At 51.7% G+C, this 42970-nt stretch carries 42 protein-coding genes and 2 tRNA genes; 33 read left to right on the top strand and 11 right to left on the bottom strand.

Translation table 11 applies throughout. The features are described from left to right. Positions 1-457 precede the first annotated feature (457 nt). Both ABF463_RS04085 and ABF463_RS04080 read left to right on the top strand, forming a co-directional pair. Positions 458-1729, top strand: coding sequence for a dicarboxylate/amino acid:cation symporter (locus ABF463_RS04085; protein ID WP_415532278.1), 1272 nt, complete (start codon positions 458-460; stop codon positions 1727-1729). A gap of 34 nt (positions 1730-1763) precedes the next feature. After that, on the top strand, positions 1764-3002 hold the full coding sequence (locus ABF463_RS04080) for a M20 family metallo-hydrolase (RefSeq protein ID WP_415532277.1): 1239 nt from the start codon (positions 1764-1766) through the stop codon (positions 3000-3002). A 69-nt stretch (positions 3003-3071) separates the two neighbouring features. On the opposite strand, the gene ABF463_RS04075 is transcribed toward ABF463_RS04080, so the two are convergent. Beyond that, positions 3072-4739, bottom strand: a complete 1668-nt coding sequence (locus ABF463_RS04075; protein WP_415532276.1) for a PucR family transcriptional regulator — start codon at positions 4737-4739, stop codon at positions 3072-3074. Between the two features lie 274 nt (positions 4740-5013). On the opposite strand from ABF463_RS04075, the gene allE reads away from it, so the two are divergent. From allE to ABF463_RS04060, 3 genes are read left to right on the top strand one after another with little or no spacing between them, the layout of a single operon-like run. Next, positions 5014-5778 (top strand): (S)-ureidoglycine aminohydrolase, encoded by a 765-nt coding sequence (allE, locus tag ABF463_RS04070; protein ID WP_415532275.1) that lies wholly within the window; start codon positions 5014-5016, stop codon positions 5776-5778. 14 nt (positions 5779-5792) lie between these two features. Next, complete coding sequence (locus ABF463_RS04065; RefSeq protein WP_415532274.1) at positions 5793-7037, top strand: Zn-dependent hydrolase; 1245 nt, start codon at positions 5793-5795, stop codon at positions 7035-7037. A 22-nt stretch (positions 7038-7059) separates the two neighbouring features. Then, the gene (locus ABF463_RS04060; RefSeq protein ID WP_415532273.1) at positions 7060-8004 is read left to right on the top strand and encodes a 2-hydroxyacid dehydrogenase; all 945 of its coding nucleotides are present in this window, start codon (positions 7060-7062) and stop codon (positions 8002-8004) included. A gap of 187 nt (positions 8005-8191) precedes the next feature. Here ABF463_RS04060 and ABF463_RS04055 read toward each other — a convergent pair. After that, positions 8192-8278, bottom strand: a tRNA-Leu gene (locus tag ABF463_RS04055). Between the two features lie 250 nt (positions 8279-8528). Between ABF463_RS04055 and ABF463_RS04050 the strand changes: the two genes are divergently transcribed. From ABF463_RS04050 to metA, 7 genes are all read left to right on the top strand, one after another. After that, positions 8529-9593 carry a D-alanine--D-alanine ligase family protein gene (locus tag ABF463_RS04050; protein WP_415532272.1) on the top strand — a complete coding sequence of 355 codons (1065 nt, stop codon included), beginning with the start codon at positions 8529-8531 and terminating at the stop codon, positions 9591-9593. A 9-nt stretch (positions 9594-9602) separates the two neighbouring features. Further along, entirely contained in the window at positions 9603-10418 is an 816-nt protein-coding gene (gene murI / locus ABF463_RS04045) for a glutamate racemase (protein WP_415532271.1), read from the top strand. An 11-nt stretch (positions 10419-10429) separates the two neighbouring features. Next, entirely contained in the window at positions 10430-10888 is a 459-nt protein-coding gene (locus ABF463_RS04040) for a DUF1934 domain-containing protein (protein ID WP_415532270.1), read from the top strand. Then, a complete protein-coding gene (gene argS / locus ABF463_RS04035; RefSeq protein WP_415532269.1) occupies positions 10860-12554 on the top strand; it encodes an arginine--tRNA ligase in 1695 nt (564 codons plus the stop codon). Before ABF463_RS04040 ends, argS begins: the two co-directional genes overlap by 29 nt. Before the next feature lie 134 nt (positions 12555-12688). Continuing rightward, entirely contained in the window at positions 12689-12985 is a 297-nt protein-coding gene (locus ABF463_RS04030) for a DUF2087 domain-containing protein (protein WP_415532268.1), read from the top strand. A 54-nt stretch (positions 12986-13039) separates the two neighbouring features. After that, the gene (locus ABF463_RS04025) at positions 13040-13864 is read left to right on the top strand and encodes a metallophosphoesterase (RefSeq protein WP_415532267.1); all 825 of its coding nucleotides are present in this window, start codon (positions 13040-13042) and stop codon (positions 13862-13864) included. Between the two features lie 462 nt (positions 13865-14326). After that, entirely contained in the window at positions 14327-15244 is a 918-nt protein-coding gene (metA, locus tag ABF463_RS04020; protein WP_415532266.1) for a homoserine O-acetyltransferase MetA, read from the top strand. 118 nt (positions 15245-15362) lie between these two features. Here metA and ABF463_RS04015 read toward each other — a convergent pair whose 3' ends face one another. The 5 genes from ABF463_RS04015 to ABF463_RS03995 form a co-directional block, all read right to left on the bottom strand. Further along, positions 15363-16385 carry a rod shape-determining protein gene (locus ABF463_RS04015; RefSeq protein WP_415532265.1) on the bottom strand — a complete coding sequence of 341 codons (1023 nt, stop codon included), beginning with the start codon at positions 16383-16385 and terminating at the stop codon, positions 15363-15365. Between the two features lie 140 nt (positions 16386-16525). Further along, positions 16526-17206 carry a ComF family protein gene (locus ABF463_RS04010; protein ID WP_415532264.1) on the bottom strand — a complete coding sequence of 227 codons (681 nt, stop codon included), beginning with the start codon at positions 17204-17206 and terminating at the stop codon, positions 16526-16528. Further along, positions 17203-19410 carry an ATP-dependent RecD-like DNA helicase gene (locus ABF463_RS04005; RefSeq protein ID WP_415532263.1) on the bottom strand — a complete coding sequence of 736 codons (2208 nt, stop codon included), beginning with the start codon at positions 19408-19410 and terminating at the stop codon, positions 17203-17205. The genes ABF463_RS04010 and ABF463_RS04005 overlap by 4 nt, the downstream gene beginning before the upstream one ends. Positions 19411-19609: 199 nt before the next feature. Continuing rightward, positions 19610-20374, bottom strand: coding sequence for a peptidoglycan DD-metalloendopeptidase family protein (locus ABF463_RS04000; protein ID WP_415532262.1), 765 nt, complete (start codon positions 20372-20374; stop codon positions 19610-19612). 87 nt (positions 20375-20461) lie between these two features. Further along, positions 20462-20908 (bottom strand): MerR family transcriptional regulator, encoded by a 447-nt coding sequence (locus ABF463_RS03995; protein WP_415532261.1) that lies wholly within the window; start codon positions 20906-20908, stop codon positions 20462-20464. A gap of 167 nt (positions 20909-21075) precedes the next feature. On the opposite strand from ABF463_RS03995, the gene ABF463_RS03990 reads away from it, so the two are divergent. Next, positions 21076-21702, top strand: coding sequence for a flavodoxin family protein (locus ABF463_RS03990; RefSeq protein WP_415532260.1), 627 nt, complete (start codon positions 21076-21078; stop codon positions 21700-21702). A gap of 8 nt (positions 21703-21710) precedes the next feature. On the opposite strand, the gene spoIID is transcribed toward ABF463_RS03990, so the two are convergent. Next, on the bottom strand, positions 21711-22742 hold the full coding sequence (gene spoIID, locus ABF463_RS03985) for a stage II sporulation protein D (protein ID WP_415532259.1): 1032 nt from the start codon (positions 22740-22742) through the stop codon (positions 21711-21713). A gap of 130 nt (positions 22743-22872) precedes the next feature. Here spoIID and ABF463_RS03980 point away from each other — a divergent pair, with 130 nt between their 5' ends. The 5 genes from ABF463_RS03980 to ABF463_RS03960 all read left to right on the top strand — a co-directional run bounded on the left by ABF463_RS03980 (position 22873) and on the right by ABF463_RS03960 (position 28913). After that, on the top strand, positions 22873-24273 hold the full coding sequence (locus ABF463_RS03980; RefSeq protein WP_415532258.1) for a citrate/2-methylcitrate synthase: 1401 nt from the start codon (positions 22873-22875) through the stop codon (positions 24271-24273). 106 nt (positions 24274-24379) lie between these two features. After that, positions 24380-25213 carry a hypothetical protein gene (locus tag ABF463_RS03975; RefSeq protein ID WP_415532257.1) on the top strand — a complete coding sequence of 278 codons (834 nt, stop codon included), beginning with the start codon at positions 24380-24382 and terminating at the stop codon, positions 25211-25213. A gap of 626 nt (positions 25214-25839) precedes the next feature. After that, complete coding sequence (gene epsC / locus ABF463_RS03970) at positions 25840-26505, top strand: serine O-acetyltransferase EpsC (RefSeq protein WP_415532256.1); 666 nt, start codon at positions 25840-25842, stop codon at positions 26503-26505. After that, positions 26492-27898, top strand: coding sequence for a cysteine--tRNA ligase (gene cysS, locus ABF463_RS03965; protein WP_415532255.1), 1407 nt, complete (start codon positions 26492-26494; stop codon positions 27896-27898). Before epsC ends, cysS begins: the two co-directional genes overlap by 14 nt. A gap of 97 nt (positions 27899-27995) precedes the next feature. Continuing rightward, on the top strand, positions 27996-28913 hold the full coding sequence (locus ABF463_RS03960) for a LysR family transcriptional regulator (RefSeq protein WP_415532254.1): 918 nt from the start codon (positions 27996-27998) through the stop codon (positions 28911-28913). A 159-nt stretch (positions 28914-29072) separates the two neighbouring features. On the opposite strand, the gene ABF463_RS03955 is transcribed toward ABF463_RS03960, so the two are convergent. Further along, a complete protein-coding gene (locus tag ABF463_RS03955; protein WP_415532253.1) occupies positions 29073-29369 on the bottom strand; it encodes a hypothetical protein in 297 nt (98 codons plus the stop codon). Between the two features lie 180 nt (positions 29370-29549). On the opposite strand from ABF463_RS03955, the gene ABF463_RS03950 reads away from it, so the two are divergent. From ABF463_RS03950 to ABF463_RS03935, 4 genes are all read left to right on the top strand, one after another. After that, the gene (locus ABF463_RS03950; protein WP_415532252.1) at positions 29550-29876 is read left to right on the top strand and encodes a hypothetical protein; all 327 of its coding nucleotides are present in this window, start codon (positions 29550-29552) and stop codon (positions 29874-29876) included. A 148-nt stretch (positions 29877-30024) separates the two neighbouring features. Then, positions 30025-30396 carry a type II toxin-antitoxin system PemK/MazF family toxin gene (locus tag ABF463_RS03945; RefSeq protein WP_415532251.1) on the top strand — a complete coding sequence of 124 codons (372 nt, stop codon included), beginning with the start codon at positions 30025-30027 and terminating at the stop codon, positions 30394-30396. 190 nt (positions 30397-30586) lie between these two features. Further along, the gene (locus tag ABF463_RS03940; protein WP_415532250.1) at positions 30587-30763 is read left to right on the top strand and encodes a spore coat protein; all 177 of its coding nucleotides are present in this window, start codon (positions 30587-30589) and stop codon (positions 30761-30763) included. A gap of 12 nt (positions 30764-30775) precedes the next feature. Continuing rightward, the gene (locus ABF463_RS03935) at positions 30776-31057 is read left to right on the top strand and encodes a spore coat protein (protein WP_415532249.1); all 282 of its coding nucleotides are present in this window, start codon (positions 30776-30778) and stop codon (positions 31055-31057) included. A gap of 112 nt (positions 31058-31169) precedes the next feature. Here the strand turns inward: ABF463_RS03935 and ABF463_RS03930 are convergent, their stop codons facing one another. Continuing rightward, positions 31170-31814: an HAD family hydrolase gene (locus tag ABF463_RS03930; protein ID WP_415532248.1), complete on the bottom strand. Its 645-nt coding sequence runs from the start codon at positions 31812-31814 to the stop codon at positions 31170-31172. A gap of 919 nt (positions 31815-32733) precedes the next feature. On the opposite strand from ABF463_RS03930, the gene ABF463_RS03925 reads away from it, so the two are divergent. The 7 genes from ABF463_RS03925 (at position 32734) to ABF463_RS03895 (ending at position 37884) form a co-directional block, all read left to right on the top strand. Then, positions 32734-32800: transfer RNA gene (locus ABF463_RS03925), tRNA-Lys, on the top strand. A gap of 31 nt (positions 32801-32831) precedes the next feature. Next, complete coding sequence (locus ABF463_RS03920; RefSeq protein ID WP_415532247.1) at positions 32832-33110, top strand: zinc-ribbon domain containing protein; 279 nt, start codon at positions 32832-32834, stop codon at positions 33108-33110. A gap of 200 nt (positions 33111-33310) precedes the next feature. Continuing rightward, on the top strand, positions 33311-33523 hold the full coding sequence (locus ABF463_RS03915; protein ID WP_415532246.1) for a DUF1858 domain-containing protein: 213 nt from the start codon (positions 33311-33313) through the stop codon (positions 33521-33523). A gap of 100 nt (positions 33524-33623) precedes the next feature. Next, positions 33624-34319 (top strand): class I SAM-dependent methyltransferase, encoded by a 696-nt coding sequence (locus tag ABF463_RS03910; protein WP_415532245.1) that lies wholly within the window; start codon positions 33624-33626, stop codon positions 34317-34319. Positions 34320-34350: 31 nt separating this feature from the next. Beyond that, a complete protein-coding gene (locus ABF463_RS03905) occupies positions 34351-35454 on the top strand; it encodes a Nif3-like dinuclear metal center hexameric protein (RefSeq protein WP_415532244.1) in 1104 nt (367 codons plus the stop codon). 60 nt (positions 35455-35514) lie between these two features. Beyond that, the gene (locus tag ABF463_RS03900; RefSeq protein ID WP_415532243.1) at positions 35515-37263 is read left to right on the top strand and encodes an Rqc2 family fibronectin-binding protein; all 1749 of its coding nucleotides are present in this window, start codon (positions 35515-35517) and stop codon (positions 37261-37263) included. A gap of 60 nt (positions 37264-37323) precedes the next feature. Then, positions 37324-37884, top strand: coding sequence for a GrpB family protein (locus ABF463_RS03895; RefSeq protein WP_415532242.1), 561 nt, complete (start codon positions 37324-37326; stop codon positions 37882-37884). 81 nt (positions 37885-37965) lie between these two features. Here ABF463_RS03895 and ABF463_RS03890 read toward each other — a convergent pair whose 3' ends face one another. Then, positions 37966-38967, bottom strand: coding sequence for a M23 family metallopeptidase (locus tag ABF463_RS03890; RefSeq protein WP_415532241.1), 1002 nt, complete (start codon positions 38965-38967; stop codon positions 37966-37968). 204 nt (positions 38968-39171) lie between these two features. Between ABF463_RS03890 and ABF463_RS03885 the strand changes: the two genes are divergently transcribed. The 4 genes from ABF463_RS03885 to ABF463_RS03870 all read left to right on the top strand — a co-directional run bounded on the left by ABF463_RS03885 (position 39172) and on the right by ABF463_RS03870 (position 42930). After that, on the top strand, positions 39172-40902 hold the full coding sequence (locus tag ABF463_RS03885; protein ID WP_415532240.1) for a bifunctional lysylphosphatidylglycerol flippase/synthetase MprF: 1731 nt from the start codon (positions 39172-39174) through the stop codon (positions 40900-40902). Positions 40903-41072: 170 nt separating this feature from the next. After that, positions 41073-41438, top strand: coding sequence for a GntR family transcriptional regulator (locus tag ABF463_RS03880; protein ID WP_415532239.1), 366 nt, complete (start codon positions 41073-41075; stop codon positions 41436-41438). A 2-nt stretch (positions 41439-41440) separates the two neighbouring features. After that, on the top strand, positions 41441-42139 hold the full coding sequence (locus ABF463_RS03875; RefSeq protein ID WP_415532238.1) for an ABC transporter ATP-binding protein: 699 nt from the start codon (positions 41441-41443) through the stop codon (positions 42137-42139). Beyond that, a complete protein-coding gene (locus ABF463_RS03870; protein WP_415532237.1) occupies positions 42133-42930 on the top strand; it encodes a hypothetical protein in 798 nt (265 codons plus the stop codon). Before ABF463_RS03875 ends, ABF463_RS03870 begins: the two co-directional genes overlap by 7 nt. Positions 42931-42970 lie beyond the last annotated feature (40 nt).

Here is a 42970-nt window from a genome sequence, read left to right as displayed (position 1 = left end):
GTATCACATATTAGTGTGGATGTCAATCAGGTACGGAGGCTGCCAAGGGACTGTCGGCCGACCCACTCAACCGGGAATGGGTGCCTGAAAATGAAAGATACCCATCATGCACATTGCACAATGGGATAATCGGAAAGATATCGTGCTGGTTTTTTGATAAAATAAAAAATGCTGATAAATAGGCGGTTTCACAGATTGAACAGAGCAAATCGGTATTGGAGTAACAGCTTGTAAGTGTGTTTTTTTGTTTAAAACATGCACATTGACATTGCTTTTTCGAGATGCTACCATAAGCACATATTGAAGTACAAGGGCGTACGAATCATGAAATGATTTGCACGCCCTTGTTTTTTGTTTTACTGCCAAAGGAGAAAGCCGCAATCGTTTCCATGGCTGTATCGATCCGTAGCTGCCCCCTTATTCGTTAAACGCAGAGAGTTGAGAAGGAGAATCTCCAATGACCGCTGTCAGAGAAAAGAAGAAGACCAGAAAATTATTTTCGCTTACGACACAGATCCTTGTCGCAACCGTGGGAGGAATTGTGTTCGGGTCCTTAGTAGGTCCATGGGCCGCCAACCTGAAAGTGTTCGGAGACATTTTTATCCGGCTCATTCAGATGTCCGTAGTGCTGCTGGTAATGACCTCGGTTTCATCGGCCATTGGCAATGTGAGTAACAAGGGCGCCGGTAAAATGGGGCTCCATACATTCAAATGGACGATTCTGTTGACACTTGTGTCCGCATTCCTTGGCCTGGGGTTGGCAACTTTTATTCAACCGGGCAGTGGTATTAGAATTGGCGGCACAGTCGTTGCAAAGACGGCAGCCCAAATGCCGACTAAGTGGACAGATATTCTGTTGGGCTTTGTTCCCACTAATGTTTTGAATGCGATGTCCAGCGGCACAATGGTGCCCTGCATTCTGTTTGCCATTTTGTTTGGCGTGGCCATGGGCAGCTATGCACGGCATAGCGGCAAAACGATTGTGAACGAAGTCGTCGAGGGGTTCAATGCGGTGATTATGAACATCATTAAAATTGTGATGAAAATTGCTCCCATCGGTGTTTTCTGCCTGCTGGCCAATGTTTCGGGCGCCATCGGATTCAAAGTCGTTATCCCCATGTCCAAGTTTTTGCTTTTGCTGCTCATCGGCGACATTATCCAGTTCCTGGTTTATGGGCCGCTGACCGGATTGATTTGCAAGATCAATCCATTAAAGATGGTCGGAAAATATGCCAAGATGTCTATCATGGCACTTACGACGACCTCTTCCGCAATCTGTCTGCCAACCAAGATTGAAGACTCTGTTACAAAGTTTGGCGTCAGCCGTAAGGTTGCGGATTTTACGGGTCCCATCACCATGGCCATGTGCAGCAACGGCGCCGTGCAATGCTATGTGGCCGCCATCCTGTTTATGAGCCAATCTACGGGTATCCATCTCTCCGCCTACCAGCTGGTTATGGCCATTCTGCTTTCCTGCCTGATGTGCATGGGCACTATCGTCGTGCCTGGCGGTATGGTCATCGTCTACACGTTCTTGGCCACTTCGCTGGGTCTGCCAATCGAAAGCATTGCTGTGCTAATTGGCATTGATTGGTTCTCGGGCATGTTCCGCACGGTTATGAATGTGGATGTGGACGTTATGGTGTCCATGTTGGTTTCCAACGATTTGGGAGAACTCGATCGCGATGTCTACAATGAAAAAAAGACCGTGGAATATGCGCAGGCTTGACAGCGCTGTGTAAAATATGAATAGGAGCAGCAAAATGGAAACTTCAGAAAATATTGCAGATCAGCTGCGTGTGCTGCTGGAAGAATGGGCGGCATTCAACGCTACCCCAGGGAATGGATGTACCCGTCTTCCCTTTACACAGGAAGCCCGCCGTGCCGCCGATTGTATCCGAGGGCGGATGGTGGAGGCAGGGCTGGATGTGCGCGAGGATGCGGCTGGAAATATAATCGGCGTGTTTCCGGGTGAGGACACCGCTTTGCCTGCGCTGGCGGTTGGTTCCCATTACGATACCGTGCAGAACGGGGGCAATTTTGATGGACAGGCAGGCATTGCCGTCGGTATCCTGCTTGCCCGCCTGTTGAAACAGAACGGCGTACGGTTGAAGCGGACCCTTGCCGTCGTTGCTTTTTGTGATGAAGAGGGGATGCGGTTCGGCACGGGATATTTCGGTTCCAAAGCCATGTTGGGGCAGATCACACAGGAGGATTTGCATCATTTTCGGGACAAAGATGATGTTTCCGTTTACGATGCGATGAAAACCTATGGACTGGTACCGGAAAAAATTGGGGAGGCCCGGCAGGATCTTTCCAAAATCGCTGCGTTTATCGAGATGCATATTGAGCAAGGGCCCGTACTTGACCAGAATCACGAGGAAATCGGGCTGGTCGAATGCATCGTGGGTATCCAGCGTTATGTGATTACAGTGCATGGGCGTGCGGATCATGCGGGGACGACGCCGATGGACATGCGTGCCGATGCGATGGAGGCCGCGGCGAAAGTAATCGCGCAGCTGCCGGACTGGGCGCGGGCAGAAGGCGACGGTACGGTCGCTACCACCGGCTACTGCCGGGCTGTGCCGGGAGGGATGAACATTATTGCCGGTGAGGTGCAGTTTTCCGTTGATGTGCGTTCACGTTGTCAGACACATATTGATACCGTTGTCTCCAAACTCCGCGCAGCGCTGAATACCGCTTGTTCACGGGATGGCGTCAGCTGGGATATGGATTGCAAGCTGGATGTTGCCCCTGTGGATTTGAGCACCTCCATGCTTGATCTGCTTGAGCAGAGCTGTCAGACACACGGTTATCGTTTTCGCCGCATGATTTCCGGTGCGGGACATGATGCGCTGGCGATTGGACAAGTGCTGGATACAGTCATGCTTTTCGTACCCAGTAAAGATGGACGAAGCCACTGCCCGGCCGAGTGGACAGAGTATGCGGATATTGCCAAAGCGGTGCATGTTCTCTATGACTTGGTTCTTGCAATGCAGTGAGCTGTAGATCGCTTGATTGGCACACGCTTGATGACCGGAGCTTCCGGAACTGGGAACCGGTTGCATGGCTCACAGCGAAAGCATCTTGCGGATATAAAACCCCAGATGCATGGCAAACCGATCATCGGGGTTGTCGTAATTGATATCAATCAGACTTCGAATCTGGTCGAGGCGGTACATCATGGTGTTCCGGTGGATAAATAAAATCTTTGCCGCGTGCGTCACGTTTTGTCCGCAGCTTAGAAATTCATGCAGGGTTTTCATCAATTCCGCGTTGTTTTTGACATCGTAATCTTCGAGCGGTTTGAGCAGATCATTATACAGGTCAGCCAGATAAGTGTGTGAAAAATTGGCGGAAATAATGTGGTAAATCCAATCGGTATCATAGGAAAACACTTTTGTCTTCGGGTGCAGCTTCTGTCCCAGTTCCAATGCGCTTAGCGACTGCGTATAGGCCGTATGGATGGTTGTAGCGCCTTCAAGCCGCCGGGATATGCCGGCGTATGCCGAAATGCCCGCTTGTGTCAGCCTTTTGAGCATCGTTTGAACCAGACTGATTGCGGCGGCAGGCGCTTTATTCCGGGGAGAAGGTTCTTTTGTCCGCAGAAAAAGAACAAAACCGGCGCCGTACACCGTGTTGCTGTAATCCACTTTTGCCTCGTTTAGAACGGGTAATAGAATGTTCCAGATTTTGCGTTCAAATGCGCGGCGCTGTGCAACGGATAACGGTTCATAACCACTAATTTTTAAGGTCACGCAGATGCGGCCGGACAGATAATCAAAGCCATATTGCTGACAGAGCAGGCGGATTTCCATTTCGGAGCCTAGTGTGCCGGAGAGGATTTGGGAATAGAAAAGATCTTGGTTTGAACGGAGACTGACCGCCATCAAATTGCTGCTCATCAGCACAAATGACAGGATGGACTGGATATTGTCAATCAGTTCATATTCAAACGAGGTAAAGGGCTGCCCGTTTCCCAGACAGACCAGGTAACCAAGCAAGCGTTTCCTTTGGGTGATAGGGAAAATTTGATAATGGTGCTCATAACCATCGAGTTTGATATGGTGATTAAACATGGGGACGGGATTGCGTCGGTATTCCTCTTGCAGGTGTAGCGTGTCGCTTTCGGAAAACAGCGTGTTCATGTCTTTGCTGTAAGGAAACGGAAAAGGCTGCTTGAATGTGCCGGGAAAACTGTATTCAATGATTTCAAAATGACTGGTCGCCAGAAAAACCGGAATGTTCATGGCATCTGAAAGGTTTTTCAGCACAGCCAGAAAGTTTTTCTTTTTCATGACGGATTCGATGGTGCTTTTATAAATGGAAGCGATGTGCTGCGAGGCGCTCATTTCATCTTCAAATAGCTTCCGGTATACCAGATTGACGATTTGTTCCATGGAAAGCTCAAATGAAACAGGTATTATTGGAAATTCGAGCGCGTTGGCCTGGTCGAGCATCTCTTTGGGCAGTTTATCGATATAGCGGCTCATTTTGATGGCGAGCCCGCAGCATCCCCGCTCATCCAAATCGGCAATGATGTGCCGGTAAAGGTCGGTGGAGGTGAACAGGTAACCGGTGGATAGAATCAGTTCATCCTGTTTCAGCCAGGGTACGGTATCGGGGTTGTCCATAATGTTAATGCTTTTAATGAGGCGGCCGGCGCCGCTCTTTCCGGCTATGTATTGCGCGCCCTTGAACAGATTCTGCTGCATCAGCCATTGAATGGAAATCTCCATATGGTATTTTCTCCTGTTGTTGGGTCGGGTGGCAGACAGACGACATTTTCATGCATGAAATTTCTTTGGACTATTATAAAACATGCACAATCAAAATACAATCCGTTTGGATAATCGGCGGAGATGGGTCTGTAAACACAGTATTCAAGCCAACGGATCGTTTCTGAGAAAAAAAGAATGAAAAAAAGTGCCCAAATACATGCGTTGAAACCATTGCCGCACGATGCTAAAATAACATTGCGGAACCAATCAATGAAAAGAGGTATATAGAACCATGAGTTATCCTGTAGATTTGCTGTCATCCCGTGCTGTTGTAAAACCGAACTTATGGGCGGTTATTCCGAAGGACGGTTTGGTCAATAATGTGATTCCCGGTATCAACGGATGCCGGGTCAGTATTGTTGCGTCCCCCAAAATGGGAGCCGGTTTTGTGCAGTATGTGGTGCAGGCAACCCCTAGCGGCGGCACCGAAAGCAAATGGGCGGCGGAAGAAGGCGTTGAGAGTTTTCTTTTCTGCATCAGCGGCACGCTTTCCGTTACCGTCGGGGACGAAAACAAGCAGCTGACCGATGGCGGTTATGTGTTTGCACCGACCGGCGAAGGCATCGCATTCCACAATGATGGAGAGCAGGAGGCCAACCTGCTGTTATACAAACAGCGGTATATTCCGCTGGCCGGTCATGCTGCAACCACTGTCTGGGGCAATGTCAATGCCATTAAATACAAAATCTATGACGAGATGGACAATGTTTTCATTAAAGACCTGCTGCCCACAGATATCGGCTTTGATATGAACATGCATATTCTGGCGTTCCAACCGGGGGGCTGCCATCCAATCGTGGAGACGCATGTGCAGGAGCATGGCGCCTATGTCCTCAGCGGCGAGGGTATGTACTATATGGAAGACCGCTGGCTGGGCATTAAAAAGGACGACTTTATGTGGTTTGGCCCCTATGTGCCGCAGTGTGCATATGGTGTTGGCCGTGAGTTGTTCGCCTATATTTATTCCAAAGACTGCAACAGGGATGTCGCCTTATAATGTCGGAGGGAAACATGATAGAAAAAGCGGATCAAAATCGAATTCAGCATTGGCTGGAGGGCATTGACCGGTTTAACTCGACATCGGGAGCAGGGACGACCCGCGTCCTGTTTACGGAGCCGGAACTGGCCTCGCGTGCTTACATTAAAGATGAAATGTTAAAGCTGGGGCTGCAGGTGCAGGAAGATGCCATTGGCAATATTTTTGGGGTTCTGGAAGGCAGCGACCCGGCTCTTCCCGCTGTATGGACGGGGTCCCACATAGACACAGTGCCTCATGCCGGTATGTTTGACGGTATGGCAGGCATCGTGAGCGGAATGGAAGCGCTGCGTCTCATCCGTGCGGCAGGTGTGCCTCACAAACGGAACCTGACGGTTGTAGTCTACACCTCCGAAGAGCCGACACGCTTTGGTCTGTCCTGCCTGGGCAGCCGGGCAATGGCCGGTGTGCTGACACTGGAAGAAACAAAAAACCTTTTTGACGAACAGGGGCAAAGCCTGTATGATGTTTTGGGGGCACTCGGATACGACCATTCCCGCTATGATAGTGTCCGTCGGAGTCCGCGAGACGTCTATGCCGCGCTGGAACTGCACATTGAGCAGAATTCCATGCTTTATAAAAGAAAGGTGCCGCTTGGCATCGTAAAGGGTATCTGCGCGCCGACCATCTTTAATGCACAAGTAAAGGGCATTCAGTCCCACGCTGGGGGCACCTCCATGAAGGACCGCCATGATGCATTTGCGGCGGCCAGTGATGTGACGCTTGCGCTGGAGCGTCTGGCGCAGGAAAGCGAAGGGGAATATGTGACGGCTACTGTCGGCAAAGTGGATGTGGAGCCAAACGCGGTCAATATTATTCCGGGTTCTGTTGCATTTTCCATCGACATCCGTTCCATCGACATGGAATCTAAGGAGATCCTGATTAAACGGTTAAAGCAGGAAGTGCAAAACATTCAGGAAAAACGCGGCGTGAGGATTGAGTTGGAACTCCAAAATCACGATATCCCACTGCGGTGTGATGCCCGTATTGCCGAATTGCTGCGGCAAAGCTGCCGGGAGCAAAATCTGCCTTATCTGGATTTGATCAGTGGGCCGTATCATGACAGCCTGTTTGTCGGCCGATTTGCCCCGGTGGCCATGCTGTTTGTGCCCAGTAAAGATGGCATCAGCCACAGTAAAGATGAATGGACGGATTTTGCAGATATCGCACGTGGCGTGGATGTCCTGTCCGACACGTTGATAAAGCTTGCAAACGAGTAAATTGGAAAAAGGAGAGTTGTTTATGAAAATCACTATTTTAGAACCGCTGGGTGTTCCCGGTGACACATTGGTACATATGATGCAGGAAGCAGTCGGCGCAGACGTAGAAATACAATATTATGATACCCGTAAGGAAGACACGGAAACGCTGATTGAGCGCAGCAGGGATGCGGATGCTGTCGTGCTTTCCAACTTCAAATATCCGCGGCAGGTTATGGAACATTGCCCTAAATTGAAATATATCTGCGTTGCTTTCACCGGTTACGACCATGTTGACATGGACTATTGCCGGCAACGGGGCATTCAGGTTTCCAATTGCGCCGGTTATTCCACGGCTGCTGTAGCCGACCTGGTGTTTGGACTCCTCATTGGGCTCTATCGCAATATCATCCCTTGCAACGAGGCTGTGCGCCGCGCAGGCACCAAAGCCGGTCTGGTCGGCCCTGAATTGGAAGGAAAAAAGTTTGGGATTATAGGCGCGGGTGCCATTGGGCTGCGCGTGGCTAAAATTGCACAGGCGTTTGGTTGTGAGGTATATGCGCACAGCCGCACGGTAAAACAGGTGGATGGCGTGATGTTCACCGACCTGGATGTGCTGCTGAAGACCTGTGACATTGTATCACTGCACGTGCCGCAGAACGCGTCTACTGTTGGAATGATCGGTAAAGAAAAGATTGCGTTGATGAAAACGAATGCTGTTTTGATTAACACGGCGCGCGGACCAATTGTCGACAGCGCAGCACTGGCCGAGGCACTTAACAACGGAAAAATAGCGGGTGCAGGTATCGACGTATTCGAAAAGGAACCGCCGATTGACCCATCCCATCCACTCATTGGTGCAAAAAACTGCATCCTCACTCCACATGTTGGTTTTGCAACATTTGAATCTATGTATAAACGTGCTGAAATCGTTGGTTCCAATCTCAAGTCGTATCTGGAAGGGCATCCGGAAAACCTGGTGAAATAAGAACTCATACCCAAGCGAGGAATAGCACATACTATATCACAGTGTTTTTTATGATATTGCAAAAGCAGCCGTTACTGATCTTGTAACGGCTGCTTTTGGTCTTTGCACCTATTTTTTCAATGACTTTCATCCAGAAGAGAAATCCGAGCCCTCTCTCTATCGGAAACGGGTTCGGATTATGTGTGTTTGGTGCCGCTGACGAGACTTGAACTCGTACAATGTTTCCATCGAGGGATTTTAAGTCCCTTGTGTCTACCGATTCCACCACAGCGGCAAAATAAAAGCGGATTTTATCATAGCATATTTGGAGGGAAACCGCAAGTATTCCTGTTCATGTTTAGTAGTAAAAGGGAGAGGACCGGACGATATAAGGCGGATTTACAATTTATGGAAATACACGATTGTAAAAATGCCGGAGATGTGGTAGTATAACATAATGGATATATGGGTAATTCTGATGGGAACACCTGTTCCTGTTTTTGTCTTGCTATTTATTAAAATCAGGTATTCTGGAGATGAGTATATTGAAAAAAACGCGTGTTGCCGTCCTTTTTGGTGGCATGTCGTCCGAACATGCAGTGTCCCTTGTTTCGGCCAGCTCCGTCATAGCCAATATTCCGCGGGAGCGGTTTGAAGTACTGATGGTTGGTATTACACGCAATGGAGAGTGGCTGCTCTATAGCGGCGATGTTGGAAAAATTGCTGATTCCAGCTGGGAAAAAGACACGGGCAATCGTTCCGCATTCATTTCGCCCGATTCCAGCGTGCATGGCATCGTGGTGCTTTCGCCGGACAGGCCGGTGGAAACCATCCGGGTGGATGTCGTGTTTCCGGTGCTGCATGGCCTATATGGCGAGGACGGAACGGTGCAGGGTCTGCTGACTCTGGCGCGTATCCCGTTTGTGGGCTGCCAAGTGGCAGCTTCAGCCGTCTGCATGGACAAAGCAATCACCAAAGCGCTTTGCGATGCATATCAGATTCCGCAGGCCAAATGGGATGCTGTGCGGATGACGGACTTGAAAGATGATGCCAAGGCGATCGTGGAGCGTCTGGAAAAGCACCTGGGATATCCTATGTTCGTTAAACCTGCCAATGCGGGTTCGTCAGTCGGTATCACCAAAGCAGTCGATCGGGAAACGCTCTATCGAGCGATTGAACTCGCCGCAGTGCATGACCACAAACTGGTGTTTGAGGAAAGTGTAAGCGGCCGGGAAATCGAGTGTGCAGTATTAGGCAATGAGGAACCTGTCGCCTCTTGCTGCGGGGAAATCAAACCCTGCAATGAATTTTATGATTATAATGCAAAATATCTTGCCGGACGCACGGAACTGGTGATTCCGGCAGAGCTGCCAAAAGAGACGACGGAACGGGTACGGCAAACGGCCGTGCGTGCGTTTCGACTTTTGGGATGCCGCGGGATGACGCGCATGGACTTTTTTGTGTGCGCGGACGGTACGGTGCTGCTTAACGAGCCAAATACCATCCCGGGGTTTACTTCCATCAGTATGTATCCCAAGCTGTTTGAGGCGACAGGAACAACATACGGAGATCTTTTGGAGTCCTTGCTGCGGCTGGCTATGGAGGGGTGAACGACTGTTTTGGATAATCGGCCCATTGGCGTTTTTGATTCGGGACTTGGCGGCCTGACGGTGATTAGGGAACTGGAACACGTGCTTCCGCACGAAAACCTGATCTATTTTGGGGACACCGGCCGCGTGCCCTATGGCACCAAAGGGAATGACACTATTATGAAATATGCCGAGCAGATTGTACGGTTTCTGCGAGGTTTTGATGTCAAGGCGATATTGATTGCCTGCGGCACGGTGAGTTCGGTGGCGTTCGATGTGGTGTCCGCGTTGGCGGAGGTCCCGGTATATGGTGTGGTGGAGCCCGCCGCACGATCTGCTGTGGAAAAAAGCTCGCAAGGCGATATTCTGATTTTGGGTACCAGTGCCACTGTGCGCAGCGGTTCTTACGAAAAAGCAATCAAGCGGCTCAATCCCGATGCGGTGGTGCGCAGCGGGGCGTGTCCGCTGTTCGTGCCGTTGGTGGAAAACGATCATTTTAGCAAGGACGATGTGCTTGCGGATATGGTAGCGCACGAATATCTGGATACATTCCTCAACCGGGGCGTGGACACAGTGATTCTCGGCTGCACACATTATCCCATCCTGCGTCCGCTGATTGCAGGTATCATGGGGGAGAGCGTAGCATTGGTAGACGCGGGCAGCGAGATGGCTGATACAGCGGCTGTCTCACTTGAAGTGCGCGGCCTGCTTTCCGATCGAAAAGACATCGGCAAACAGAATTTTTATGTCAGCGATTATTCTGAGGACTTTACTCGTCTGGCGGGTGTCCTGCTGGAGCACTCGCTGGCGGGGTATGTAGAAAAAACAGATATTGAAAAGTATTGACGGAGGAAACCATGAAAAAGGATGTGCTCATCAGCATCACCGGCACGGTCATTTCAGAAGAGGGAACGCCGGACGTGATCGAGCTTGTGACTGCCGGGCGCTATTATAAACGCGATGGCAAATATTATATCCGCTATCTGGAAAGCGAGGCCACCGGCTTTGCGGGGGTGACCACCACTGTGAAAGTGGAAGGCAACCAGTCTGTTACGTTGACCCGCAGCGGCCCGTCCGCCTCTCACTTAATTCTTGAAAACGGAAAACGGCATCTTTGTCAATATGATACAGGAATGGGTCAAATGATGGTTGGTATTTCCGGCTGCCAGATTCACAGCGCACTGGACGAGCTCGGCGGCGAACTGGAATTCCGGTATATGCTGGATGTCAATTCCAATCTAATCAGCCGCAATGAAGTGCGAATCAGCATCAAGGAGGCAAACGGGCATGCAGAACCTCATGTATACAGCAACTGAAGAAATCCGCCGCGTGGTGATGGAGGCGCTGGGACGCTTGGTGGCCAGTGAGGTACTGCCTGCCGAGCCTTTGCCGCCTTTTGGTGTGGAAGTGCCTGCCGACCGCAGTCACGGTGACTTCTCGGCCAATGTTGCCATGGTGAGCGCTCGCGCGCTGAAAATGCCGCCGCGTAAGATTGCCGAAGCGGTTTTAAGTGAACTTTCGCTGATGGATACGCACTTTGAGCGTGCGGAAGTGGCAGGACCGGGATTTTTGAATTTCTTCCTTGCTCCCAATTGGTACACGGATATTCTTGTCGCCGTGCAGGCGGAAGGGGCGGATTACGCGCATACTGCGCTGGGGAACGGACGGAAGGTCATGGTCGAATATGTTTCGGCCAATCCCACCGGCCCGATGCACATGGGCAACGCCCGTGGGGGTGCTTTGGGCGACTGCCTGGCCGCGGTGTTGGAGCACGCCGGTTATGACGTGACGCGGGAATTTTATGTCAACGACGCGGGCAACCAGATTGCTAAATTCGCCGCTTCTCTGGAAGCACGCTATTTTCAGATTTATAAAGGCGAAGACGCGGTATCTTTTCCGGAAGACGGTTACCATGGCGATGACATTAAGGAGCGCGCGAAAGAATTTGCGGCGCAGTATGGCGACCGGTATCTGAATGCGCCGGAAGAGGAGCGCCGCAAGGCGCTGGCGGCGTTCGGCATTGAGCATAATGTCAAGAAACTGCATGATGACCTGCTCAAGTACCGCATTGAATATGACGTTTGGTTTCGGGAGAGCGTGCTGCACGAGGATGGGGAACTGGCTGATGTCATTGCACTGATGAAAGCCAAAGGCGCTGCCTATGAGAAAGACGGCGCATTATGGTATGCGGCTACCCGCTTTGGCGAGGAAAAGGATGAGGTTCTGGTTCGTGCCAACGGCATCCCAACCTACTTCGCGGCGGATATCGCGTATCACCGCAATAAATTTGAAAAACGTGGTTTTGACCGTGTGGTGGATGTGTGGGGCGCGGACCACCATGGCCATGTGGCGCGACTGAAAGGCGCAATGGATGCGATTGGAGTCGGTGGCGACAGACTCGACGTGGTGCTGACCCAGTTGGTCCGGCTGACGCGCGGCGGGGAAGTAGTGCGGATGTCCAAACGTACCGGCAAAGCAATTTCTTTGGATGATCTGCTGGAAGACGTACCCGTGGACGCAGCGCGGTTCTTTTTCAATCTGCGCGAAGCGAACAGCCATCTGGATTTTGATCTTGATTTGGCAGTGGAGCAGTCCTCCCAGAACCCGGTGTATTACGTCCAGTATGCGCACGCGCGCATCTGGAGCATTCTGAAAAACCTTGCGGCGGAGAACATCCATCCACGCGCTTGCACCCCGGAAGAATTTGCATTGCTTTCCTCAACGGAGGAGCGTGAACTTATCCGCCATTTGGGGTTGCTGCCCAGTGAGATTGATGAAGCGGCGAAGGCATATGACCCTGCGCGCATCACCCGCTATGTGCTGGAACTGGCCACCAAATTCCATAAGTTTTATAATGCGCATTATGTGCGCGGCGAAGACGAGCCGCTCATGCAGGCCAGACTAAATCTGTGCCTATGTGTGCGGGATGTTTTGAAGCATGTGTTGGACATGCTTAAAATTACGGCGCCGCAGACGATGTAAATGGGATTTCCTCTTTTTATATGCCTATCTTTCCCGCCCGTTTACAGACGGGCGGTTTTTATATAGGGATTTTCTTTTGCTGGTAGCATAGGAAATCGGACAAATTCATATACATCAGAAAGAAGGACAATTTTATGGCAGACGCAAAAGAAATGGAGCCACTCGACTCCGAGGCACTGGAGCGTGTAAAGAAAGCTTTTTTTGACAAAGATGGAAATCTGCGCTCCCTTCCATCTAAGCAAAGCAAAAAACAGGGCGTTTTACAGGTGGTTGTTCATACTTTTGAAAAAGATGTACACTATACTGAAAAAGAGATCAATGACCGGCTGAAAGTCATCTATGCAGACTTTGCAACACTGCGCCGTACCCTGATTGATTTCGGATTTCTGAACCGAACTGCCGATGGGAAAACGTATTGGCGTGAAAAATAATATGTTTGGAATGGTGTGACAGGGTGCGGATTGACTGTGCACGGAGGTGCTTTTTTGCTTACTGTTACCGAATTGGAAATTCATCTGCGGCGCTTGCCGCGTGCATTTGACGGATTCCGCATCGTCCACCTTTCAGACTTGCATGGAAAGCGCTTTGGCGAACAAAATAACGGCTTGGCCGAAATTGTGCGCGCGCAGTCGCCGGATCTGGTGGTAGCCACTGGTGACATGCTTGACCGCAAAAATGAACAGGGTGCCGCGTTTTTGGAACTTGCGCGGCAGCTTGTGCAGACCACCCCGGTGTATTCCATTCGGGGCAATCATGAGCAATACATGGCCGACCATATAGAGGAAAAACCAATCTTGGCACAATATGAGCAGGAGCTGGAGCATGTCGGTGTCATCCTGTTGCATGACAAAAGCGCTCTGTTTTCCCGCGATGGTGCGGACATCCTTTTTTATGGCATCACATTGCCCGCGTCTGCTTATAAACCGCATGTGGTAAAAGATCCGCATACGTGCCTGCCTCCGGAAATGGTGGCGAAGCATGTGGGCGTGGCGGACGAAAACCGCTGCTGTATCCTGCTTGCGCACTCTCCGCTGTTTTTTCCCTCTTATGCGGAGTGGGGGGCGGATTTGGTGCTTTCCGGCCATATGCACGGCGGATTGATCCGCTTGCCAGGTTTAGGCGGGCTGTTTTCACCATATCACCACCTGTTTCCCCGATATGATGCCGGACGGTATGTAAGGCAGGAGGCGGTAATGGTGGTCTCCCGTGGGCTGGGGGACAGTCCTTTTCGGGTACGGTTTCGCAATCCACCGGAGGTAGTCGTCATTACGCTGCGCACGGGGCAAGACCAAGGAAGTCGTCTGGAATAAACATTGTTCAGGATCGCAGGGCTTGGGCTGCTTTTAGCCAGATTTAAATGACACCACGTAGGGCATACGCTTATTTAAAAACAGATCGGACGGCAGGCTTGTGACAGGCAAGCTTACCGCCCGATTTTATTATGCGGACAATTAGAAACAGGAAAAAGATGCCGATAGAAGGGGGAATCACATAGACGGGCTGGGGACGTGGCAACCGTACATGGGTATATCATTTGGTGAGAATACGTTCCTGTATACGAGGGTTGGAGTACGATTCTTATAGGCGCATTGCTGCCGGTCAAATGGATAAGAACGCAGAGATGGAAACCGTATTTTACAGAAAATTACATAGTATATTTATATTGAAAGTATGGAATGGGTCTGTTATAATGATTGGTAATCAGCAGACGCGGATAAAACGCGAAAGCTCCGGTGTTGTTATATTTTCAGGCGCTCAAAGGGGAGAGTATCATGCCCATCAAAGTACCAGACGGTTTGCCGGCTATTGAAGTGCTTGAAAAAGAAAATATCTTTTTGATGACGGAAGATCGTGCGCTCCATCAGGATATCCGCCCACTCAGGCTGGTCATCTTGAACCTGATGCCGACCAAAGTGGTGACGGAGACCCAACTGCTACGCCTGTTAAGCAACACACCATTACAGCTGCATGTAGATCTGCTGCAAACCGCGACGCATGAGTCTAAGCATGTGCCAACAGAATATCTGGCTACATTCTATAAAACGTTTGATGAAATACGGGACGGTCGGTATGACGGGATGATTATCACCGGCGCGCCGGTCGAGAAGATGCCGTTTGAAAAAGTGGACTATTGGCCGGAGCTTTGCCAGATCATGCAATGGTCCAAGACCAATGTGTATTCTACATTACATATCTGTTGGGGTGCGCAGGCAGGATTGTATTACCATTTTGGTGTTCCCAAATACGATTTGCCGCAGAAACTGTCCGGCGTGTTCTCGCACCGCCCCCTCCTGCGAAATCATCCGTTGCTTCGCGGGTTTGATGATGTGTTCTATGCGCCGCATTCCCGCTATACGGAAGTGCACGCCGAGGATATTGCCCCTATATCAGAGTTGCTGTTGCTGGCCGATTCACCGGAAGCCGGCGTGAATATTGTAGCGAACAAAAACGGGCGGCAGTTTTTTGCAACTTGTCATCTGGAATATGATCGGTTCACGCTTGCGCGCGAATATGAGCGGGATGTAAAGCGCGGTTTGCCCGTTGCCGTACCGAAAAACTATTTTCCAAACGATGACCCGTCGCAAAAGCCGTTGGTCGCGTGGCGCGGCCATGCCGCCTTGTTTTACACCAATTGGCTTAACTATTATGTCTATCAGGAAACGCCGTACGATCTTTCCAGTCTCAGCTGAGAACGTCAGCTTTTTGAGATTCTGTAAAAACAGCCGCGAATCCACACATACGTGTGGATTGGCGGCTGTTTTCTATGTTCTGCCCGCAGGCTGCGCGGCCAAAGGCGTTCAAAAAATGTTACCGGTCACGGTTCTGGCGCGATAGATGGATCAATCCGTCTTCCAAAATATTGAGGTGCTCCAGTGCAAGACCGGTGCCGCGCGCTACGCAGGTGACAGGGTCATCCGCTACACGTGTGGAGATGCCGGTGTGCTCCTGAATGCGTTTGTCCAGCCCGTAAAGCAGGCTCCCGCCGCCGGTCAGCACGATGCCGTTGGTGACGATATCCCCCACCAGCTCCGGAGGCGTGCGCTCCAGTACCGAATGCACAGCCTCCAGAATGCTGTGAACCGGTGCCTCCAGCACTTCGCGGATTTCCTCGGAATTTGTTTCCACCATCTTGGGCAGACCGGTCATCAAGCTGCGGCCCTTAACAGCCATGGTCTCTTTGGTTTCACGCGGAGAGACACAGCCTATGGCGATTTTGACATTCTCCGCCGTGCGTTCGCCGATTAGCACATTGTATTTGCGGCGGATGAATTTCACGATCATTTCGTTGAACACATCCCCCGCGATTTTGATGGATGTAGAAACCGCCGTATCCTTGAGGGAAATGACCGCGATGTCGGTGGTGCCGCCGCCAATATCGACAATCATGTTTCCGTTTGGTTCGGTGATGTTCAGTCCTGCGCCGATGGCGGCGGCAATAGGCTCCTCTACCAGATACACTTTGCGCGCGCCTGCCTGCATGGCCGCATCGTATACCGCGCGTTCCTCTACCTCGGTGATAAGGCTGGGCACGCAGATCATAATGCGCGGCTTGAACAAATGGTAATTGCAGACGCGTTTGATGAAATACCGCAGCATTTCGCCGGTAAGGTCAAAGTTGGAGATGACCCCGCCGCGCAGCGGACGGACCGCCATAATGTCGGCGGGCGTGCGCCCAATCATTTTCTGCGCTTGTTCACCTGTCGCAACCACTTGATTGGTGTTTTTATCAACCGCCACTACCGACGGTTCCTGCAAGACAATCCCTTTGCCTTTGATATTGATGAGTACGGTCGCCGTGCCCAAATCAATTCCAATATCGCTTCCTGCCATTGTGATCTCCTCTGTATAGTGAGCGGAAAAGCCATCCGCTGTGCTTTCTGATTGTACGTGCCGCCGATGTTATCGGCATCCTTTTCATTATACCGTATTTGTACGCGGTTTCCAATGCCTTTTATGCCAAATTCCAACACTTACCGCACACAGGCGATAGTGACGCACCGCACATCCGCCGCTCCCGCGAGCAGCAACATTCGCGCACATTCGTGTAAAGTTGCGCCTGTGGTCAGAATGTCATCCGTCAGCAAAACCTGTTTGCCGCATACGTCACCGCGGACAGTGAATGCTCCGAACACATTGCCCCAACGCTCCACACCGCCGCAGGTGTGCTGGGGTTTGGTGTGGAACGGCTTTTCCAATGTTTCGGCGTATGGCAGCGTGAGCAGGTCTGCCAGCGCATGTCCGAACAGCGCCGACTGGTTATACCCGCGCTCGCGCATACCCCGGCGGCTGAGCGGTACGGCGGTGACCAAATCAACTGGCGTGGTTGCTGTGACACGCTGCGCCGCTGAGAAAGCAAGGGCGGCAAAACCGCGCGCAGCACTTTGATGCCCATGAAATTTCAAGCGGGCGATACCGGTCTTGACCACGCCTTCATAATAGAATGCCGCCGCACATCCGGTAAATGCGTAGGTTCGGTGATGGCAGGCACAGAATGCCTTGCCGCGTCCGCAGGCTGGACAGATTGGTTCCTCCACGCAGGGCGCCTTTTCCAAGCAGACCGGGCAGGCTGATGCACCCTGTGGCACCACTGTGCCGCAAAAGACGCACCGCTTGGGGAACAGCGCATCTACGATCCGGTCACGCAGGTTCATGGCACTTCACCCGCCTGTAGAAAAGCGCACAGACCGGTATAACGTTTGGAGCGGCGGTCGTTTTGTACCATTTGCTCCACCGTCTCTTTTCGCCCGACCAGTACGGTAATTTCTTTGGCACGGGTGACGGCGGTGTAGAGCAGGTTGCGGTAAAAGAGCATCGGCGCGCCCGAAAATAGCGGCAGCACTACCGCCTTGAACTCGCTGCCCTGGCTTTTATGTACCGTCACCGCATAAGCAAGCTCCAGTTCCTCGATATGGTCGGGGCTGTATTCCGCAATGCGGTCGTCATAGCGCACCCGCAGCGCACCGGTGCGCCGATCCACCCGTTCAAGCTGACCTACGTCGCCGTTAAACACACCTGCTCCCTGTTCGCCGTTGTCGCGCTGCCACGCAAGGTCATAATTGTTCTTGATCTGCATGACCTTATCACCCTCACGCAGCACGCCAAATGCTGCGGGGCGCTCGGCTTTGCCATGGTCGGCGGGATTGAGTACGTCCTGCAAGAGTTTGTTGAACGCATTGGAACCCAGTTCACCTTTTCGCCCTGGAGTGAGGACCTGCATGTCCCACAGCGGGGAGTAGCCGTAGGCGGCGGGCAGGCGCTCATGCATCAGTTCCACCACGGTCGCGCTCACCTGTGCGGCAGTGTAGCGCGGCATGAAAAAGAAATCACCGTCGTGCCGCGTCATTTCCGGCATCTGCCCGCGTACAATGCGGTGTGCATTGGTCACAATCAGGCTCTTTGCCGCCTGGCGAAAAATCTCGTCAAGGACAACGGTAGGTACTTTGCCGGAGTCGATCATGTCGCGCAAGGCATTTCCCGCGCCCACCGGCGGCAGCTGGTCGGCGTCGCCTACCATCACCAGCCGGCAGCTCAGTTTCAGTGCACAGAGGAGGGATTCGAGCAACATCACATCCACCATGGAGAGTTCGTCCACGATGACCGCATCGCAATCAAGCGGATTTTTTTCGTTGCGCATAAAGCGGGCGGTGTCGTCGTTCTCAAACGACATTTCAAGCAGGCGATGAATGGTTTTGGCTTCCCGTTGAGAAACGTCCGCCATCCGTTTTGCCGCCCGCCCGGTGGGGGCGGCCAGCGCCACTTTCAGTCCCATGCCCTCATAGATATGAATGATGGCGTTAAGGGTGGTGGTCTTGCCGGTGCCGGGGCCTCCGGTGAGAATCATAACATTATGGCGATAGGCTGTTTCGATGGCTTCCCGCTGTTTTTTTGCATAGGCGATGCCCAGCCGTGTTTCCACCTCGTGGATGCGGGTTTCGCAGTCGCCCATTTCCGGCAGCTTGATGCTGTGCATGAGCAGCAGCCGTCCGGCAATGTAGGTTTCCGCACGGTGTGATTCGGGAAGAAACAGCACGCGCCGCCCGTTAATCTCTTCATCCACAGCTTCCTCGGCATTGACCATATCTTCAATGGAAGCTGCTGCGGTTTCCACGGTGACCCCCAGCAAAGTTTGCGCGAGGTGTGCCAGTTTTTCAAGTGGAATGTAGGTGTGTCCGCCGGCATAGAGGTTATGCCGCAGGATGTGCGCAATACCCGCATGGATGCGAAACGCATCGCCCTTGTCCACGCCCATTTGCATGGCGATATCATCCGCCCGCTCGAAACCGATATACAGACCGGATTCGCAGAGGACATAAGGATTGCGCTTCACGATTTCCACAGCGTTTGCGCCGAAGCGTTTCCAGACGCGGATTGACTGCGCCGCCGTGACGCCATATTGCTGCAAAAATAACATACAGGTGCGCACGCCGAATTGGCTTTTATAGGCATCGCTCATCTCAAGTGCTTTTTTTTCGGAAATGCCCTTGACTTGTGTCAGACGTTCGGGCGTGTTTTCCAGGATATCCAGCGTTTCCACCCCGAACACGTCCACCATTCGTTTGGCAATGGCGGGGCCGATCCCCCGAACGGCGCCGGAAGAGAGGTAGCGCAGCATGGCGGCGGAGGTTGCGGGCATTTCCCGTTCAAAGCTTTCCGCTTTGAACTGCTTGCCATAGGAAGGGTGCTTGCCCCACTCGCCTTTTACGGTCAGTGTTTCGCCCTCGGCAACTTCAAATACATGCCCCACCACGGTGCAGAGCGTTTCGCCGCAGGCCATCTCAAAGACTGTCCAGCCATTTTCTCTGTTGCGGAACACCACCGATTCGACGGTGCCGCGCAATGTTTCCTGTTCTCCCATGCCGCTCCCTGCTTCTGTGTCCGGTGCGGCAGCGCCGCGCCTTTTGCACGATTTATACTGCAATAGTATACACCCGCGGCAGTTGGATGTAAAACGAAAGTTGCGTTTGTGCCGGAGTGGAGCGGCATTTACACACGCCAAAACGCCGTTGCCCCTGCGGCGGCAAACCGCAAGGGAACGGCGTCAAAACGTTTTGTCGTTATTTTGTAGATTTGATAGTGACCAGCGGGTCGACCGGCTGGCCGTTTTGCATCATTTCAAAATGCAGATGCGGAACCAGAGAAATTTCACTCTGCGCCGACTGTCCTACCGCGCCGATGACAGTACCGGCCTGCACTTTCTGTCCTTTTTTTACCGCGACCTGATCGCTCAGGTTGGCATAAATGGATTGCAGCCCGCCGCTGTGCTGAATGATAACTTCCTGACCCAGCATACTGTCCACCTTGACATCCAGGACGGTACCGTCCGCACAGGCCTTGACCGGTGCGCCCTCGTCCGCGGCGATGTCCACACAATCGCTCACGCGCCAATCGTCCATCGTTTTATCATAAATGGGCGTGGTGGGGCTGTATGCAGTGATGATGTCCCCGGTGACAGGCATCGTGTAATAGGTGGGTGCGGCGGCTGGAGCGCTGGACGCGGGAGCCGAAGATGCCGCCTGCGATGATGCAGGGGCGGACGATGTTTCGCTCGATGAGGAGGAGCGGCTTCCTGTTACGCCGCTGACTGTATTAGCAGTTTGCTCGGCACCATCCCATCCGGCGGCATTGTTGGAGTCGGCGGATGAGACCGAAGCGGTATCGGACGAGGACGCTACGCCGGCGCCCAGGTTTTTGAATGTTCCGTTGGCGGCGATATATGCGGCGGAACCGATCGCCACAAGGCAGAGAGCAAGGGCTATGTAGAAGCCCTTACCGCTCATAAACTGGGAAAAGCGCGAATGTCCCATTTTAAATTTACTCATTTTTTGCACCTCCGGTAGTATTCTGACCGAAAATGCAAGCGCTTATGCAAAAAGGAGATGGTTTTCTTGCGATGCTGAAAAGGGAGATCACTTGTTCGAATGCAGAAACTGTCGTATTTTGTTTTTCCGCAAAGCGCACAGATCGCACACCGGTACCGGGTTACCGCTGTCATAGGCGGCACAGGCCTGTTGATAATAAGCAAGCTTGTCCCCGATAAGTTCCCGATTTTTTTGATATGCCATAATTTTGGCAAGCACATGGTTTTCCTGTCGCTTCAGCACCGACAGGCGGTTGTGCAGCATCGTACCCTCATCTTCCTGTCCGGACATAAATGCACGGATTTCCTTGATGGACATGCCGGTCTCTTTCAAGCAGCGGATGAGCAGCAGGTTCTCAAGGTCGCTGTCCGTGAAAATACGGTTACCTGTGGCGTCGCGCCCCACACGGGGCAGCAATCCCTCTTTTTCATAATAACGCAGCGTGTGCGCTGACAGTCCGGTGATGGCCGCCGCTTGTGAAATGCCCAATGCCATGTGAATGCCCTCCATACTCCAAAAATGATTTATCTGTAGTATACCACATCTCGTAAAAAGCCCTTGACTTCGAGCGAGCTTTAAGCGCTATACTGTAGATAGATCGAAAGCAACCGTTGCCGCTTATTTGGTACAGGGCGGCAGGCTGATGGAAAAGGAGCAGCAGTATGCGCGTTATTTTAATCAACGGCAGCCCCCGCGTGTCGGGAAACACCAGTCTGGCACTGGATACGATGGCAGGTGAATTAAAAAAGGAAGAAATCGAAACGGAGATCGTCCATGTGGGCGGGCAGCTGATTCATGGATGTATCGCTTGCGGATATTGCGAAACCTCCAAGGATCATCGTTGTGTGTTCAAAGACGACCCCGTGAACGAAACGGCGGAGAAGATGCGGCAAGCGGATGGGTTCATCCTCGGCGCACCAACGTATTATGCGGGTATCGCAGGCACAATGAAAAGTTTTCTTGACCGTGTATTCTATACCAGTTCCTCATATTTCAGTTATAAAGTGGCGTCTGCCGTCGCGGTGGTGCGCCGGACCGGCGGGTTGGACACGCTGCACCAGTTGCAAAACTATCTCGCACTGGGTGAAACAGTGACACCGTCCTCCCAATACTGGATGGTCGGCTATGGAACCGATAAAGGCGAACTGGCGCAGGATGGTGAGGGAATGCAGACCATCCGTAAACACGCGCGTGCGTTTGCGTGGCTGCTGAAAGTCATCGACTCAGGCAAACAGTCTATCCCGCTGCCGCAGGAAGAAGACCGGGTCATCACTAATTTTATCCGCTGATATTTCGGTTACCACGCACAGGGCGTGATGTTGATGCCGGTGTAGTAATATTTGACGATATCCTGCCAGGTCTTGCCCTGCTTGGCCAGCGCGTATGCGCCATATTGTGAAAGTCCAACACCGTGCCCGTCGCCGAGTACCGTAAAGAGGAATGTTCCGTCTGCAAACTGAACGTCAAAATGCGTGGAGCGTAAGCCAAACAGCGATTGGATGCTTGTACCGCTCACAGATTTCCCACCGACGCAGACAGACAGTACGCCGCCTGCGTCGCTGCGGGAAGTGATATTGATCCACCCGGAGGGATCGGGACCCCAAGCCGTGCCGGCATAATCCGACACGGCTGCTTTTTGAAATGCAGCCTGTGAAACGCGCACAGTGCTCTTGTAGTCCGGGGCGGCGCTGTCCCACGTGCTGTTTACCCCTACCAGATAAGGTACGCTGTCGCCCCAAACACTTTGGCAACTCTCGGTCTTGCCTGCGGAACAGGAGAAATACATGGCGTTGATGAGCCGCCCGTTTTGGGTGAGCGCCAGACCGTGCACTGCTTGTACTGCCTGTGTGATCTTTTCCCATTGCCAGTCAAAATCACTGCCGAACCGGCGGCGCGCTTTTTCTTCCGAATTATATGCTTGATAATGTGATGCGTCGTCGGACACATCGGCTCCGCCAATGGAAGCGGCCGCCTGCGGATGCGCCTGATGATAGGCACGCTGCCCCGCGGCATAAGTAAAAGCGGCTGCCGCTTGTGCTTTGAGTGCTTCAATGGGATATTCCGCCGGCATTTCCGCTGCTACTACGCCACGGATGTACGCGTCTGCCGAAAGGATTTCCACGGTTTTTGTCTTTGTGTGGTAGACTTTAAAGGGGGCGGCTGGTTCCACGGTGGCTGCCTGAACCGGCTGTGCGGTTTGGACTGGAAGAACTGCAGATGCAGTATTGTCCGGCGCATGTTGCACGTTTGTGCTTAATGCAAGCGCAGCAAAGGGAATTATCAGCAATACAATTGTAAATGTTGCAATGGGAAGGATATAGTCTTTCATTTTTCGCTCCTGTCCTCTTGACGTGGATACGGCTTTTGCGGTAAAATAGACTTATCCGTATAAAACAATACAGGCGTTGAGCAGCTTACACCGTCGGCATGCGCACGCCTACACAAAGGAGTGCAGAACAATGCAGGAAACGAATTCGCAGCACCAGGCTGAACCGAAACACGGTATTCCTGAAGATGCTCTTAAAAGATTATGTGACGAATTTCGCAAATATAACCGCATTGCCCCGGAATTGTTCGACACATACCATGTGAAACGCGGTCTGCGCAACGAAGACGGAACCGGTGTGCTTGCAGGATTGACACTGATCTGCAACGTGCATGGTTATATCATTGATGACAACGAAAAACTGCCGGTGGAAGGCGATCTGATTTATCGCGGCATCAGCATTCGCGATTTGGTGGCGGGCTGCGAGGCGGAAAACCGTTTCGGGTTTGAGGAAGTCATCTGGTTGTTGTTGTTTGGGCGGATGCCGGATGCCGCCACGCTCAACAGTTTTACCAAGATTTTGGCGGGGTGCCGCGAACTGCCGACATATTTCACAGAAGACGTGTTGATGAAAGCACCGTCAGCAAACATCATGAATCAGATGGGGCAGGCCGTGCTGGCACTGTATGCTTATGACAAAAACCCAGATGAGAACTCCATTGAGAATATGCTGCGGCAGTCTATTTGGCTGATTGCGCGGATGCCGACCATCATGGTCAATGCCTATCAGGTCAAGCGCCGTCACTTCGATCATGAGAGTTTGTTCTTCCACCCGTTGGAACCGGGGCATTCCACAGCGGAGAGCATCCTTGCCACTATGCGCCCTGACAAGCAATTTACCGACCAGGAAGCCAAATTGCTTGATATCTGCTTGATGCTTCATGCGGAGCATGGCGGCGGCAACAATTCCAGTTTTGCCTGTCGGGTACTTTCTTCTACAGGGTCAGATACCTATGCTGCGATCTCCGGTGCCCTCGGTAGTTTGAAAGGCCCGCGCCATGGCGGGGCAAACGCCAAGGTCATGCAGATGATGGAGTTCATCAAAAAAGGCGTGAAAAACTGGAACGACGACGACGAGATTGCATCGTTCCTCGCCAAAATATTGCGAAAAGAAGCGGGTGACGGCGCGGGTTTGATTTACGGCATGGGTCATGCCGTTTATACCCTTTCCGATCCGCGGGCGGTCATCCTCAAAAAATATGCCAGAGCGCTGGCAGATCAAACGGAACATGCCGAGGAGTTCCATTTGCTGGAGTCGGTAGAGCGCCTTTCCCCTGCGGTTTTCGCACAGGTTAAGGGCAGCAGCAAAGACATTTGTGCCAACGTGGATCTGTATTCCGGTACAGTCTATAAGGTGCTGGGTCTGCCGCCTGAACTATATACGCCGCTGTTCGCCGTGGCGCGCATCGCGGGCTGGTGCGCACACCGTATTGAGGAAATGACTACCGGTAACCGCATCATGCGTCCGGCGTACAAATCCGTTTCTAACACGCAGCCGTATGTTCCTCTGGCAGAACGGACATTCCCCTTGTAAATCGACTTTGGACGGCTTATACTTAGAAAGACTTATAGACCGCTGGGGCCTTTGGGTTGCGGCGGTATCTTTTTGCTGTGGGAAATGACTTTTGGAGGGATTAGTCGTGCGAAATAGACTGCCTGCGCTCTTTTTTATCTTTTTTGTGGTTGGTCTTTGTGTTGCGATTGCGCTGCGGGTTACGCTGGTGCGTTCATTCACCGACCCGGTTACCGGTTTCTATATAGGAAAGTATGCAACGCTTACACCCATATTGACGATTGTGACAATCGTGTGCGCGTTGATTTTGCTGGTGCCGCTTTTCTTTCCGGAAAAGGTTTTATCCCCAGCGCCCCTTTCGGATAAAAATGCCCCGTTAGGCACATTGGCTGCATTGAGTGCACTGGCTCTGCTGGTTCTGGGTCTGTCGTTGTTTTTCTCTCTGGTGACCACCAGCACGAGCGGCGGATTGTTCCTGGACGCATTGTTTACACTTGCGGCGGCTGTCTATTTTGGGTTGCAGGCCAAGGCATTCTTTACGGTTGTCCGCACACCCAATGCGTGGGTCGCGTTGCTGCCCGTGCTGTGGGCTACGGTTCACCTCATCGTATCGTGGATGCGTTTTACCACAGTGGTCAACATATCGGCTAATTTGTTCGACCTGTTGAAGATGGTGGCGTTTATGCTGTTCTTTTATTATCATGCACGGCTGTTCGGAGGCGTGTCCAATGGCCGTGAGCACCGCGGACTGCTGTCTTTTGGTCTGCTCGCGACGTTTTTCGGTCTGCTTTCCGCCGTGCCGCCGCTTTGGGTGCGGCTGACCGGCGGACGGGTGGGAGCGTTTCAGCTTCCAGACGCTATTGCCACGCTGGTGCTGTCCGTCTATATTTTGGTACTGCTGGTTCAGTTGTTCCTGCGCCGCCCGACAGAAAAACCGGAAAAGGTGCGGCCAGCCGTATGAAGCGGAAGCGGGATTGCAGACCACGGAACTTTATGATACAATAGATTGAGCGCTGGATGCGATGTGTTTTCACCAGTCCGGTGAAAACATACTCTATATAGTATAGCTTCATTTAAGGGCCGTACACTATGACGCATATAACGTCTTGTTAACGCAAACGCATATGGACACTATAGAGCCTCAGATTGGTGATTTTACTGTTTATGGGCGAATTGCTTTTTGGATTCTATCGGGACAGTGGCTTTTTTTGAATGGTTTGCTATACTGCAAAGAGAAGAAATGCATAGAACGGGGAAAGTATCCGCCGTGTTTTCGGGCAGAGAAAAGGCGTCGTCGGCTGTGAGCGCTTTACGGAAACCGGTGGGGAAGTGCCCCCGTGAGCAGGCAGCGGGAACAGGCAGTGTATGCACCGCCTCGGTATCGCTGCACGGTTAGGCACCGTTATTGCCTTTTAAGTGAGAAATCGAAGTGGAACCGCGGCGAAAGCCGCCTTCGGAAAAGACGGAGGCGGCTGGGACACGCGGCTTTTTATTGGGTAATGTTATGCCGCGGAGTCGGTCGTACAGTCGTCGAAATTGTTTTGGGTATTTAAACGGCAGCGATTGATAGGTGGGGGGAGAGCAACTGTGTTTCGCGGTATTCGTGAGGACCTGCGCTCCATTAGAAAGCGCGATCCCGCCGCACGCTCGGATGTGGAGGTCTTTTTCCTTTATTCCGGGTTTCATGCGGTGTTGTATTATCGGATTTCCCATTGGTTCTATCGGCATGGATGCTTTGGGTTCGCAAGGTGGATTTCGCAGCTGGGGCGTTTTTTTACCGGTATTGAAATTCACCCGGGCGCAACCATCGGCAAGGGGCTGTTTATCGACCATGGGATGGGCGTGGTCATTGGGGAGACGGCTGAAATCGGTGACTTTTGCACACTTTATCAGGGAGTGACGCTCGGCGGCACCGGAAAAGATAAGGGCAAACGGCATCCCACGCTTGGCAGGCATGTCATGGTCGGGTCGGGCGCAAAGGTACTTGGTCCGGTCACGCTTGGAGATCACTGCAAAGTGGGCGCCAATGCATTGGTACTCATTGACGTGCCGCCGCATTCCACAGCAGTCGGTGTGCCCGCGCACGTGGTGCGCATCGGTGGCCGGCGGGTGGAGGATGACAGTAACGAATTGGATCAAATTCATATGCCGGACCCTGTTTCACAGGAATTGTGTCAGCTGCATATGCAGATCCACTTATTGCAAAAAAAGCTTGAGCACCAAAGGGGAAAGGGCGACCATGAAAATCTATAATACCCTCACACGTGAAAAAGAAGAGTTTATCCCGATTAAACCGGCGGAGGCGCGCGTTTATGCCTGCGGCCCTACCGTTTATAACTATATTCACATTGGCAATGCACGCCCGATGGTGATTTTTGATATTCTGCGGCGGTATTTGGAATATCGGGGATATCATGTGTTTTTCGCGCAAAATTTTACCGATGTGGACGATAAAATGATCCGGCGTGCCAATGAAGAGGGCACCACGGTTGCCGAGGTTGCAGAGAAATACATCGCCGCGTATCGGGAAGACGCGAAGGGACTGCATGTGCAGGAAGCCACGTTTCACCCCCGCGCCACTGAAAACATCCCGGATATCATTGCACTGATTCAGTCTTTGGAGAAAAAGGGGTATGCATACGCCTCTGAGGGGGATGTGTATTTTCGCGCCCATGCATTTAAAGAATATGGCAAGCTGTCGCATCAGCCGCTGGAGGATTTGGAGGCGGGCGCGCGTGTCGATGTGAGCGAGCGCAAAGAGAATCCGGTGGATTTTGCCCTCTGGAAAGCAGCCAAACCGGGTGAGCCGAGTTGGGAGTCGCCTTGGGGCAAAGGAAGGCCGGGCTGGCATATTGAGTGCTCCGCCATGGCACGGCATTTCTTGGGCGAGACCATCGACATTCATGGCGGCGGGCAGGACTTAATCTTTCCGCACCACGAGAACGAGATTGCCCAAAGCGAGTGCGCCAACGACGTGCCGTTTGCACATTATTGGATGCACAACGGATATATCAATATTGACAACCGCAAAATGTCGAAATCGCTGGGGAACTTTTTCACTGTGCGTGACGTGGCAAAGCTGTATGGCTATGAACCTATCCGTTTTCTAATGTTGTCTGCACAGTACCGCACGCCCATCAATTACAGCGATGCGGTCATGGAACAGTCCGTTGCGGCGCTTGACCGACTATACCACTGCAAAGACGCGTTAAAAGACGCATTGCAAGACACTGCGGCCGGTTTGGCGGAGACACATGAGGCGGATACCCAGGCATTGGCTGCGTGGAAGGATAAATTCGACGCCGCGATGGACGACGATCTTAATACTGCCGACGCCTTGTCAGTGCTGTTTGAGCTTGTCAAAGAAATTAACACCAGGCTTGCCGGCGGTCAGGCGACTGTGGGATGGTTGCAAGGGGCATCTGCGCTGTTCGGTACATTCTGCGAGGTGCTGGGTCTGCTCTATGAGCGTAAGGAACAGACGATCGACTCCGATGTGGAAGCGCTGATCGAGCAGCGGCAGCAGGCACGAAAGGCAAAAGATTTCAAGACTGCCGATTCCATCCGTGATGAACTGAGCGCACGCGGTATCGAGCTGAAGGATACACCGCAAGGCGTTAAATGGGCGTATAAAAAGAGCGAATAAATGGTCGTGCGGCTTTAGGCAGACAGGGGAAAGACACGGAAGCGTCGGTATCCCCCAGACGGCTTTGCCGGGGGGGCGGCACACAGGGGGTGGATAAATGACCCTGCAACAGTTAAAATATGCGATTGAAATTGCACATTGCGGGTCTATCAACGAGGCCGCCAAGCACCTGTTTATTACGCAGCCCAGTCTGTCCAATGCCATCAAGGAGTTGGAGACCGAGCTTGGCGTGACCATTTTCATCCGCACCAACCGCGGCATTGTCCTTTCACCGGAAGGCGCGGAATTTTTGGGATATGCACGGCAGGTCACCGAGCAGATGAGCCTGCTTGAAGAACGCTACTTGGAAAATAAACCGGCCAGACGGCAGTTTTCCGTCTCCACGCAGCATTATGCCTTTGCGGTAAGCGCTTTTGTGGCATTGATACGACATCAGGGGTTGACCACCTACGACTGCACCCTAAGTGAAACGCGCACATATGAGATCATTGAGGACGTCAAAAATCTGCGGAGTGAATTAGGTATCCTGTATATCAACTCGTTTAATGCCAAGGTGCTGCACAAATTGTTCAATGAAAGCAACTTGGCGTTTCATCCGCTTTTTGAGGCCGTTCCGCATGTGTTTTTGAGCGCGCAGAACGCGCTGGCAAAAAAGCCGTTCGTTACGCTGGAAGACTTGGAAAAGCTGCCCTGTCTTTCTTTTGAGCAAGGGGAATATAATTCGTTCCATTTTTCAGAGGAGATTCTCAGCACACTTTCCCACCGGCAGAACATCCGTGTCAATGACCGCGCTACCCTTTTTAATTGTTTAATCGGGCTGGACGGATATACGATATCCACCGGTATTTTAAGCGCGGAACTGAACGGCACTGAAATTGTGGCGGTGCCGCTGCGTGTGAAAGAACATATGACTGTGGGCTGGATTGCACACCGGAAATTGGCTTTGAGCCACCTGGCATCATGCTATCTGGAGGAAATGGAAGCCATTCTTTCAAACGAGCGCCTGCCGCAATGACAGGCGCTCGTTTTTTGTGATGATAAAATGAATATGAACAGCTGCAGTCCATTGTGGGCTGCAGCTGTTCATATTGTATTGGAAAAATAGGACGCGCTTTCCCAATAGTTTCGTTCTACTGATTGGTCCGCGCACCTTAAATGGCTGAATATAGTTGTTTTAAGGCTTGTCCCAGCGTTTGTTGGGTGAAAAAACAGGCACACTTGCAATCCAGAATCCCAGAAAAACACCTTCAATGCTGTGCGACAGTACCCAGAGCCGCCCGAGTGGATCGACCACCGTGAACAGCCGCACCAGAAGCATAGCTGTGCAGACAAACAGAAGCACGAGCGCGCCGGGCGTCCACCATTGCATTTTTGGTGCAAAACGTTTGCGCAGGTTAAATTTTTCGAAAAAGATGTGGAAAATCAAGCCTGTACCGGCTGTGAAACCCAGCAGCAAAATGATACCCTGCATAGATGGTCGCTCCCCTTTCTCTCAGTCTGTCTGCACCATCAACCGGTGATTATTATTGATTGCGGGCATGAGACCGCTGTTCTGTTTGTCTCATGTTAGCATAATCCATACGAATTTGCAATGTGGCCCGGACATTATGTAGCCGCCATATGGCGGCATTGCTGTGTAAGGATTCAATATGTGGAAGGGTTCAGTTCATCGTCTGCAACGATGGCAGCAGTAGAGCACTTTGCAGCACAACCACCTGGGGTGCGTAAACACCGGCCAGAAGCAGTCCCGTCTTACCTGCGGGAAAAAGCGTACGCCATTACAGCCTTGGTCTGTGCAGGCGCGGCATTCTGGGACAAACGGCGGTTTGGAGCAGCAGCAGTCGAGATTCGGCATAAAATCAGCTCCCGTTCATTGTCTTGGAAAATACGGTTCGGTGCATTTGCACCTGCTACATTCTATGCAGATTTGGACAGGGTGCTACCGGGTGTTGTCCCATTCTGCGCCATTGCCGAATAGACTGGAATATAGGGCGTGCGATTGATGCCCGTTTCCGTACGTGGTGCCGTGACCGCACGGAAAAATGAACGGCAGGATGCATAACACGTGGGAATTAGGGCAAAATAAGGACAGAAGTTTAAAAGAATGAAATCGGAGCGTGGCAGCTGTGACAGTACACAGAGGTGACATTTATTACGCGGATCTAAGTCCTGTTGTAGGTTCTGAGCAGGGTGGTATCCGCCCGGTTTTAATTGTGCAGAATGATGTGGGAAACAAATACAGCCCAACAGTGATCGCGGCTGCGATCACCAGCCAGACTGGTAAGGCGAAGCTTCCCACGCACATCGACCTCCATGCGGAATCGTGCGGGCTTTCTAAGGACTCGGTCGTCCTTCTTGAACAGATTCGCACGTTGGACAAACGGCGGTTAAAAGAGCATATGGGAACGCTTGATTCGCCCGCCATGCGGCGCATCAATCAGGCTCTCTCCATCAGTTTTGGCCTTGGCGGCCCGCGCGGGAATGCAAAGATTACATAAAAGCGCCCGCGGGATGGAGTCAGTTCGCCCGTGACACAGGTCTGTGACGGGGTGGATGTTCAAACACATTTGATTTTTCCGCTGTTCCAGCGGAATTTTTTTTGTACATTTGTCTGCCGAAGCATACGCATATTGACCGGTCTGCGCGGAAAAATAAAATAAGGCCTATAATCTGAAAGGGGAGAGGATATTGACTGACAGAGAATTGCAGGCGATGGATAGCCATCTGGCTGATGAGCAGGTTTTGATAAAAAAGTATGCGTCTCTTTCAATCGTTTGTACGGACCCGCAGCTTAAAGCAAAATTTGAGCAGGTGTCTGCAAGGCATCAAGACCATTTTAACCGTCTATTGAACCACCTTGTGTAAGGAGGGCGAACCATGCCGTTTGGAAATAACACCAAAAATCAATGGGGAGATAAAGAAATCCTCGCGGATGCCGTGATGACACAAAAAGAGATGGCATTCAGGTACAATGTTTCCGCCAGTGAAAGCATTACGCCCAATCTGCACAACGAATTTCTTGAATTGCTCAAAGACGAGCAGGAGATTCTGTCTGAACTATACACCGAGATGCAAAAACGCGGGTGGTATCCCATGCAGATGGTAGACGCGGCGCAGGTCACCAGCGTGCGTCAAAAATATCAGCAGCCAATGGCATGACACGCCGACACCGGGGCGCTTTCTCCGGCTTGCAAAGCGGAAAAACGCCCCGGCGTCGGTGTCTGACCGGTCAGCGGCTTGTACCCAATCTTTTTTCTTGGATAATGGTCTGTTAAAACAGCTCCAGCAGCTCTTCCGGTCGAGCTAATAGCCGTTTCGCGCCGTTTTCAAGCAATTCGTCGCGGTCACGGAAGCCCCATAAAACGCCGACTCCAGTCATTTTTGCCGCCTCGGCAGTTTTCATATCCACGCCGGAGTCACCCAGAAACAGGCATTCCTCCGGTTGAACGCCCAGCATGGTTGCGGCTTCCAGTGCGGCCGCGGGGTCCGGTTTGCGCGGTACATCCGGACGGTTTCCAAAAACGGGATGGAATCGGTCTCCAAATAATGTGGTGACGATTTTTTTGGCAAACACATCCGGCTTGTTGGAGACAACGGCCAGCTTGACACCTTTTTCATGTAAACTATCAAGTAAAGGAACAATGCCCTCGTATGGCGCGGTGTGGTCTAACCGATGCACTTCATAGTACGTGTCAAAAATTGCTCGTGTGCGGTTTAGAATTTCCGGTGTACAGGCGTCTTGCGGCAGGACACGTTCGATCAGTTTGGGGATGCCGTTGCCCACGAAATACCGATAGCGTTCGATCTCATGTGTGGGGTAGCCCTGCGCAGCCAACGCGTGGTTGGATGCTTCGGCGAGGTCCCGCAATGAATCCGCCAAAGTACCGTCTAAATCAAAAATACAGGCCAAATACATGGGTAGAACCTCCTGATGCACTAAAATGGTGCAATCTGTTAAGATGTAGTAATCGAAAAGCCAGAAAACCAGCGATAAACTTTGGAAAATGGCTGCATAATGACTTTATTATACCGCGTTTTTTCTGAAAAAGAAATCTGATGCCGCTGTTTTGCTTGAAAAATGTGCGCGAGGGAATGGTTGGTTGATGGTCTGCCATCCGGATGGTTTTCCAAACTATGGACGTGTATGGGCAGAATGAATAGAGGCGCGCATGTTGGCTAAACAGGCAAAAACACAGTGAATGTTTGGCAGATTGCACAAAAAGACCATGGTAATCCACCGTTTTGCTCTTGCAAATCGGAATGTTTCACTTGACAATTTTTGAAAAATGCCGTATGATAGAAAAGGTTTCGACAAACGTTACGTTTGTAACGGGAGCGGAATAAAATCAGTTGGGAATCGTGTTGCCGGACGAATTATCGATTGTATGTTGTTGTTTGTCTGGTTTTACACGGCACCTGTTGTTGCAGCTAATATAATGTGCAAAAGGTATGTGTTTCTTTTTATATCTTTTTGTGCATGTGCATATAATTGTATTGGGCGGCGAATGGTTCCCGCCATAAGGATTGTGGCAAATCAATTTCACGCAATCATGCATTTTCACTTGATGATCAAACCAATGTTCAACTAGCTGTTTCCAAAGAAAACACCGATTCTGAAGAAATTGTTATTTCAAGGAGATCGTCAGCATCTTTGTTGTTGCTGTGCGTGTTCGTCTTTCTTCAAAAAGCGTGTGATTCTATGCCTGTATCTTTTGGGTGCTCTTTATGTCGGCATGGCCGATGTGTTTTGCGCACAGATTAAAATGATAAATAACGCGTTGCAGAAGATCAGGAAACAGCTTTGTTAGTCCGTCGCAGATATTTAGTGGTCAAATGCCCCAGTAGCTCAACGGAAGAGCGTTGGTTTTTTCAAAGGTGTCGGTTCAAATCCGTCCTTGGGCAAATTCTATATTTCCAAAGCGAGGTAAAATGCATGTACCAGGACAAAAAACTTATCTGCAAAGAGTGCGGCGAGGAATTTATTTTCACAGCCGGCGAACAGGAATTTTATGCTGAGAAAGGGTTCGTCAACGAGCCCCAGAGATGCAAATCCTGCCGCGATGCTCGTAAGAACGCGGGTAAGCCCCAGCGTGAAATGTTTACTGCTGTTTGCGCATCATGCGGCAAAGAGTGCAAAGTTCCTTTCCAGCCCAAAGAAGATCGGCCCGTCTATTGCAGTGAGTGCTTCGCTAAAATCAAGGAGCAACGCTAATTCCGACACTTTTGTTTGAACTGATTTTGAACCCCGGATTTTTCCGGGGTTTCTTTTGTTTTTTTACAGCGAGTGAAATGGATGCCGGTTTGAATAGAAGCAGACTATTGCAAACCGTACATTTTTGGGGTATAATAAAAGCATTAGGATAGGGTATTGTCTTTGCATGATGTTGCAAAGTAGTCAAGGAGGTTTCTTGAATGGCACAGGTAACAAAACAAACGTTGATCGGCGAAGTGCTTGATCTTGACATGGGGACAGCAGAATTTTTCGTCAGCATGGGAATGCATTGCTTGGGTTGCCCGGCATCCCGCGGCGAGAGCATTGAAGAAGCCTGTATGGTGCATGGCACCGATAGCGAAGAACTGGTTGGAAAAATCAACGAATATCTTGCTACCAGCGCTGCCAATTGATGCTGCGTAGGCACACAAAATGCCATCCGGTGTGCCGGATGGCATTTATTTTTTGGTTAGAGAGTGTTGCGGGCGGGATTGTGCTGCCAAGGAGACTTTTATGAATGCATTGCCGCCGTTAAGCGCACGCCTCCAACTGGCAGCATCGTTTGTTCGGCCAGGTGCGACGGTGGCTGATGTTGGTACTGATCACGCTTATCTGCCGGTGTGGCTGGTTTGTTCAGGCCACAATCCGTCCGCCTTGGCGAGTGATGTGCACTCAGGACCGCTTGCGCGCGCCGCGCGGACTGTGGCACAGTATGGTGTGGCGGAAAACATGGCTTTGTTACAGACTGATGGACTGGCGGGTGTGCAGGCGCAAGATATCATTATTGCCGGCATGGGCGGTGATCTGATTGTTACGATCCTGTCGGGAAGTGATTGGGTGCGTCAGCCGGATGTGCGGCTGATCTTGCAGCCAATGACCGCACAGGAGGTTTTGCACGCCTATTTGTGCCGGGAAGGGTTCGTGATTGAGCGTGAGGACGCGGCGGTGGAGGGCAGCAAACATTATCTGGTTATGAACGCGCGATTTGGCGGTGTGCCGTTTGAACCGGATGATTTCTTTTGTATCGCTGGCCGCCTTCTTGAAACAGGCGGCCCGGCCGCATCTGCCTATTTGCTCTGGCAGGCGAGCCGCTTGCGCAAAAAAGCCGCCGGACTGGCGTGTTCTGCCACCTGTGCCGCCCAGGCAGAACAATGGGCTTCTCTTGCGAGCCGTTTGGAGCAGGCGGCAGTGGAAGCGGTCTGCACTTAGGCTACGGGTATTGCGGTGGAGGAAAACGCGGATGACAACGGTAGAAAATGTTTTTTCCCTGTTACGGAACTGGGCGCCTTTACATTTGGCTGAAAAATGGGACAATGTCGGCCTGCTTGCGGGCGACGGCAGTTTATCGGTGCAAAAGGCGTTGGTGGCGTTGGATATCACCTCCGAAGTTTGCGAGGAAGCCGTATCTGTCGGCGCGCAGCTGATTATCAGCCACCATCCCGTTATTTTTCATCCGATTTCAAATTTGCACGCGGATGGAATTTCCGCACCGGTATGGCAGCTGGCACGGCACGGATTGTCCGCTATCTGTATGCATACCAATCTCGATATCGCCGAGGGCGGCGTGAATGACGTGCTTGTGCAGGTGCTGGGCTTGGAGCGAACCGCCATCTTACAGCCGCTTGGCGCATTTTCTTTTCAAAAAATACGCGTTTATGTGCCGGAGACCCACGCCGCGCGCGTGCGGGAGTCTATGGCAAAAGCGGGTGCGGGACGGTATGACGGCTATGACAGCTGTGCGTTTGAAACGCATGGTACCGGTTATTTCCGGCCTCTTGCAGGCGCAAACCCGTATATTGGGGTACAGGGGCGTCTGGAGGCAGCGGACGAGGTGTGCATTGAGGCAGTTTGTGACGCCCGTGATACTGCCGCGGTGGTGACGGCGATGAAAGCGGCGCACCCCTATGAAGTGCCTGCCTACGATCTGTTTGAGAATACCGCTCTGCAAAAACCTTACGGAATCGGACGTGTCGCACGCTTAGATGCACCGGTGGAGCCGGACGCTTTTGCACGTCATGTCCAAGCGCGTTTGCGGGCAGCGGGTGTGGCGTTCCACGATGCGGGGCGTCCCGTGCAAACCGTTGCCGTATGCAGCGGTGCGTGGGACGGCGAACTTACGGCTGTTGCGGCGGCATCCGGCGCGGATACGATTTTGACCGGTGAAATTAAACATTCGGATATGCTGGCGGCGGCGGCCGCTAAGTTGAATCTGGTGGCGGCGGGGCATTTTGCCACCGAGCAGCCGATTTGTCCGGTGCTTGCCCGGCGTTTGGGCGCGGCGTTTACGGATGTGACGTTTGCGGTGGCGGCCTCCGGGACAGAACCGGTCAGATTTATCAATTGATCTGTGAATAGACTGATTTGAGAACCCATATATACTGGGAGAAAGCAAGGGAAACAAACCATGGCGCTTGACGGTGCGTTTTTGTCTTTTATCGCTGCGGAGATTGGCGTGCTGGTTGGCGCGCGGGTCGATAAGGTGCAGCAACCGGAAAAGGATGAATTGAATCTCACATTCCGGCAAAAAGGCGGAGGGGCAAAATTGCTGCTTTCGTCAAGTGCTGATCACCCACGTGCGCATTTGACCGCGCAAAATAAAGAGAATCCAATGACCGCTCCGATGTTTTGCATGTTGCTGCGCAAACATTTGGGGGGCGCCAAACTGCATGCGGTTCGCCAACCAGGTTTGGAGCGCCAGCTGTATTTAGATTTTGACTGCCGGGACGATCTCGGCGACGAAGTGCAGAAAACCCTGTCCGTGGAAATCATGGGCCGGCACAGCAATATCATTTTCATTGGTCCGGACGGAAAGATCATTGACGCGATTAAGCATATTGATTTCACAATGTCGAGCAAGCGGCAGGTTCTGCCGGGACTGCCGTATACCCCACCGCCCGCGCAGGATAAAGTGGATTTGCTGATGCAGACACCGGTGGATGCGCTGCAACGGGTTCTGGGGCAGAGCGGTTCTCTTGAAAAAGCAATGCTCAAAGGGGTGCAGGGGGTATCTCCGCTGGTCTGCCGAGAACTTTGCGAGCAGGTTGCGGGGGATATGACTGTAGATATAAATACGTTGAGAGACACAGGGCGGGGTCGATTGCTCGCGGCATTTACCGCGTTGCAGGAGCGTTTGCGCAGCCACACGGGAGAACCCACGCTGTTGACCGACGTGCAGACTGGCCGTCCGCTGGAGTTCTCTTTTATGCGCATCATGCAGTATGGCGACCGCGCGCAAACACGGCGGATGGAGACGTTCTCCGCTTTGCTGGATGCGTTTTACACCGAGCGCGACCGGGTGCTGCGGGTGAGCCAGCGCGCGCATGACATGCTGCAGGTGGTGGAGCACGCCGCCCAGCGAATTGGCCGTAAGCTGGAGCGCCAGCGCACGGAGTTGGCGACAAGTGAAGACCGTGAAGCACTCAAGCAGCGCGGCGATTTGGTATCGGCAAACCTTTATCAGTTGAAAAAGGGTATGTCTGTCTGCTCACTTGCGGATTTTTACCATGATGACGCATTGGTTGAGATCGCGCTGGATGTTCGTCTGACACCCGCGCAGAATGCACAGAAGTTCTATAAAGCTTACCATAAAGCCGCCGCAGCCGAACGTTTCCTGACCGAGCAGATTGCCGAGGGAGAGGAAGAATTGCGGTATTTGGAGACTGTGTTGGACGAGATTTCCCGTGCGAGTGGGGAGAGCGAGCTGGCGGAAATCCGGGAAGAATTGATTGGGGGCGGCTATCTGCGCCGCCGTGGGAAGAAGCGGGAAAAGCTGCGGGAAAACGCGCCTCGCCACTTTGTTTCGGATGATGGTTTTGAAATCCTGATCGGTCGCAACAACAAGCAAAATGATCGCCTGACGCTGAAAACCGCCGCCAAAACCGACATGTGGTTTCATACCAAAAATATCCCCGGCGCACATGTCATTGTGCTGGCGGATGGGCGCGAGGTGCCGGAGCGCACGCTTACACAGGCGGCGGTGTTGGCGGCCACACACAGCAAAGCAAAAGATTCCGCACAGGTGCCGGTGGATTACGCGCCGGTGCGTCATGTGAAAAAACCAGTGGGTGCGAAGCCTGGCATGGTGATTTATGAAGGATATAATACCGCTTATGTGCAGCCCGATGAAGCCCTTGCCGCACGGCTGGAAGAGTAAGTGGCAAAGTAAGGGTGACGTAAATCAATTCCGATTACTTATAATTAAAGAAGGTGCCTTATGAGTAAGCCTTTATCTGAAATGTCATTGGAAGAGTTGTGGAAACTATTTCCGATTCAATTAACTGAACATCATGATTGTTGGAAAGAGTGGTACCAAACAGAAAAAGCCTATCTACTGTCCGTCCTGCCGGATAAAGTCAAAATTCATCACATCGGCAGTACGTCGATAAACGGCATATGGGCCAAACCAATCGTCGATATTTTGGTGGAAGCTAATTTGAATAATCATCACGCCCTTAAAAGCACGCTTGTGAAGAATGGCTATATATGCATGGCACAAGCTGAAACGCGAATTGACTTTAACAAGGGATATACGCCTAACGGATTTGCTGAAAAAGTGTTTCATCTGCATCTTAGAGAGCTTGGTGATAATGATGAATTGTATTTTAGAGATTATTTGAACGAGCATCAAAATACCGCGAAATCCTACGAGAAATTGAAACTTTCTCTTTGGAAAAAATTCGAGCATAACCGTGACGGTTATACGGATAGTAAGACGGAATTTGTGCGCGAATACACATACAAGGCAATTCTTCAATATGGAGAAATATACAAATAGATTATATTTTGTAGCCATGTAGTGTTGCACGGTATGAGCATAACTGGTAGTGACCAGATATAGTCAACATAGAAACGCCCATCAATCATAATACATCAAATAGCGCAGGTCGAGAAAATCGCTTGTGCGGTTAAAATCGTTCCCGCTTTTTACGACGCGGGTGCGGTTCTGCGCAAGGAAATTGACGATGTTGTAGACGTCGATCCAGATTTCATTGTTGCTTTCTTTCTGAGATTCATCGAATACCAGTTCCATGCCAAAATGCAGGTGCGGTTTATTCATACCGTTGACGTCCTCTTTGTTGCTGTATCCGGTCATACCCAGATACCCGATGACTTCGCCGGACTGCACAGCTTCGCCTTTGACCAAGCCCGTGCGGTATGGATGCCCTTTCCGCAGATGTGCATAATAGTAATAACGCTTTTTATCAAAACTGCGGATACCGATGCGCCAGCCGCCATATTTGTTCCAGCCCAATTCTTCCACATAGCCGCCCTCCACCGCGCAGATAGGGGTGCCGACGGTTCCCATCAGGTCGTTGCCAAGGTGCCTGCGGCTGAAACCGAACGAGCGGGAATTTCCAAAGTCATCATAATGCCCGTACCCGTATCCCGCCGCGATGGGGGAGAATAGTTTTAAACCGTATTGCTCAGTGTAGTTGCCGCCCGCGCCGGTCGCATAGTCGCCTACTGCGTTGCCCAGTGCGGCATCGTAAACCTGATTAAAGTAACTGTAGTTTTTCATGGATGCCGTGATGTCCTGCATGGTTTGACCGCTTTGCAGCTGCTGGCGCAGCGCATCCAGATCGGCGGGTCGGTACCGGTTCCAGTTGCCGCCGTATTTGGCCGCCAAAAAGGCCAGCGCATCCGCAAAATGCAGCGGTGCTGTTGTGGTATGGGTCTGTATATCCAATTTTAATGCGTACTGCATGGCGGCCAAGGGAACATTAAAGTCTGCCCACTTGACCGTTCCGCCCTGCGCGCCTGCGGTTACGGCTTTTTGACCCGCCGAGACCGAAAAGAACGCAAGCAATATGCTCAGCACCGCAATGGCGGCGCGCTCAATCCATCGTTTGTGCTTCACGGTTCTTCCTCACCTGCCGCCAGTGCGCGTTTTCCTTTTGGGCAAGCAGGAGGCGGCAGTAGTATATATATGTGGGATAGCTGGTCCATTTTACTGTAAATTGCAAAGAATCTTTGCTATGAGCGGCGGGCTGAAATCACGCGGTCCATGATACTTTCTGGATATGGCGCAAAATCCGGAGATTTCTGGCAGAATCGAGGAAATATGAAAAGAAAACAGCAGATTGCATATAACGAAATACTGTCTGACGTAGCGATTACCGCTGTTACGATCTTGATGGTCTTGCTTGGTGTGGCGGACATCTTGCCGGTGAACAGGTTCGTGCTGTTTGGCGGGGGCATACTGGCCCCACGCACGGCTGCGCTGCATCAGACCCTTTCGGTGGTTGTGGGGTGTGTGCTGCTCTTTATCAGTTATCGGTTATATAAACGGGTGCGTATGGCGTATTACATCACGGTCTGTTTGCTGCCCTTATCGGCTCTGCTGCATCTGTATGATGCTACATCCCGGTGGCCGCTGCTGCCGGTGGTGGTAATTGAATTGCTGATGGAAGCGGTCCTGCTGCTGCTGCATCGACACTTTACACGACATGCAGATCCAATCACGCTGCGCCGCGGTGCGCTTTTTGCGTTGCTCTGCGTGGCCTTGGTGCTGCTCAACACGGGAGTCGGGTTGTTTGTGATGCGGCACCATTTTCATGGCATCGCCACGGTTTGGGACGCTGTATATCAGTCTCTCCGTTTATTTGTTTTGATGGATATATCCGGTGCGTCGCCAAAGGGGCTGCGCGGGCTGATTTTTCTGCGTTCGGCAGTCGTGCTGTATTGGGCGAGTTTGGCGGCGGCAGTGCTGTTTATTCTTAAACCCCTTGTATATCAGCCAATTGTTTCGGCGCGCGATCATGCCCGCGTGCGGGAATTACTGCGCAAATATGGGTACAACAGCCTGTCTTATGTAGATGTAGAGCAGGACAAGCGCTATTATTTCGGGCAAACAATCGAGGGGTTTATTGCTTATGTGATTGAGGCGGATACGGCGGTTTGTGTGGGAGACCCCATTTGCCGGGAAGAAGACTGTGCGGTGATGCTGTTGGAATTCCGGCAATTCTGCAAGCAAAACGACCTGTCGATTTGTTTCTGTCAGGCATCCGAAGATTGGTTGGAAATTTATAAGGGAATGGGATTCGGTGCGGCAAAATGCGGGGAAGAGGCGGCTTTTGAACTGGCGTCTTACAACATCGACGGCCCCAAAACCGCGAAAGTTCGGCGAGATGTTCGATCGGCGGCACGCAAAGGAATCACCGTGGAGGAATACCGACCGCAGCTTGCGCGGAATGCCGCACTTGAGCAGGAGATATGGACGGTCTCGCAGGAATGGCTTTCACAGAAAAAGAGTGGCGAGCTGTCGTTTCTGCTCGGCTCGGTGGGCTTGGATGATCCGCTGGATCGTCGCTATTTTTTGGCGCGCGACCATAGCGGACAGGTTTGTGCGTTTGTTGTTTTCCTGCCGTATGTGGATGGGTATTATGCCGATGTGACCCGGCACAGGCGGGGAACGCCGGCGGGTGTGATGGAGAGCATCACATTAACTGCGTTTGATACCTTTCGCCGGGAGGGCGTCCGCTGGGGTTCTATGGGTGTCGCGCCTCTTGCCAACACCCGCACCGATACCCAGTCTACGCGGGTGGCGACTTTGCTGGCATATGTGTTTGAACATGCCAATGGGTTTTATGCGTTCAAATCGCTGTACCAATACAAGAAGAAATACAACCCGACGCTCTGGAAACCGCACTATTTCATCTATTATCCGGCTAAATTTACGCCGCAGCTTTCCTATGCGTTAATTAAAGCGCAAAATCGCGGCGGTGTGCAGGATTTTCTGTTCAATCGGTTGTGCCATTTGTTGGCACGCCTGTTTCGCGTGAAGCATCGCTGATTGCATGGATATGCGCAACAATCCTCTGGAAGTGCGGAAACGCTTTCAGGGGATTGTTCTGTTCTGTGATGATGTTAAAAAAAGCGGGAAAAATCTTGACAAACAGAAACATCTCTTGTATTATTGTATTAAAGAGTTAGTACAGAAGTACAGGATGGAAGGTGGTGCACGTGAAACCATCATTTAATTCAACATTTCCAATCTATTTGCAGATTATGGAACAAATCAAACAGCAGATTGTTTCCGGTGTGAGAAAACCGGGCAGCAAAGTGGAAAGCGTAAGGGAGTTGGCACAGCAGATGGAGGTGAACCCAAATACCATGCAGAGGGCATTTGCGGAGCTGGAGCGCGGCGGGCTTTTGCATACCGAGCGCACGGCGGGCAGATTCATCACAGACGATATTACACGCATCAATGCGGTGCGCGAGGAATCAGCCCAAAAGGTCATCTCGAATTTTATGGATGCAATGCAGCATCTTGGTTTTTCCCAAATAGACATTATGCAGCTTGTCAAAAAGTACACGGGGGAGGGATAAACATGGATACATTGCTGGAAGTGTCCGGTCTGACCAAGCGGTATGAGGGGCGTTTGGCGCTGGATGATATCAGCTTTTCACTGCCGGCCGGGCATATCGTCGGCCTGCTCGGGCCAAACGGAGCCGGTAAGACGACGCTGATTAAAATCCTGACAGGGGTTATCAGCGATTATACCGGCCAGGTGCGTATCGGGAGATTTGCACCGGGGATGCAGAGCAAATCCATGGTGGCATATCTGCCGGATAAAACGTATTTCAGCAACTGGATGAAAGTGTCCGATACCGTGGACCTGTTTGAGGATTTCTATGCGGATTTTGACAAGGGACGGGCACTTGAACTGTTGAAAAAACTGGGTATCGACAAGAATATGCGCGTGACAAAGCTCTCTAAAGGAACCTATGAAAAAGTCCAGCTGGTGGTCGTAATGTCCCGCAAAGCAAGGCTGTATGTACTGGATGAACCGCTGGGCGGGGTAGATCCTGCTGCGCGGGATGTGATTCTGGATACCATCTTGACCAACTACTGCGAGAACAGTACCGTGCTGCTTTCCACCCAGCTCATCTCGGATGTGGAACGTGTATTCGATAGCGTAGTCATTCTGAAAGAAGGCCAGATTTTTCTGAGTGATGAGGTGGACGCGGTGCGCGCCAAATATGGCCAGTCGGTCAATGAATTGTTCCGGGAGGTGTTCAAATGCTAAGCAAACTGATCAAGTACGAGTGGAAAGCTATGTGCTGGCATTACGCCGTCCCGTTTATCGTCTACGTGGTTGCCGCCGCTTTCAGCCTGGTTTTTGCACATTGGCACCCGATTATTTCCGGCTTTATTATTTTCGGCGGGCTGTTTGCACTGGCAGTGCTGATGTTTCTCGCGTTTTTCCGGCGGTATAACAGCAACCTTTACAGCAATGAAGGCTACTTGATGTTCACATTGCCGGTGCGTTCGGAAGAACTGCTGTTTTCCAAAGTGCTGGTTTCTTTTATTTGGTTTACGTTATATGCGGTGCTTCTGTTCGCGGTCGTTATCCTTTCGATTTTGGCCGTGTCAAGCAATCCGGATATCAACAATGTTTTTCCAACCTTTGGGCAGCTATGGGAAGCGCTGCAACAGCATCTGAGCGACATCCTGTTGCTCTTCTTGTATTACATTGTGTTGACAATGAGCAGTATTCTGGATATCTATTTTTCCATCACGGTATCCAAACTGACTATCTGGCGCAGATTTGGCGTGTTTATGGGGTTTGTATCCTATGCGGCGATCAACATCGTGCGGGGCATACCGATCTGGATTTTGGAATTCGGGCTGCATATGAAACTTGATGTCTCGCAAAACATTCTGAAAGTCAGGGAAGCAGGCCCTGCACATGCCACCGTTGCGCTTGGTTCTGTAGGCGGCTGGTTTTGGGTGTTGCTGTTGTATTCCGTTGCCTTCGCGGCGGGTACGTTCTTCCTAACCGCATGGATTATGCGCAGGCATACCAGTTTGAAATAACGGTGCAGAGAGGGCCGCGTGCCCCCTCTTCATCCGTGAA

This window comes from Ethanoligenens sp., from assembly GCF_047718355.1.
Lineage (GTDB): Bacteria > Bacillota > Clostridia > Oscillospirales > Ethanoligenentaceae > Ethanoligenens.
The sequence above is the reverse complement of the archived record's forward strand: the minus strand, read 5'-3'. Positions and strand labels throughout refer to the sequence as shown.

Coding starts and splice junctions, on each gene's coding strand:
- ABF463_RS04085 (WP_415532278.1), top strand. CDS start 458: ATGACCGCTGTCAGAGAAAAGAAGAAGACCAGAAAATTATTTTCGCTT.
- ABF463_RS04080 (WP_415532277.1), top strand. CDS start 1,764: ATGGAAACTTCAGAAAATATTGCAGATCAGCTGCGTGTGCTGCTGGAA.
- ABF463_RS04075 (WP_415532276.1), bottom strand. CDS start 4,739: ATGGAGATTTCCATTCAATGGCTGATGCAGCAGAATCTGTTCAAGGGC.
- allE (WP_415532275.1), top strand. CDS start 5,014: ATGAGTTATCCTGTAGATTTGCTGTCATCCCGTGCTGTTGTAAAACCG.
- ABF463_RS04065 (WP_415532274.1), top strand. CDS start 5,793: ATGATAGAAAAAGCGGATCAAAATCGAATTCAGCATTGGCTGGAGGGC.
- ABF463_RS04060 (WP_415532273.1), top strand. CDS start 7,060: ATGAAAATCACTATTTTAGAACCGCTGGGTGTTCCCGGTGACACATTG.
- ABF463_RS04040 (WP_415532270.1), top strand. CDS start 10,430: ATGAAAAAGGATGTGCTCATCAGCATCACCGGCACGGTCATTTCAGAA.
- argS (WP_415532269.1), top strand. CDS start 10,860: ATGCAGAACCTCATGTATACAGCAACTGAAGAAATCCGCCGCGTGGTG.
- ABF463_RS04030 (WP_415532268.1), top strand. CDS start 12,689: ATGGCAGACGCAAAAGAAATGGAGCCACTCGACTCCGAGGCACTGGAG.
- metA (WP_415532266.1), top strand. CDS start 14,327: ATGCCCATCAAAGTACCAGACGGTTTGCCGGCTATTGAAGTGCTTGAA.
- ABF463_RS04015 (WP_415532265.1), bottom strand. CDS start 16,385: ATGGCAGGAAGCGATATTGGAATTGATTTGGGCACGGCGACCGTACTC.
- ABF463_RS04010 (WP_415532264.1), bottom strand. CDS start 17,206: ATGAACCTGCGTGACCGGATCGTAGATGCGCTGTTCCCCAAGCGGTGC.
- ABF463_RS04005 (WP_415532263.1), bottom strand. CDS start 19,410: ATGGGAGAACAGGAAACATTGCGCGGCACCGTCGAATCGGTGGTGTTC.
- ABF463_RS04000 (WP_415532262.1), bottom strand. CDS start 20,374: ATGAGTAAATTTAAAATGGGACATTCGCGCTTTTCCCAGTTTATGAGC.
- ABF463_RS03995 (WP_415532261.1), bottom strand. CDS start 20,908: ATGGCATTGGGCATTTCACAAGCGGCGGCCATCACCGGACTGTCAGCG.
- ABF463_RS03990 (WP_415532260.1), top strand. CDS start 21,076: ATGCGCGTTATTTTAATCAACGGCAGCCCCCGCGTGTCGGGAAACACC.
- spoIID (WP_415532259.1), bottom strand. CDS start 22,742: ATGAAAGACTATATCCTTCCCATTGCAACATTTACAATTGTATTGCTG.
- ABF463_RS03980 (WP_415532258.1), top strand. CDS start 22,873: ATGCAGGAAACGAATTCGCAGCACCAGGCTGAACCGAAACACGGTATT.
- cysS (WP_415532255.1), top strand. CDS start 26,492: ATGAAAATCTATAATACCCTCACACGTGAAAAAGAAGAGTTTATCCCG.
- ABF463_RS03960 (WP_415532254.1), top strand. CDS start 27,996: ATGACCCTGCAACAGTTAAAATATGCGATTGAAATTGCACATTGCGGG.
- ABF463_RS03955 (WP_415532253.1), bottom strand. CDS start 29,369: ATGCAGGGTATCATTTTGCTGCTGGGTTTCACAGCCGGTACAGGCTTG.
- ABF463_RS03935 (WP_415532249.1), top strand. CDS start 30,776: ATGCCGTTTGGAAATAACACCAAAAATCAATGGGGAGATAAAGAAATC.
- ABF463_RS03930 (WP_415532248.1), bottom strand. CDS start 31,814: ATGTATTTGGCCTGTATTTTTGATTTAGACGGTACTTTGGCGGATTCA.
- ABF463_RS03920 (WP_415532247.1), top strand. CDS start 32,832: ATGTACCAGGACAAAAAACTTATCTGCAAAGAGTGCGGCGAGGAATTT.
- ABF463_RS03915 (WP_415532246.1), top strand. CDS start 33,311: ATGGCACAGGTAACAAAACAAACGTTGATCGGCGAAGTGCTTGATCTT.
- ABF463_RS03910 (WP_415532245.1), top strand. CDS start 33,624: ATGAATGCATTGCCGCCGTTAAGCGCACGCCTCCAACTGGCAGCATCG.
- ABF463_RS03905 (WP_415532244.1), top strand. CDS start 34,351: ATGACAACGGTAGAAAATGTTTTTTCCCTGTTACGGAACTGGGCGCCT.
- ABF463_RS03900 (WP_415532243.1), top strand. CDS start 35,515: ATGGCGCTTGACGGTGCGTTTTTGTCTTTTATCGCTGCGGAGATTGGC.
- ABF463_RS03895 (WP_415532242.1), top strand. CDS start 37,324: ATGAGTAAGCCTTTATCTGAAATGTCATTGGAAGAGTTGTGGAAACTA.
- ABF463_RS03885 (WP_415532240.1), top strand. CDS start 39,172: ATGAAAAGAAAACAGCAGATTGCATATAACGAAATACTGTCTGACGTA.
- ABF463_RS03875 (WP_415532238.1), top strand. CDS start 41,441: ATGGATACATTGCTGGAAGTGTCCGGTCTGACCAAGCGGTATGAGGGG.
- ABF463_RS03870 (WP_415532237.1), top strand. CDS start 42,133: ATGCTAAGCAAACTGATCAAGTACGAGTGGAAAGCTATGTGCTGGCAT.